Genomic DNA, 56,371 nt, shown 5'->3' with positions numbered 1-56,371 from the left:
ACTGCCGTGCCGCCTCCAAGGCCGTCACCTGCTGCGCGTCGACCTGACCGAACAGGTTGACGAGATCCTCCCGCGTTGCTGGTCGGCGACCGGATCCGGCAGTCTCGTGCGAGCGCTCCTGATCACCGGGCGCCGGGTGCACGGGAACGGTGGGGATACCAGCCCGGTTCCGTCGGCCGGCGTAGGTGGGGGTCTGACTGTGGCAGTTGGGACAGAGGAGCCGCAGGTTCGGTGGCCGGTTGTCGAGGAAGTCTCCGTTGATGTGGTCGACGTGCAGGATGAGTGGAGCGCCTCGCCACACCGGCCCTATCCCGCACCCCTCGCACTCCTGCGGCACGCCGAGTGTGCCCAGCGCCCACTTCAATCGCACGCCGGGCGTCCGACGGGAACCCTCGGGCAGCACGACCAGAAGCTCTGCTGAAGTGGTGCGCCGTTCACCTCGGCGACCCTTGCTGTGTGCCTGACCGGTGAAGTGCGACGTGTCGATGCCGAATCTCTTGAGCTGCCGACTGATGTGCGCGTGCGAGCCACCACTGACGCGAACGCCGAGCAACCGCATCACCTCGGTGATGTTGCGCGCGGCGGCGGCAGCGGCGGCCAACGCTTCGGGCGTGTATTTGTATCGAACCACTGACGGAACGTAGCGGCCCGGTACGACAGATCAGTCCAGGCCGAGGTCGCGGCGGAGCTTGGCGACGTGGCCGGTGGCCTTGACGTTGTAGAGCGCCCGCTCGATCTTGCCGTCGGCGTCGATCACGAACGTCGAGCGGATCACGCCGGTGACGGTCTTGCCGTAGAGCTGCTTCTCGCCGTACGCGCCGTAGGCGGTCAGCACCGCCTTGTCCGGGTCGGACACCAGCGGGAAGGTGATCGCGTCGCGCTCGCGGAACTTCGCCAGCTTTTCCGGCTTGTCCGGGGAGATGCCGACGACCTCGTAGCCGGCGGCCTGGAGCGAGGCGAGCGAGTCGCGGAAGTCGCAGGCCTGCTTGGTGCAGCCGGGGGTCATCGCCGACGGGTAGGCGTACAGGACGACCTTGCGGCCTCGCAGGTCGGCGAGGGAGAGCTGGTCGCCGGTGTCGGTGGCGAGGGTGAACTCGGGGGCAGGGTCACCGGCGGAGAGACGGTCGGGCGCGGTCATGGCCCGACGATACCGCTGGGTTGGCCGGTGCCGTCGTCGGCGAGCCGCGCGGGTCCGCGCCGGCGGGTGAAGATCGACTCGTGGTTCTGGAAACCGGGGCATCCCCGACCCGCGGACACCCCGACATCAAGAAAGGCGAGTCGATCACCCAGCGGGCACCCCGACGTTCACGGAAGCCGAGCCGATCAGCCGAAGTGCCGACGCCACACCTGACCTGGAAGGTGATCAAGCTCATCCGTTGTTGCAAGACTCTGGCAACAACGAGGTTTGGGAAATAGGCTGACCCACGCCGGCCCGGTCGGGCCCGCGGACGCGTGGGAGGTCGCGTGGAAACACTGGCGATGCACATCTCGAACGGGATCATCGACGGTCCGGTTGCAGCCATCTTCGCTGCGCTGGCCCTTGCCGCGCTCACCGTCTGCGTCCTGCGCGGTCGGCGCGACCTGGACGACCGGCTGGCCCCGATGGCGGGCCTGGTGGCGGCGTTCATCTTCGCCGTCCAGATGCTCAACTTCCCGATCTTCACGGCCGGCGTGAGCGGCCACCTGCTCGGTGGCGCGCTCGCCGCCATGCTGGTCGGTCCGTGGGTCGGCGCGCTCTGCGTGGCCGTGGTGCTGGTGGTGCAGGCACTGATCTTCGGTGACGGCGGCGTGGCGATGCTCGGCCTCAACATCACGAACATGGCGCTGCTCGGCACCGCTGCGGCGTACGTGCTGATCGCGGTGCTGCTGCGGGTGCTGCCCCGTACGCGGGCCGGTCTGGCCGTGACGGCGTTCGTCGCCGCCACGCTCAGCGTGGTGGTCGCGTCGCAGGGCTTCGTCCTGCAGTACTGGCTCGGCGGCACCACCGACCTGGGTAACAACCTGACCGGCCTGGCCGGCACGATGGCGGGCGTCCACCTGCTGATCGGCATCGGCGAGGGCCTGATCACCGCGACCACAGTGCTCACCGTCGCGAAGGTGCGCCCCGACCTGGTGTACGCGCTGCGCTCCCTGCGCACGCCCGCCGCCCCTGCCGCCCCCGCTGTCCCGGTCACCGGAGGTGCCCGATGAAGAACCGTTCCTGGGCCTTCCTGGCCGGTGGCCTGCTGGTCGCCCTGCTGCTCGCCGGTGTGGTGAGCAACTACGCCTCGTCCCACCCGGACGGGCTGGACTCGTCCCTGCTCAAGGGTTGCACCGTCGACGCCGACGACAACATCGTCGGCGGCAGTTGCCCCGCCCAACAGGCCCGTGACCACGAGCTGGCCGACAGCCCGCTGGCCGACTACGGCGTGCGTGGCGTGCGGAACAGCTTCGTCTCCACCGGCCTCTCCGGGGTGCTCGGGGTGCTGGTGACCTTCGCGATCGGCGCTGGCGGCTTCTGGCTGCTGCGCCGCCGGGGCACAACCCCGACCGACGGCACCACGCCCACCGACGGCACGACGCCCACCGACGGCACGACCCCGACCGACGGTGACCCCGCGACGTCCGACGACGTCCGGCGCCGCGCCGACGCGGCCAGCTGAGCAGGGGTACGCGCAGATGGGTGCCGGTCACGGGCACGTGCTGTACCGCGAGTCGGACTCGCCGGTGCACCGGCTCCCGCCCGAGGTGAAGATCGTGGCGATGGTGGTCTTCACCATCGCCGTGGTGGCCACCCCGCGTACGGCGTTCTGGGCCTTCGGCGCGTACGCCCTGCTGGTGGCGGTGGTGGCGGCGCTGGCCCGGGTGGGGCCGCGGTGGTTGCTGAGCCGGGCGCTGATCGAGCTGCCGTTCGTGCTGTTCGCGGTGGCGCTGCCGTTCCTCGGCAGCGGCGACCGGGTCGAGGTGCTGGGCCTGCGGCTGTCCGAGGACGGCCTGCACGGCGCGTGGAACATCGTGGCCAAGGGCACCCTGGGAGTCCTCGCCTCGCTGCTGCTCGCCGCGACCACCACCACCCGGGACCTGATCGTGGGGCTGGACCGGCTGCACTGCCCGCAGGTGTTCACCCAGATCGCCACGTTCATGCTGCGCTACCTCGACGTGCTGATCGGCGAGGCGCGGCGGATGCGGGTGGCCCGGATCTCCCGGGGTGACGACCCGCGTTTCCTGTGGCAGCTGCGGGGCTTCGCTGCCGGGATCGGGGCGCTGTTCCTGCGCGCCTTCGAGCGGGGTGAGCGGGTCTACCTGGCGATGCTGTCGCGGGGTTACACCGGGCGGATGCCCGCCGTGTGGCAGAGCGAGGGCGCGGCGACCACCGGCCAGTGGCTGGTCGCGGCCACCGTGCCGGTGTTGGCGGCCTCCATCGCCGCCACCGCCGTCGTGCTGTCATGATCGGTGTCGTGCAGACCGCTGTCTCGCTGGACGTTCGTGGCGTTCGCTACGCGTACCCGGATGGGCATGTCGCCCTGCACGGGGTGGACCTGAGCGTGCCGCGCGGCGAACGGGTGGCGCTGCTCGGGCCCAACGGGGCCGGCAAGACGACGCTGGTGCTGCACCTCAACGGCATCCTCACCCCGACCGAGGGCAGCGTGAGCGTCGGCGGGCTGACCGTGACGCCGGATCGGGCCACCCTGGGCGAGGTGCGTCGCCGGGTGGGCATCGTCTTCCAGGACCCGGACGACCAGTTGTTCCTGCCGACGGTGGCGGAGGACGTGGCGTTCGGGCCGGCGAACCTGGGCCTGCGCGGGGCGGAGCTGGCCGCGCGGGTGGACGAGGCTCTCGCGGCGGTGGGGATGAGTGAGCACCGGGAGCGGGCCCCGCAGCATCTGTCGTTCGGGCAGCGCCGCCGGGTGGCGGTGGCCACCGTGCTCGCCATGCACCCGGAGATCCTGGTGCTCGACGAGCCGTCGTCGAATCTGGACCCGGCGGCCCGCCGTGAGCTGGCCGAGATCCTGCGCGACCTGCCGGTGACCCTGCTGATGGTCACGCACGACCTGCCGTACGCGGCGGAGTTGTGCGAACGCTCGGTGATCCTGGATGGTGGCCGGATCGTCGCCGACGCCCCCACCGGAGACCTGCTGCGTGACGAGGCCCTGCTGGCCCGCCACCGCCTGGAACTTCCCTACGGTTTCACCCCGCGGCCGTAGCTCCGCGTTCGGCGTCGTCGGCCCGGGGTGCTGCGGTAGCGGCCCGGGAGGCGGCGTGCAGGCGGAGGACTCCTGCGGCCGTCGCGCCGGCACCGGTGATCAGCACCACCGCCACCATGACGCGGGCGACCTCGGGCGACCAGGGCACCGGGGCGATGGACCGGGAGAACACGGCGGCGTTCGCCGCGCCGCCGAAGAGCGCCAGGCAGGCCCCGGCCAGCGCCACAGCGAAGTCGGCGGCCGGGCGGCGGGCCAGCGCGTACCAACCGGCGGCGACCGCGCCGAGGCCGGTGAGCAGCGACCAGATCTGCCCGGACAGCAGCCCGACCAGCACCCCGCCCACACCCTGCGCGCCCGCGTCCAGTTCCCGCCCCACCGGGTACACGACGGTCAGTGCACCGCCCACGACCAGCAACGCGCCGACGGCGGACAGCGCGCGGGCGCCGGCCGGCGCGGCGGCGGCGACCAGGCCGAGCGCGCCCACCGCGAGCAGGCCCACGATGGTCACCGTCCACCAGGTGTACGCGTCCGGCGGCGGCACCCAGTCGAGCGTGCCGCCAATGACGACCGGGTCGGCGCCGTCGCGCAGTGGGACCGTCCAGTCGCGGACCCGGTGCTCCCGGGTCGGTGCGGCGCGTACCGCCGGCGGTGGTGCCGACTCCTGCCACAGTGCGCGCTGGTCGTGCCAGCGCGCCGTCGGCCCGTCGTCGATCCGCCGCCAGTTCGGCGGGGCGGCCGGGTCGGCCTCGGCCGGGAGCGCGGTGTCCCCGGTGATGGTGCGGTTCAGGTACGTGGCGGGGGAGCGGCTGTTCTCGAAGATCCCGTCCGGGCCGACCCGCAGGTACGGCTCGCCGGAGTAGCCGATCACCTCGACGGTGCGGCCGGTGCGGTTGGTCAGCTCCAGTCGGGCGCCCGCCTCGACGACGCGTACCTCCAGCCCTGGCCGTGCCGGTGCGACCCCGGTGGTCCGGGTGCGGTAGTCGGTGCCGTCGGGTGCGTCCGCGCCGTGCGCGGCGGCGGGCGCCGCGGTGAGCAGGGTGGCCGCGCAGGCTGCGGTGGCGACCAGGCCGGCCCGGGTCAGCAGGGTACGGATCACTTGCCGGCCGCCGCCACGGCTGCGGTGAGAGCGTCCGGGGTGGGGTTGTCGACCGACTTGCCGTTGACCTTGACGGTCGGCGTGCCGGTGACGTTGCTCCGGCTGGCGTCCTCGGTGACGTGTTCGGTCCACGTCCGGTAGGTCTTGTCCTTCACGCAGCTGCCGAAGGAGCCCCGGTCGAGGCCCACGCCGACACCGATGTCGATCAGCTGGTCATCGGTGAGCCCGGCGCTGCCCTCCGGCGGCTGCTGGGCGAAGAGCGCCTTGGCGTACTCGTGGTACTTGCCGCCCGCCGCGGCGCAGCCGGAAGCGGCCGACGACCGGGTCGAGTATTCGGTGGTCGAGAAGCGGTTCAGGTACGCGACGGGGTGGTAGACCACCTTCGCCTTGTTCTCGGCCACCAACTGTTCGAGCGTCGCCCCGCTGGTCTGCTCGAACTGTTTGCAGGCCGGGCAGAGGAAGTCCTCGTAGACGTCGACGGTGACCGGCCCGCCGCCGGTGACGATGCCGGTGCCGGCCGCGTTGGCGCCGGGCGGGGTGGTGAACTCGTCGGAGCGCTGGCTGGACCAGGCGGCCCAGCCGATGACACCGGCGATGACCAGGACGACGACGGCCCCGGCCGAGACCCAGATCGTGCGTCTGCGCCGCCGCTCTCGGGCGAGTTGCTCGCGGACCACCCGGGCGGCGTCCCGCTGCCCCTTGCGACTACTCATCCTCGTCCTCCACAACGGGCTCGCCGGACAACCATCCGTCCACCGAGACGGGCGTACGTGGCCAGATCAGCAGAAATCCGGCCAGTACCAAGAATCCCAGGTCCCGAAGGATCTCCGGGAGGTAACTGGGGGCCTGTCCCTCGGCCAACTGCCCGCCGCTGCCGAAGCAGCCGCAGTCGATGGCCAACCCCCGCGCCCAGGCCGAGGCGATCCCCGCGATGAAGACCACCAGGAGTGCGGCTGACACCCCGGCGACGAGCCGGGTGGCAAGCCCGAGCAGCAACAGCACGCCCAGCGCCAGCTCGACGAAGGGCAGGGCCGCGCCGATCACGCTCGCCACGTCGTACGGCATCACCTGGTACGCGTTGACGGCACGCCCGGAGGCGGCGAGGTCGCCGACCTTCGACGCGCCGGCCACGAGCCAGACGGCGGCGAGGCCGAGCCGGGCCGCCGTGCCGAGCCAGGGCCGGACGACAGGCCAACGGCCAGCCCCGGAGGAAGGTGCAGTCACGCTCATTTGTCGTCCCGTCTCCGCCGGAAGTTCCGCGCTCAGCCGGTCAGCGCGTCGCCGGCCGCCTCGACCAGGTCGTCGCGGGCCCGGGCGACCCGGGAACGGATGGTGCCCACCGGCACCCCTTCAACTGCGGCGGCCTCGGCGTACGACAGGCCGAGCAACTGGGTGAGCACGAAGGCGGCACGCCGCTCGGCGCTGAGCCGGCGGACCAGGTCGGCGGCCCCGAGCTGGCCGGCCGGGTCCGGGTAGGGGCGGTCGGTGTACGCGTTCGCCGCCAGGCGCTCGTCCAGCCGCCGACGGCGGATCAGCGTGCGCAGGTGGTCGGCGCAGGCCCGCCGGGCGATGCCGAGCAACCAGGTGCGGGCGCTGGAGCGACCCTCGAACGCGGGCAGCGCCCGAAACGCGCGCAGGTACGTCTCCTGGGTCAGGTCGTCGGCGCTGTCCGGGTCGACCAGGGCGGCGGCGAACCGCCAGACCTCGACCTGGGTCAGCCGGACGAACGCCGCCTGGGCGCTCGGGTCACCGTCGCGGGCGATCAGCGCCCACTCGGTGGCCGGGTCCCGGGCGACGTCGCCGGCCGGCTCTGCCGGACCGGCGGCACCGGTGTCACGCGGGACGGGGATCACGACAAACCAGGTTACGCGGCGCCCGTCGCAGCGTCAGGGTCCTTCGGCCCTTGGATGTTCTGCACCACGTCGGGAACTTTTTCCCAACGCGAGCCGACTACCTGCTCATGACACGCGATCCCTCCCGCGCGGCACTGGCGGCTGAGCAGAGTTGAGCCCTTCGCCCGACTCGGGTCGCCGAGATCCACACCGGTCGGCGACCATGGCTGGCATGACTGTCGCCCCCCGCCGCTGGTTCGCCCGGCTGGCCGCAGCCGCCGGCCTGCTGGTCACCGTCGTCGCCCTGTTGATCGCGCCAGCCACCTCCGCGAGCGCCCACGCGGTGCTGGAGAGCAGCAGCCCGGCCGCCTCCTCCATCGTGCCGAGCGGGCCGTCCGAGGTGGTGCTGACGTTCAGCGAGTCGGTCCGCAAGGTTCCCGGCAAGATCCGGGTCATCGCGCCCGACGGGGCCCGGGCCGACCGGGGTGAGCCGTCCTTCGCCGGCGGTGTCGTGACCATTCCGGTGGACCCGGCCGGGGGTCGAGGCACCTACCTGGTCAGCTTCCGGGTGATCTCCGCCGACAGCCACCCGGTCTCCGGGGCGTTCACCTACTCGGTCGGCGCACCCTCGACGCCACCCGTCGACTCCGGCTCGGACAGCCGCGCCAACCCGGTGGTGGGTACGGCGGTGAAGGTGGCCCGCTTCCTCGGCTACGCCGGCCTGGTGCTGCTGGTCGGGCCGGCGCTGGTGCTCGCCGCGCTCTGGCCCCGACGGCTCTCCCGCCGGGGGCCGACCCGCCTGGCGTGGACCGGCCTGGGTCTGGTGGCCGTCGCCACCCTCGCCGACCTGTGGTTGCAGGTGCCCTACACCGCCGGCGGTGGCCTCTTCGACGTCACCGGCGAGGGTTTCGGCAGCGTGTTCGGCAGCGCCTTCGGCGCCGCCCACCTGGTCCGACTCGGTCTGCTGGCGGCGTCCGTCTTCCTGCTCCGGCCGCTGCTGGCCCGACCGACCGGCCGCGCCGACGCGATCATCCTGGCCGTGCTCGGCGGCGCCACCCTGCTGACCTGGCCCCTGGCCGGGCACCCGGCCGCCTCCCCGGCGCCGGCGGTCTCCGTGGTGGTCGACGCGGTGCACCTGGGCAGCATGGCCGTCTGGCTGGGCGGTCTGCTCATGCTCGCCGGCTTCCTGCTGCGCCAGGCCGACGAGCGGGAGTTGAGCGCGATCCTGCCGATCTGGTCGCGCTGGGCGGCGCTCGCCGTGTCGGCGCTGCTGCTGGCCGGCACCGTCCAGGCGCTGATCGAGGTGGCCACCCCGCAGGCGCTGTTCGACACCACCTACGGGCGGCTGCTGCTCGCCAAGATCGGGCTGTTCGCGCTGGTGATCGCCGTGGCGGCGTACTCCCGGCAGTTGGTCCGCCGGCGTGTCGCCGCGCAGCGACCGGCGCCGGTACGCCGGGCGGTCTGGGTGGAGTTGGCCGTCACCGTGGTGGTGCTGGGCCTGTCCGCCACGCTCGTGCAGACCACGCCCGCCCGCACCGCCGTCGCCGGGCCGTCCAGCACCGAGGCCGGCCTGTTCAGCACCAGGCTGTCCAGCCCGCTCTACGAGATGCAGATCGAGGTGAGCCCGGCCCAGCGGGGCAACAACTCGGTGCACCTGTACGCGTACGGCAAGGACAACCTGCCCCTGCCGGTCGTGGAGTGGAAGGCGACTGCCGCGCTGCCCTCGGCCGGGATCGAGCCGATCGACGTCCCGCTGCTGCCGTTGACGGACAACCACGCCTACGGCGACATCAGCCTGCCGGCAGCCGGCGACTGGCAACTGAAGATCACCGCCCGAACGACCGACATCGACCAGGCCACGGTGACCGCCACCGTGCCGATCCGTTAGAGAGGTCCGCGAAACCCATGACCCGAATCCGGCGTACCGCAACCGCCGCTGCCGCACTGGCGTTCACCGCCGCCGCCACCGCTGTGCTCGGCTTCGCCGGACCGGCGTCCGCCCACGTGACGGTGAACCCGAAGGAGGCGACCCAGGGTGGCTACGCCCGGGTGGCGTTCCGGGTGCCGAACGAGAGTGACACCGCCTCCACCACGAAGCTGGAGGTGGTCCTCCCGGAGAACGCCCCGGTCGGCTCGGTGTCGACCATGCCGGTCCCCGGTTGGACGGTCGCGACGGAGAAGCGCAAGGTCGACCCGCCGATCGAGGTGCACGGCAGCCAGCTCACCGAGGCGGTTTCCAAGATCACCTGGACGGCCACCGGTGACGCCGGGGTGAAGCCGGGCCAGTTCCAGGAGTTCCCCGTCTCGATGGGGCCGCTGCCGAAGGTCGACTCGATGGTCTTCAAGACCCTCCAGACCTACTCCGACGGCAACATCTCGCGCTGGATCGACGAGCAGGCACCGGGCGGCGAGGAGCCCGAGAGCCCGGCTCCGGTGCTCACCCTGACCGCCGCCGCGCCGGGTGGTTCGGCCGCACCGGCCTCCGCTACGGCCGTCGCGGCACCCGACGATGACGACGACGACGAGGACGGCAACGGCCTCGCGGTCGGCCTCGGTGTGGCCGGTCTCGTCGCTGGTCTGGCCGGCCTGGTGCTGGGCGGGTTGGCGTTCACGCGGACCCGTCGGGAGCCGGTCGCCAAGTCCTGACCCCGTCGCACCGCTGGCCCGCCGGACCATCCGGCGGGCCAGTGCGCTTTCTGGAGTCGGCACCCGCCCGTGCCGTGGATATCCGCTGATCAGACGGTCTGCGTCGGTAAGGTCGGCCGGGTAATTGGCTACGGAGGGGGACGGTGCGGATGCGGTTCGTGCGGATGATCGCCGGAGTGCTGCTGTTGGTCGTGGGGATTCCGGCGTTGTTCGCCGGAGGCGCGCTGTGGCTGGTGACCCGCCACGCCGACCCCGACGGGGCCTTCGCCGCCCGCTTCGAAACGGTCCGCACGCCCGGTCACGCGGTCGTGGTCACCGACCTCGATCGGTTGCTGCGGCAGGAGGCGCCGTTCGCGCGTACCGCGCAGACCCGGCTGCGACTGGACGCCCGCACCGCGGACGGCCCGGCCTTCGTCGGGCTGGCGCCCACCGCTGAGGTACGCCGCTGGCTGGAGTCGGCACCGCACGCCTCGGTTAGCCGGGTGGCGCTGGCCCAGGGCCCGCTGCCGGTCCGTCTGGACGCGGCCGGTCCCGCCGTGGGCACCCCGACCCCAGCTGAGGCGGTCACGCCGCTGGGGCGGCCCTTCTGGGTACGCGAGGGGATCGGCTCGCTGGAGTGGAGTGTCGGGGACCTGGCCGGTGAGCCGATGAGCCTCGTGGTGATGCGCCCCGACGGCGGGGCGGATCTGGCGCTGGACCTGCGCGCCGAGTTGCGCGCCGGGTGGACCGGGCCGGCCACCTGGGGTCTGCTGGCCGTGGGCGTCCTGCTGGTGGTGTGTGCGGTGCTGCTCCTGCTGCGGCCGCTGCGCCCGCGTGAAGTGATCTTCGTGGTCGAGCCGGATCAGGTGCCGGTGCTCGCCGGCCGGCTCGGTGTCACCTCGCTGAGTGGCCTGGGCTCCGGGGAGCCGGGCTCGACCCCGCCGTTGCCGGCCGTCCGGCAGCTCACCCCGGTCGGCTCGGGTGCGGGAGAGCGGCTCCGCTCGGCGATCGGCACCGAACCGTCCCGGCCGGTCACCCTCGCCGACCTGGACGAACCGGCCCGGTTGCCGCGCCCACCGGAGGTGACGCTGAGTCTCGCGTGGCCACCGGCCGGTACGGAGGCCACGGACCAGCCGGTGGAGGTTCCGCCGGTGGCGACCCGGCCGGTGGATGCCCCGCCGGTGGCCGGTCGGTGATTACGCGGCCGGTGGCATCCGCTGGTGGTGGCCTGGCCGGCGGGGGACGAAACGGCGAGTGGCCCTCCGCGCTGCCGACGCGGAGGGCCACCCTCACCGGGGGATCGGTGCTACCTGAGCGACGCTTGAGGTAGATGAGGTCAGATTAGCGCTGATAGCGGCTACTGGGGAGATCTGTCCATTTGGCGCGATTTTTCCTCACGGTGGTCTGAGTCTTCCTCAGCGCGCCGCGCACGCACCGGTAGGACCACCAGCAGCAGCACGCTGATCAGCACGTAGGCGTTCTGCACGACGAAGTCCGCCGGGTTCTGGGTGCGGACCGGTTCCACGCCCCAGGCCTGGAACGTCACCACGCCATAGACGATCACAGCGGTGATGCCCAGCGCGAGCTCGGCCAACCACCGACGCCGGCGTGCCTCGTCCGGCCGGTCGGCACTCAACGCCGCGTCCGCGAGCAGCACCACCGCCGGAACGAACCAGTAGATGTGGTGGGTCCAGGTGATCGGGCTGACCAGCGAGCCGACCAGCCCGGTCAGCGTCAGGCCCGTCAACGCGTCACCGGCCCGAGCAGCGCGGGCGGCCCGCCACAGTCCGTAGACGGCGACCACGGCGACCAACAACAGCCAGAGCAGCTGGTCCGGCTTCGCCGGCGCGGTGAACCGGCTGAGCAGGCCGAACAGCGACTGGTTGCCGACGTAGTCGGTGCGCCCCACCCGATCGGTGGCCCACAGTTCGTGCGTCCAGAACCGCCACGAGTCGCTCGGGGCGATCGCCGCCGCGAGCAGGGTCGCCGCCGCCGCGGTCGCGCTGGCCACCGCCGCGGCCCGCCACCGCCGGGTGGCCAACAGGTAGACGATGAAGATGCCGGGAAAGAGCTTGAGTGCCGTCGCCAGCCCCACGCCCACCCCGGCCCAGCGTCGCGCCTGCGGCACCGCGTACAGCAGGTCGGCCAGGATGAGTACGACCAGCAGCATGTTGATCTGCCCGAAGGTGATGGTCTCGCGGGTGCTCTCCACAGCCAGCACCAGCAGCACGGCGACGATCAGGGTGAACGTTCGCGGCAGGTGGTGCCGGTCGATGAGCGGCATCACCACCCACCGGGTGGTCAGCACCACGGCCGCCATCGTGAGCACCGTGAAGATCGTCACGGTGGCGCCGAGTCGCAGCAGACCGAACGGCCACAGCAGCAGCGCGCTGAACGGCGGGTACGTGAAGTACAGCTCGCCCTGCACCCGGTCGGGTTGGACGTAGTCGTAGAGCGGGTGGCCGACGCGCCACCAGTCCATGGCCGACATGTAAATCTTGAGGTCGAAGAAGTTGTGCACGAGGCCGCGCAGGTAGAGCGCCGGCAGCACGGCGACAAGAGCCACCACCGCGACCAGGCGACGGACCGTACGGCCGCCGGGATCGTCGTCCGTGACGGCGGGCGGTGCGACGGGTTCTGCTGGCACCCCGAAACCCTAGCGGTCCGGTCGGCCGAGAGCGCGCAGCCGCGGGTCGTGGGCTGCGCGTAGGCTGTCCCGGTGGCTGATCTCCTTGTCTGGATCGACTGTGAAATGACCGGGTTGGACCTTGGCAGGGACAAACTGATCGAGGTTGCGGCACTGGTCACCGATCCCGACCTCAATGTGCTGGGTGACGGTGTCGACGTGGTGATCCACGCCGATGAGGCGGCATTGGAGGCGATGCCGGAGATCGTCCAGACGATGCACGCCAAGTCCGGCCTCACCGAGGAGGTCCGCCGCTCGGCGGTCACCCTCGCCGAGGCGGAGGACCTGGTCCTGGACTACGTCCGCACCTTCGTCAAGGATCCGCGTACGGCGCCGTTGTGCGGCAACTCGATCGCCACCGACCGGGGCTTCATCGCCCGGGACATGCCCCGACTCGACGCGCACCTGCACTACCGGCTGATCGACGTGTCGTCGATCAAGGAACTCTGCCGCCGCTGGTACCCGCGGGTGTACTTCGGCCAGCCGCAGAAGGGCCTCGCGCACCGGGCGCTGGCCGACATCCGGGAGAGCATCCGGGAGTTGGAGTACTACCGGCGTACGGTCTTCGTGCCGCTGCCCGGCCCGGACGTCGAGACCGCCAAGGCGATCGCCGCCGAACTCTGACCCGCGGCGGCTCGTACGGGGACCGGGGAACCCGCTGGACGAGGCACGCCGCGATGTGGCTATTATTGGTCCGCACCCCGCCCGGGGCTATCGACCGGGCGACGGCGTGGTGGCTGTAGCTCAGTTGGCAGAGCACCGGGTTGTGGTCCCGGTTGTCGTGGGTTCAATTCCCATCAGTCACCCAGTTGGTTGTGCTGCTCAGGCCCCCTCCTCGGAGGGGGCCTGAGTCGTTTCCAGGGGCCCGATAGGGGCATCCACGACGAAGCCCTCTCCGTGTGGGAGAGGGCTTCCGTCGTTCGGGTCAGGCGGTCGGCGTGGGGGACGGGGTGACCGCGCCGTCCGGCGTCGGGGTGGTGTCCGGGTCCGCGGGAGGCTCGTACGGCAGGGCGCTGCCCTTGACGTACTCGTCCCAGCTCATGTTCCAGTCGGTCCAGCCGTTGCCGTTCTGCAGCTTGCGCTCGGTGCCCTTGACCGTGATCGGGTCACCGATCTGGGTGTTCTTGAACAGCCAGTCGCCGTTGGCCATCGACACGTTCACGCAACCGTGCGAGACGTTCACGCTGCCCTGCTGGCCCTCGGACCAGGGCGCCGCGTGGATGAACTCCCCACCCCAGGTGAGGCGCTGCGCGAAGTCAATCTTGGTGCGGTAGCCCTCTTCCGGGCCCAGCTCCTCGAACGTGTCGAAGACCGTCTTGCGCAGCTTCTCGATCACGACCATGGTGCCGCTGGACGACGGGGTGCTCTTCTTGCCCAGGCTGACCGGGATGGTCTTGATCACGGAGCCGTTGCGGGTCACCGTCATCCGCTTGGTCTTGTTGTCCACCGTCATGACCGTCGCAGCGCCGATCTTGACGTCTACGCTGAGGTCGGCGCGGCCGTACCAGCCCTCACCCATCGGCAGACCGCCGGCCTGCACCCGGTAGGAGATCTTGCTGTCGGCCTTCCAGAACTCCTTCGGCCGGTAGCGGATTTCGGTGGGGCTGACCCAGTGCCAGATGCCCTCCTGCGCCGGGGTCGACGTCACCGTCATGCGGCGCTGCACGTCGTCGCGGTAGTCCTCCGGGATGTTCCGGCCGAACTTCACGATCAGCGGCATGCCGACCCCGACCACCTGGTTGTCGCCGAGGAAGCTGGTCACCCGTACCTGGTTGTTCGGCTTGGCCATCGTGGTGAAGCTGCTGGTCGCGGTGGCCGGACGGTCGTCGTCGCCGGTGGCGGTGACGGTCGCCGTGTAGGCCGTGCCGTACTCCAGTGCGCCGGCCGGCAGCCACGTCCTGCCATCTGCCGCGAGGGTGCCCTCGACGGCCTTGCCGGCCGCGTCCTTCAGCTCGACAGCGGTCTTCACGGCGTCCTTGGTGGTGAAGGTGATGCCGGTGGACGCTGGCACGTCCTTGGCATCGGCCGCCGGTTCGCTGATGGTCGCCGCCGCCTTCGGTGCCGGCGCCTCGTCGCCGCCCTGCCAGGAGGACGGCTTGCCGCCGTCGCCGTCGGTGCAGGCGGAGGTGAAGGCCAGCGCCACGGCGAGGAGCCCTGCCGCGAACACGCGGCGTCGCCCACCGCGCCTGATCAGCTGGTCCTGGCTAGCTCGCATGATTCCCTCACAGTCGTGGTCGCTGCCCCATCGTCTCCTACTGACGCGCCAGAGCCGGCCCCGGTTGCCGAGGGTGAACCGAAACACGCCGACGATGATGCCGGATTTTTGCTACTATCCGGCGTTTCGTGAGCCTGACTCGTCTCCGTACCGGGACTGAGGGGTCGCCGCGGCGTCGTCGCAGCGCGGGAATGCAAGGGTACGCGCCGGCCCGGCCATCGGCAGGGCCGGCGCATCGATGCCGGGCGGCTCAGAGCGCCGGGCCGGCCCCACCCTTGGGTACGGGTAGTGCGCTGCCCTTGATGAACGCCGACCAGCTCAGGCTCCACGCCGTCCAGCCGTTGCCGGCGGCGATCTTGCGCTCGGTGCCCTTCACCGTGATCGGGTCACCGATCCGCGTCTTCTCGAACAACCACCGGGCGTTCACCATCGACACGTTCACGCAGCCGTGCGACACGTTCTGCCGCCCCTGCACGTGCTCCGACCAGGGTGCGGCGTGGATGTACTCGCCACCCCAGGTGAGCCGCTGGGCGAACTGGATGTCGGTGACGTAGCGGTTGGCCGGGTCCGGGTCGTCGCGGGTGTCGAAGGTCGTGGCTTCCTTCTTCTCCATCACGACCATCGTGCCGCTGGACGACGGCGTGCTCTTCTTGCCCAGGCTCACCGGGATGGTGCGCACCAGCGCGCCGTTCTCGTACACCAACATCTTCTTGTTGGCGTTGTCGACCTTCATCTCGAACGACCGGCCGATCTTCGCGGTCGCCTTACGGTCCATGTCGCCGTACTTGCCGTTGCTCAGCGGCATCCCGGCCAGGGCGATCCGCACGCTGATGGTCGTGCCGGGCTTCCAGTACTCCGGGGCCCGGTAGTAGGCCTGCGTGCCGTTGTCGACCCAGTGCCACGCCCCCGGCTGCGGCGGGTCGGTGCGGACGAACATCCGCTTCTGCACCGCCGCCCGGTCCTTCTTCGGGATGCCCGGGTGGAACTCGGTGACCACCGGCATGGCCACCCCGTAGCTCTTGTCGTCGAAGAGATACAGGCCGGACCCGATGGTCGACTTCGGCTTGGCCATCGTGGTGAAGCTGCTGGTGCCCTGGCTGCTCGTGCCGTCGGACCCGTTCGCCGTCACAGTGGCGGTGTAGCGGGTGCCGAACTTCAGCGGGGCGGACGGCACCCAGGCCGAACCGTCGGTGCGCAGCTTGCCCTCCACCGAGCCCCCACCGTCCGCCGTCAGCGTGACCGCGGACACCTTTCCGCCGTTCGGGAGCTTCGCGCTGATCTCCGTGCTCACCGGCCGGCCCTTCGTGCCGTCCGCCGGGCTCAGCGTGAGCGTCGGTCCGCTCGGCGCGCTCGGGGTTGCCGGTGCCGAGGGCGCGGACGAGCCAGCTTCGGCACCCGCGCCCGCCGGCGACGTCCCGCCAACGAATTCCGGCTTCTTCTCGTCGCCGCACCCGGTCAGTGCCAGCGACGCCGCCAGAGCCAGAGCGCCCACCACCGCCCCGGCTCGCGTGAACCGTGTCATCCCCACCTCTGTTCTCGCGTACCTGGCGGACATCGTGCCGCATCGACGCCGCAACCCACGCCCCTGCCTTGAGCCGGCTGGCCGGTTTGGGGCTTTTTGCCGGCAAAGCTCGACCGAAGGGGGGAGCCCGGTAACCGGATTGGAGCCGGGGTTTCGGGGGTGCTAATGTTCTCTCCGTTGCCGAACGAGCGCCGCTAGCTCAACTGGCAGAGCAGCGGACTCTTAATCCGCGGGTTCGGGGTTCGAGTCCCTGGCGGCGCACCAACGATGAAGGCCTTGACCTGGCAGATCCCTGCCGGTCAGGGCCTTTTTCGCGTACGCCGGTGCGACGAGGCGCGATATCGGCGGCTAGAGGCGGAGTGCGGCCCTGACAAGATCGGCGACAGCTCGGGAACGGCTGTGCGGGGGCCAGGCGATGACCGTGGTGACTTCCGGCGCGTCCACGATCGGCACGGCGACGAGATCGTCGTTCAGCTGGGATCGGGCGGACTCGGGCACGACCAGCAAGGTCCGGCCAAGGGCGGTGAGCTGGAAAAGTTGGGAGTGGCTCTGGGCCTCAGGACCGGGGCCGTCGGGATAGGTGCCGTCCTGCGCCGGCCAGCGGGGTAGAGGCAGGTCCGGCAGCTCGGTCACCTCGCTCAGCTGCACACTCTCGCGAGTGGTGAGGGGATGGCCGGCCGGGAGGATGGCGACCTGGCCCTCGGTGAGCAGTTCCTCGGTGTCGAGCCCCGTCAGGTCGTCGAACGGGTGGTGAAGGATCGCGACGTCGGCACGGCCGGTCCGCAACAGTCGTTCCTGTTCGCCGGGGCCACACAGCACCACGTCGACGTCGACCGATCCGGGTTCGGTGGAGTAGGCGTGCAGCAGCTTCGCGAGCAACTCGCTGGACGCTCCAGCCTTGGTCGCCAGGACGACGCTGGCGTGACCGGTGACGGAGAGAGCTGCGCGTCGGGCGCGATGTTCGGCAGCTTCCACAGCGTCCAGCGCTGCTCGTCCCTCGTGCAGCAGGACCGCACCGGCTTCGGTCAGGGTCACCGAGCGGCTGTCACGCTTCAGCAGGGCAGCACCCAGACGGCGTTCGAGCTGACTGATCGCCCGTGACAATGGCGGCTGGGCCATGCCCAGGCGTTGCGCCGCCCGACCGAAGTGCAGTTCCTCGGCCACGGCGACGAAGTACCGCAGCTCTCGTGTCTCCACGTGTCCAGCCTAGCCCGCAACAGAGGCGGCGATACCTTCCGGGTATCGCCCATGACTCAGGTGGTCTTGGACGACTCGCGGGCCGTGACCCACAGTCGAAGACATGAGTGACAAGAAGATTGCCCTGGTCACCGGGGCCAACAAGGGCATCGGGTACGAGATTGCGGCAGGCCTGGGTGCGCTGGGCTGGAGCGTGGGTGTCGGCGCGCGCGACCAGGCCCGGCGGGACACGGCGGTGGCACGACTGCGGGACGCTGGCGTCGACGCCTTCGGTGTCCCGTTGGATGTCACCGACGACCGCAGTGTCGCCGCCGCAGCCGATCTGATCGGCGAACACGCCGGACGCCTCGATGCGCTGGTCAACAATGCCGCGATCACCGGTGGCGGACAGCAGCAGCCGAGCAGCGTCGATCTGGCCGTCCTCCGCACTGTGGTGGAGACCAACGTCATCGGCGTCATCCGGGTGACGAACGCGATGCTGCCGTTGCTCGGCCGCTCGGCCTCACCGCGCATCGTGAACATGTCCAGCGGCGTCGGTTCTCTGACCCGGCAGTCTGGCCCCGACGGTGACACCACCACAGGTCCGATCGCTGTGGCCTACGCGCCCTCAAAGTCGTTCCTGAACGCGGTGACCCTTCAGTACGCCCGGGAACTGGCGGACACGAAGATCCTCATCAACTGCGCCTGCCCGGGCTTCGTCGCCACCGACCTCAACGGCTTCCGTGGCGTGCGTACTCCCCAGGAGGGCGCGGCGACCGCCATCCGCCTGGCCACACTGCCCGACGGGGGCCCCACCGGCGGCTTTTTCGAGGACGCCGGTGTGGTGCCCTGGTGACGGCTCGCGGCTCTCACGCCCGGCCCGACGCCGATCGGCGTCGGGCCGGGCGCGCAGTCGACGCTTGCGCCACTCTCACCTGCGGAGAGCTTCAGTAATCGATGTTGATGGCAGCGATCTGACGGGTGCCGTTGAAGACGATGGCGGGGCCGGCGAAACGGGAGCTGGCGTAGGTCAGCGCTGTCTTGTGCCCGGGACTGTTGAACCAGGCGTTGATCATCTGCTCGGGCGAGGAGTTGCCCGAGGACGCCCACAGAACCTCATGGCCGCAGTGCTCGAAGGCGCCCGTATCCAGGTTCTGCTTCACGCAGGCTTCCGCGGCGCGTTGCTCCGTCGTGCGCAGCTCGACAGCGGGCAGCCCGAGCGCGCGGCGCCGCTCGTTGAGCAGCACCAGCAGACGTTGTTCCGCGGCGGACACGCCGGTGGACGCGCTGGCAGGCTTGGTCGGTGACCTGGTCGGAGTCGGCGGCCTGGTCGGTGACTTGGTTGGCGCCGGCGACCTGGTGGGGGCGGAGGTCGAGCGCGAGGTGGTCGGGGACGCATCGAGCGCCGTCGGGGAAGGTGAATCGAGCGAGGATCCGGGGGTCTCGGAGGCGGGTGCGGTGATCGCGGTCGAGGGCTGGGCGGCTGTCACGCTCGCCGGCTGCTGGCTCGGCCCGGCCTTGTAACCGGCGACGACGATCCCCGCCCCTCCGACCAGGGCGACGGCCGCGAACGCGCCCACCAGGGCCTTGGGCAGGGACAGGACCGCGACGCGGGCCTGCTGCGGCAACCCGACGATCTTCGCGCGTGTGCCCGCCGACGCGACGCCGTGTGACGGGCCCGCCGAGGCGACGCCGTGTGACGCGCCCGCCGACGAGATGCCCTGCTGCGCGCCGGTGATGCCGTGCACCCGATGTGTGACGCGCGAGGCGAGGTCGGGCGGGAACGGCGTGAGCGCCATGCCGGCCAGCAGCCGCTCGGCCGGTACCAGATCGAACGTGGCATCCGGGCAGTGCGCGCAGGTCCGAATGTGCCGCGCCAGCCGCTTGCGCCACACCGGCGCCGGTCGGCCGTCCCAGTCGGACGCCATGTCGAGCAGGCCACCGCAGCCGGGTCGCGTGGTGAGGGCTCGCACCACCAGCCGAGCGGTGTCCAACTGCGCCTTCATGCGGGCCACGCGGACGGTCACGTGATGTGGGTCCAGTTGCAGGGCCTCGGCCAGGTCGGCGCGGGAGAGGTGACCGGCCTCGGCCAGCCACCACAGGGACAGCAGGTGGCGGTGGTCGTCGTCCAACCAGCGCGTGGCAAGGGCGACCTCGCGGCGCTGATCGGACAGGCGAAGCTGGGTGAGGGTCAGGTCCTCGAAGTCGGAACCCGGGTCGATCAGGTTGTCGATGTCCTCCGGCGGCGCCGGTGTGGTGTGCCGGAACTGTTGGTGGGCACGGACCTCGTTCATGGTGACGGCCACCAGCCACGACCGGAAGACACCCGGATCGCGTACGCCCGCCAGCCCTCGCACGACGCTCAACATCGTGTTCTGCACCACGTCGTCGACGTCCGCCGATCGGTTCAGTGCCCGACCCACGATGTTGTACACCAGTGGCAGATAGTGCGAGACCAGCTCGTCCATCGCCGCCTGGTCCCCGCGGCGTGCCGCGTCCACCACCGCCGACAGGTCAGTCCTGTTCGGGTACGCGTGATCGGTCACGCTCACAACCTCGCCTTCACGAAAAATCGCCGTACACCGTGGGAGATTGGTTGGCACCCGTCCAGGTCACACAAACTGGCGTCGTCACCGTCGAAACGCCCTGACGGTACGGGGCTCCGGCGGTCGGCCAACGACAGGCGTTCCAGGTCGCGGCGCTGATCGCTTCCGCGTCACCCAGCATGTCCGGGGTCCACGCTACGGTCTCCGCCATGCCGATGATCACAATCGCCGATGAAGCGACCGGTGGGCCGAGCGTTGCCGAGTGGACAATGGAAATCTTCGACGAGACAGTCCGTCTCGACGAGCTGATCCGCCGGCGAGTGGTCCTGGAAGTCGCCGAGTCCGGCGCGGGCGTCGATCCGGAGGAACGGACCCAGGCGACGCTTGAGGCGTTCGGCCGCAACGGTTTCGTGGTGCTGGTCGACGACCGTCAGGTCACCAGCCTGGACGACAAGGTCCACCTGCACGCGGGCTCCCGCGTCACGTTCCTCAAGCTCGTCCCGCTGGTGGGCGGCTGATGGACACGTTCGATCCGGAGCTGGCACTGCGCGACGTGGTGGACACCGTCAGGGGATGGTGTGAGCGGAGCGAGAACACCCTCAACGCACATGGTCGGCGGGACTTCGTCGATCAGGTGGCCGTGGTGTGCGGCTGGGCGCCGGCCAGTACGAGCCGGACGCTGCTCGCCGCGCTCAACGATCCGAACGGCCCGTACGATCTTGCTCCGCCGCAGATCGAGTTGTTGCCGGAGGCCACGCGCCAGGCGGAGCTGCTCAGCTCCGCCATCGCGGCCCTGGACGGCGCCGAGGCGGATCACGAGCGTCGTGTCGCCGCGGCGATGACGGTGATCGGAAGCCTGCCACGCCACCACAACATCACCAGCGAATCCTCATGGGGGGCCGCCTGCCGCGAGGTGTGGGAGCGGGTTGAGCAGATCCTGGCCGCGCAACCGGTGCAGGTCCGGCAGAGGGTGTTCGACGCGTTGGTCGTGCCCGGGCAGGACAGGGATGGGCTGACCACGTTCATCCGTGTTCTGCTCTCGAGCGGTGGGCTGAACGGCGCCGCCTGGCTGGACCGGCTGGGCGGCCAGGCGTGGCTGGGATTCGGTCGGTGGAGCACGTCGCTGGTGAGCTTCACCCGGGAGTCGCTACAGGCCGAGCACCTCGCCGGGCGTTCGCATCCGGCGGCGCTGGCGACGTGGCGTCGGACGCGGATCGAGCGCGCATACTCCCTCATGGGCGAGGACGACCTGGCGATGTGGCCGCTCGTCAACGTCGGTGAGCAGTGGGCTGACCGGGCCGTCGTGGACATCGAGGCGATGCCGGAGGGGCGCCGATCCGGGTGGCAGGCGTTGCTTGCCCACTGCCTGCTCGGCGCGGACAAGGCGCGGCCGACGGCCGCCTGGCAGAAGAGCGCCCGGGTTCTGCTCGACGCGGTCGGCGTCGACGAGTTCACCGAGCGGCTCGACGACTGGCTTCCGCTGGTGGGTCTGCCGCGCAGTCTGCCGCTGCGCATGACCACGTGCTGCCCCGGTCACGTCGACGATTACCCGCCGCGGTTGGTCGACCGGCACAACGTCGGGGTGCTGTGGGGTCTGCTCTGGACGCGAGCGATGTGCCCGCCGTCGGAGGAGACCCTGCGCAGTCTCGGCCACATCGCGGAACGGGCCGCCCGCAAGGTTCCCGGGCACGGTCCGTCGAGCCCGAAGCTGGCGAACGTCGCGGTCGCGGTGCTCGTCGACACCGATCACCCCGCCGCCCTCGCGCAGCTCGCCAGGCTGGCGTCGCGGCTGACCTACAAGAGCACACTCCGCATCGTCGAGAAGGGCCTGACCACGCACGCCGAGGCGCTCGGCATCGGTCGTGAGGACGTCGAGGAGATGGCGCTGCCCGGCTTCGGGCTGCCACTCGCGGACAAGCTGGGTGACAGCTCGTACGAGGTCGAGGTGCGCGGCGTCGACGCCACAGTGGTGTGGCGCAACTCCGACGGCAAGGTGGTCAAGGCTCCTCCGGCTCAGGTGCGCAAGGACCACAGCGAGGAGTTGAAGGAGCTGAAGGCGACAGTCGCGGACATCGGCGCGACGCTGATCGGGACCCGCGACCGCCTGGAGGGGCTGCTGCGGCGCGACCGCGCGTGGACCGTCGAGCAGTGGCGGGAACGGTTCCTGGACCACCCGCTGGCCCGGACCCTGGCCCGACGGCTGATCTGGACCGTCGACGGCGTCGCCTGCTGCTGGGGCTCCGACGCCCTGCGGACCGTGGACGACACGGTGTTCGAGCCCGCTGGCGACGCCACGGTGCGGCTGTGGCACCCGGTCGACGATCCGACCACGGTCCTGGCCTGGCGGGACTTCCTGGCCCGGCACACGATCACCCAGCCGTTCAAGCAGGCACACCGCGAGCAGTACCTGCTGACCGACGCGGAGCGGGCCACCGGCACGTACTCCAACCGCTTCGCCGCGCACATCGTGCGCCAGCACCGTCTCATCGCGCTGCTGTCCCGGCGCGGCTGGTCGCACGTTCGACACCGCAACGACGGCGCCAGCTACCAGGACCCCTGGCTGGCTCTTCCGGACTGGGAGCTGCGCGCCGTGCTGCACATCGCCGGGATCGAGGATCAGGGCGACGACCTGATGTTCGACACGATGGGGACCGACCAACTGGTGTTCCTCCGGGGGGAACGCACGCCGGTGCCGCTGGAGGAGGTTCCGGCGGTCGTGCTGAGCGAGGTGATGCGCGACGTCGACCTGTTCGTTGCCGCGGCCGGGGTGGGCAACGACCCGAACTGGTACGACGGTGGTCCCCAGGGCCGGTACCGCGACTACTGGTCGCAGAACAGCTTCGGCGACCTCAGCCCGCCCGCTCGGACGCGCCGGGAGGTGCTGGCCGAGCTGATTCCCCGGCTGGCCATTGCCAACCGGTGCACCTTCACTGACCGGTTCCTCGAAGTGCGGGGTGATCTGCACACCTACCGCATCCACTGCGGCTCGGGCAACATCCTGATCGCCCCGGAGGACCGGTATCTGTGCATCATCCCCGACTCGGCGAAGGCGAAGCAGCCGGAGATGTACCTGCCCTTCGAGGGCGACAGCCGGCTCGGCGAAATCATCAGCAAGGCGTTGCTGCTGGCCGCCGACAAGAAGATCAAGGACCCGGTGATCCTGCGCCAGTTGGCGCGGTGAGGTAGCGACCGTTGCCTCGCCAGTGGGGTCCACCGCACTGGCGAGGCAGGTCAGCTGGAGGTCCGCTTCGGGAGCAGCAGCTCCTCGTGGTCGAGTTCACGTTCCAGGACGCGGAGCTCCTCATCCGGCAGCCGGCCGGAGTCGCGCCAGCGCACGAGTTCCTCGCGCTGCGCGTCGATGGTTGTCCGCCGGACACGAAGCGCCGTCTCGTACTCCGGTGAGGTGGGCATCTCGGAGCCGCTCTGCTCCAGAAGGTCCAGCCGCCCGCGGTAGCGCGCCAGTCGGGCCAGCAGCTGCGTACGGATGGTGTTGACGGCCACCGCGCTGTCCGGCTCCGCGGCGGCAACCTCGTCGAGGCGGGCCAGGGCGGCCTCGACCGCCGCCGAGCGGGCCTCGTTGCGTACGCGGGCCTGGTCTGTTTCGTTGGCGCGCAGGCCCAGCATCCGCACGAGCGGTGCGAACGTCATGCCCTGCCCGACGAGTGTCACCAGGACTACCACGAAGGTGCAGAACAGCAGGAGGTCACGGTCGGGAAAGGGTGCGCCGCTGTTGGTGGTCAGCGGCAGGGTGAAGATCGCGGCCAGGCTGATCACGCCACGGGTGCCGGACCAGCTCAGAGCCACCACTTCGCGGGAGGTGAGTCGGCGGGCGTTGCGGTCAGCGCGCTCGATCTGCCGGGCAGTCCCGGGTTCGTCCGGGTCGTCCTGCTCGGAGATGCCGCCCAGCCGGGTGTGCAACGACCGGGGGAGGGACTGGGTCATCACCAGCCACGCGGGGCGCAGCAGGAGCACCACGCCGACCGACACCGCGACGGCGATGACGATGGTCGACGTGTCGTACTGACGCAGGCCCTTGACGACTTCGGGAAGCTGCTGGCCGATCAGCAGGAAGACGAAGCCTTCGAGGAGGAAGTCGACCAGCCGCCACACCGCGCTGGTCTGCAGCCGGGCGGCGCCAGAGGTGAGCTGGGGTGTCTTGTGGCCGACGATCAGCCCGGCGATCACCACGGCGAGCACCCCGGAGACGTGCAGTTCCTCGCCCAACAGGTAGGCCACGAACGGTGTCGCGAGCGAGATGGCGTTCGACAACAGTGGGTCCGCGGTGAACGGTCGGGCCAGACGTACCAGCCAGGCGACGGCCGCCCCCACGGCGACCCCGCCGACCGCCGCCAGCACGAACTGGCCAACGGCGGACGGGAACGAGAACTCACCACCCACGGCGGCGGCCACCGCGACGCTGAGCATCGTCAGCGCGGTGGCGTCGTTGAGCAGCCCCTCGCCCTGAATGATCGTGACCATTTTCGGTGGCAGGTTGACCCGGCGGCCCACCGCCAGGGCGGCCACCGGGTCGGGCGGCGCGATGGCGGCGCCGACCGCGATCCCGGCAGCGAGCGTCGCCCCGGCGACGAACAGGTGGAACCCGATGCCGACCAGCACCCCGGTGAGGAGCACCAGCACCACGGACAGGCTGACCACGATGCGGAGGTTCCGGCGGATGTCCAACAGCGAGGAGTCCAGTGCGGCGCTGTAGAGCAACGGCGGCAGCACGATCATGAGCACAAGGTCGGGATCGAGGCCGACGTTGGGACCGGGGAGCAGCGCGTACGCGATGCCGATGAGCGGCAGAAGCGCCGCGGCCGGCAGACCGGTGCGGGCCGCCACCCACCGCACGACGACGATGACCGCGACAGCGGCGAGCACGAACAACAACATCGAATGGGTGCTCACCTGGTTGCTTCCCCCTGGAGCGGCGCGAGGTTCCTCGGATCCACTGCGGCTCGCGGCCGAGCCGGCCGTTCGGCACCGTTTTGGTGCCAGGCAGCGCAGCATGCAGCGGTAACGAGCGTACCCGCTTGATCAACCGGGCCTGGCGGACTGCTGGACACGGCCACCGCGCCCCGGCTGGGACCGGTCCCCGACAGAGCGTGCGGAGACCGGCCGTCGCGCCCCTACAGTCCGCACCATGAGGTGGACGGTGCGACTCGCGGCCACGTTTCCCGTACTGCTGACCGCCCTGACGGTCGGCGCGGTGAGCGCCGCCGCGGCGCCCGCCGACGGCGGCCTCGGCCTGGCCCTGCGGCCCGGCCAGGCCGACTACCGGGCCGGCGACCAGGTCCGCCTCGACCTCGCGGTCACGAACACCACCGACGCGGCGTGCGCGCTGCCGACCAGCGCCGTCGGCACGGTTCAGGTGACCGGGGTACGCCTCGACGGACGCGACCTGACGCCGACGCTGGCCCGCAGCTTCCACGACGACGGCATCGGTGCTGCCGCCACCGCCGGCCTCACCACCGTGGAGCCTGGTGCGACCACGACGGTGAGCCTGACCGGCGTACGCCTGCATGACGGTGACACGCCCGACGCGGTGGTGCTCCGCTCGGTGGCCGCCACCCCGGACGGCGGTGGCCTGGACACGCTCTGGCCGGTCGGCGCGCCCGGCCGGTACGAGGTGACGGCCGGCTACCTGCCACTGCCGGTGACCGGCGCGACCAGCCTCTGCGCGGGCGGGACCACACTGCGGACCACCACCTTCACCGTTGGCGACGGCGGTGGCGTGACCGGCCAGCGCTGGCTGTGGCTTGCCGGCGGAGGGCTGCTGCTGGCGCTGTTCGGTGTCGCGCTGGTGGTCCTGCTGCGGGCACGTCGCCGCCGGCCGACCGCCGCCGCGGTGGCCCTGCTGCTGGTGTCCGTCGGCGCGCTGGTCGTCGGCGGCTCCCGACCGGCCCGGGCCGACTACGCGGTGGACCCGACCGGTGGCGTGCCGGTCAGCGGCGTCGACTTCCAGGGCGCGGTCGACAACTGCCTGAAGGGGTTCGCCGCGCCCGGCGGGGACCCGTCCGGCGTGCTGCCGCGGCTGCGGGACAAGAAGTCCCCCCGGGTGCGGATCATTCCGACCCCCGGTGGCTCGGGCGCGTTCGAGACCCCGGACAGCCCCGACGGGAAGGGTTCCTCGACGGTCACCTGGAATCCGACCTCCGTCGACCCGTACGGCGACGGCGTGTCCCGGGACCCCTGCGCCGCGCTCTACCACGAGCTGAACCACGCCGACGACATCTCCCAGAGCAAGGTTCCGCAGGGCGACTGCGGCGGCACCGGCATCCGTACCGCCGAGGTGAAGGCGACTCTCGCGGAGAACCGTTATCGGACGGCGAAGGGCCTGCCGCCGCGCACCGAGTACGACGGGAAGCCGCTGCCAAAGAACCTCGACGAGTGCAAGAAACCGGCGAAGAAGACGCCCCCGCAGAAGGGTCCGGTGAAGCTCTGCGAGGAGGGCGCGAACTGCGGCGGCAGCAACGGCGACCCGCACCTGGTCACATTCGACCGGGTCGCCTACGACTTCCAGGCCGTGGGCGAGTTCACGCTGGTCACCGCCACCGGCAACGACCCGCTGGAGGTGCAGGTCCGGCAGGCGCCGATGGCCGGCACCCGGACCGCCTCGGTCAACTCGGCGGTCGCGTTCCGGACCGGCGCCCACCGGGTCGCGCTCACGCTCACCAACGGCGGCACCCGGGTCCACGTCGACGGCGCGCCACTGGCCGCGCCGCCGGAACGCACCGACCTGCCCGGCGGCGGCACCCTCACCCGCCGCCCCTCCGACACCGCACCCACCGACGGGTACGACGTGACCTGGCCGGACGGCTCGGCGGCTGCGGTGGACCAGATCGGCCACTACGGCTACCGGGTGCTGGTCAAGCTCGCCGACGGCCGGGCCGGGAAGGTACGCGGCCTGCTCGGCGACTTCGACGGCGACCCGACCGATGACATCGCCCCCTCCTCCGGGACCGCGCTCACCCAGCCGGTGCCGTTCGCGCAGCTCTACCCGACGTACGCGGACAGTTGGCGGATCACCCCGGACCGCTCGCTGCTGCACTACGACGACGGGCAGGACACCGGCACGTTCACCGACCGCGCCTTCCCCGAACGGGAGGTCACCGTCGGCGACCTCGACCCGGCCCGCCGCGCCACAGCCGAGCAGATCTGCCGGTGGGCCGGCGTCACCGCCCCCGCCCAGCTCGCCGAGTGCGTCTTCGACGTCGCGGTCAGCGGCCGCCCCGAGTTCGCGGTGGCTGGCGCCACCACCGAGCGGGTCGCCCCGCCCGCCGCCACGCCGATCACCGCCGTACCCGTGGCGACCGCCAGCCTGACCCCCGGCGGGGCGCCGCTGACATTCCCCGGCCGGGCCGGAGACGTCATCTTCGTCGACGCCACCGCGCCCGGGATCGGCAACCGCTGCTCGCCGTACACGCTCACCGACCCGACCGGCCGGGAGATCGCGAGCGGCTGCGCCATCAACGGCGTCGGCTACATCGACCGCGTCGACCTCACCGCCACCGGCAACTACGCCGTGCGGGTCACCGCCGCCCCCGGCGACACCGGACGAGCCGCCATCCTGGTGTACGCGGCTCGGGACGTCGACGGCACGCTGCAAGCGAACGGCCCGACGGTCATCGCGACACTGGAACAGCCCGGCGCGCGGGCCCGGTACCGGTTCACCGGGCGGCAGGGTGAGCGCGTCTTCGTCGAGGTGCCCACGAGCACACTGACCGACCAGTGCTCCCCACTGGAACTGCGCGACACCGACGGCCGGCTGCTGCACAGCGGCTGCGTGATCAACGGCGTCGGCGAGATCGACGGCACACTGCTGCCCGCCGACGGGACGTACACCGTGGTGGTCGACCCCAGCGGACGCGGCACCGGCGCGACCACACTGCGGCTCGTCAGCAGCCGCGACCGGGCGGCGACGATCACCGTCGGCGGGCCGCAGGTCGTCGCCACCGTCGACCAACCCGGCGCGGTCACCACCTACCGGTTCACCGCCAACGCCGGCACGTCGGTGAGGCTGACCGCGACCGCCTCCGACCTACCCGACCAGTGCGGCGTGCTGGAGCTGCGCGCCCCCGATGGCAGCCCCATCACCAGCGGCTGCGTGGTCAACGGGGCCGGCGACATCGCGCCGACAGTGCTGCCGGCCACCGGCACGTACTCCCTGGTGGTGGACCCGTCCGGTGTCGCGACCGGGCAGGTCACCCTGACGCTGCGGTAAGGCGGACCCCTGCTCGTTCGGGGCGGCGTCCGGGGCGTGCTACCGTCTCGTCCCGTTGCCGGCGAGCGCCGCTAGCTCAACTGGCAGAGCAGCGGACTCTTAATCCGCGGGTTCGGGGTTCGAGTCCCTGGCGGCGCACCAACGATCAAGGCTCTGACCTGGTGGTCCACACCGGTCGGGGCCTTTTTCGTGTACGTGGGTCGCTGGGTGGAACGTCCAACCAGTCCCGGCGCCCCGAGCCCAGTGGATGACCTCGCCCGAGCAGCAGCGCGGGGGATGGTGCGTCGACCTACGTGACGCGCGGGGTGGCGTGCCTACCCCGTGCCCATACAGGTTGAGGACACATGCGCACCACCACGATCGGCGACGTGAAGGTTCTGCTGCCGGACCTCGAACCGGACGACCTCGACACTACGACGGACCTGGCCGGCGGCCTCACCGAGGCCCTCGTCGAGGGCGCAGCGTGGCGCGGGGCCCAACTTGAGGACGCCAGTATCCGCAGTAGCCTGATCACCGGCGTGGACCTGAGCGAGAGCACCTGGGAAGCGGGCGGCCTCTACGGCTGTGAGATCACCCGCAGCGACTTCTCCGGCGCGACCCTGACCGGCATCACCATCGAACGCTGTGCCATCACCGGCTCCCGATTTACCGGCGCCAGACTCACCGACGTACGCCTCAAGGACGTCCTGTTCGACGGGTGCCGCTTCGACTACGCCACCTTCCATCGCGTCACCGCCGCCGGCTCGGTCGCGTTCACCGACTGCACTTTCACCAACGGCGGGTGGTCTTCCTGCCGGCTACCTCGCATCGCGCTGCGGTCGTGTGACCTCGCCGGACTGGAATTGGAGTCCTGCCACCTCGACGGCACCGACCTGCGTGGCAGCCGGCTCCAGGGCCTCAAGACGCCGCTGGACAACCTGCGCGGCGTCACCCTCGGCGAGGATCAACTTCCTGACCTCACCCAGCTGACCGTCGCCGCCCTCGGCTTCACAGTCCGCAACGACTGAAGCCGACGAGGCATCGTGTTCGCTGAACCCACCGGCAGCCCGGACACGATCCTCGTCTGCGTCCGGGGCAACTCCGGCTCGGTCAAGAGCAGCATCGCCCGCGAGCTACGACGCCGGCACGGCCGGGGCTGTGCCCTGGTCGGCCACAGCCCTGGCCGGACTCTGCACACCTGAACCGGTGGCGCACCGTGCTGCATGAGGGGGACGGACCCGGCGGCGCGGCGTTGATCGGGCAGCACGGGTGGTCAAGAATCGATGCCGTGGAGGACGTGGATCTGTCGCAGGAATGGGCCCTGTTGCTGGGCGAACTTGACCGGCACGTGTCTTCCGGGCGGCTCTCGCCGGACACGGCGACGTTGTCCGATCTGATGCGCACCTACCAGGTGCCGGGGGTCAGCATCGCCGTCGGGCACGTGAGCGGGCGGCTGTGGGCGAGCGGCTACGGCGTCACGGGTGGTGAGGCGTCGACGCCGGTGACCGCGGGCACCGCGTTCGCGGCCTGTTCGATCAGTAAGCATGTCGCCGCGTTCGGTGCGTTGCTGCTGGTTCAGGACGGTGTGCTGGATCTGGATGCCGACATCAGCGGGTACCTCACCTCGTGGCAACTGCTCGACCGCGCGGGTCAGCGAACCCGGGTGACGGTACGACAACTGCTGGCGCACACCGCCGGTTTGTCCGACACCTGGTATCGCGGCTACGCCGCGGATCAAGCCCCGTCGCTGTTGCAGGTCCTGGAGGGCGGCGGCTCCACGACCACCCCACCGGTTCGGTCGACCCTTCTGCCGGGTAGCCGTTTCCGGTACTCGGGCAGCCACTACTCGGTGCTCCAGCAGTTGATGGTGGACGTGACGGGGACCCCGTTCGAGGACCTCATGCGATCGTTGGTGCTGGAACCGGTGGCTATGGCCGACAGCAGCTTCGACCAGCAGTTTCCGCACCAGCGACAGCATCCGGTGGCTCGTGGCCATCATGGGGGCGGCGCCGGGGTGCCCGGCGGTTGGCGGGTGCAGCCGGAGACGGCGGCAGCTGGGTTGTGGAGCACCCCGACCGACCTGCTTCGGCTCGACCTGGAGATCGCCCGGGCGGCCTCGGGGGACTCGAAGCTGCTCAGCCGCGACCTGGCCACCGAGATGTGGTCACCGCAGATCCCCGGCGGCGTCTACGGGCTCGGCACCGAGCTCGCCGACCGGGCCGGTTGCCGACGGTTCGGGCACACCGGGCAGAACGTCGGCTATACCTGCTTCTCCTACGTCTGGCCCGACAGCGGCACCGCGGTCGCGGCGATGACCAATTCGGAGGATGGGTGGGAGTTGCTGGCGAGCATCCGTGCCGCTGCCGACCGTCGCTACGCCACCGATGTCAGCGCCGAACCACTTGGTGACGTGGCGGGCCGTTACGTCCTACGCGACGACTACCCGATCGACATCGCGGTCAGCGACGGCCACCTGACCTTCTCCGCCGCCGCCCAGGAGCCGGTCGTCCTGCTGGCGGAGCCGGGCGGTCGCTACCTGCACCCGGGACTCGATCTGGAAGTCCGGTTCGTGCAGACCGACGACCAGCGTCACATCCTGGAGCTGCGGCAGGAAGGAGTCACGCAGACCGCAAGCAATCTGGCCGTACACAACGACTGACTGCGGGGGCGCCGTGGCCACTGAATCCGTCCCGACCGGCAGCCTGGGCACGATCCTGGTCTGCGTTCGAGGCAACTCCGGCTCGGGCAAGTCCAGCATCGCCAGGGACCTGCGGCGTCGGCACGGCCGGGGCTGTGCCCTGGTCGAGCAGGACTACATGCGTCGCATCGTGTTGCGTGAGCGGGACCGGCCCGGCGGTGCCGCTCCGGCGCTGATCGGGCAGACCGTGCGGTTCGCGCTCGATCACGGCTACCACGTGGTGTTGGAGGGCATCCTGCACGCCAGCCGCTACCGGAGCATGCTCACGGATCTGCGCGATGGTCACCGGGGGCGGTCGCTGTTCTGCTACCTCGACGTGTCCCTGCCCGAGACCCTGCGCCGGCACCTCACGCGCCCGCAGGTCAATGACTTCACCGCCGAGCAGATGAGCGGCTGGTACGCCGCGCACGACGTGCTGGGCTGGCCCGGGGAGCTTGTCCTCCCGGAGACCACCGGGCTGGAGGAAGCCGTCGAGGCCATTGCCGCAGCCTCGGGACTCACCCAGTCCGGGCGTGACGACGACGTGCTCCCCATCGTCCCGTAGCCCGGCACGAGGGGCCTCGCCCAGCGGCGGACGGCACGTTGCCGGCGCCCGGAGGCGCCGGCAACGCCTGTGTCAGTTGGCGTGGGTCAGGCGTGTGGTGATGCGCAGACCGGTGAGGGTGTCATTCAGCCACGGCACCCGCTCGCGGTGCAGCCCGGCGGTCATCTGGTCCGCCCAGGTCTCGTACCGTTGGGTGAGCGCGTTGGCACGCGACCGCGCGCTGGTGATCAGACAGTCGCCGAGGGGGTCACCGGGCAGGTTGGACGAGTCGACAGCCGGCTCGCAGGGCAGCTTGAGGCTGACCTGGTCGCGCAGCGGGCGGCTGGTGTCGGGCGAGCACGGTGCGGGCCCGCAGAGCGCGTAGTTGCCGCCCGCCTTCGCGTAGGCGTTGCCGATCTTGGCGTCCGTCGGCATGTTCACCGGAATCTGGTACTGGCCGAACAGGTTCGCGGACAACACGTCGTCCGAGTCGAGGGCGTTGGGCAGACCCAACCGGGTGTACGCCTGGAGCAGCCGCGCGGACGTGTTCATTTTCTTCAGCGCGGTGGGCACCGGCCCGTTGACCTGGGTGCTCAGCTCGCGTACCCGGTCGTAGAGGGATTTCTGTCGGGCTTGCAGGAAACCGCGCAGGGTCGGTGTGAGCGAGGTGTCCAGGGCCGTGTTGTTCACGGCCGTGGCGGCGCTCGCGAAGGTGTACCGGCCGGACGGCCACCTCTGGGTCAGGGCCTGCTCGGGGGTGGTCTCGTTGTTGCAGCTGAAGAACTCGCAGTAGACGTGGTAGACCTGCTCGCCGGGCCAGGTGTAGTCGGCGGTCCGTGAGTTCTGCCAGGCCGTGGACGAGTTCAGCCGGAACCGGCTGTGGATCTGCAACCGCAGCTTGCCGTAGGAGCGGATCACGCCTCCGTTGTCCGTCGTCCGGGTGTGGACCCAGCTCGGCGTGTAGCAGTAGCCGACCTCGGGCAACTCCCGTACGCCCGCCGGCGGCTCGCCGAGGCGCGGCGTGTACGCGTACTGGAGGGTTTGCACCATGTTCGACATCAGGTCGTAGCGGACGTTGCTGGGTCGGTCGATCTGCCGGGAGCCGTCACACGCCGGCACCATCGCCTCGTCGGCCTTCGCCGGTGCCGGGGCGAGCGGCTTGTCCGTGTCCCAGAACAGGTCGTAGTTCTTGAGCACCTTGACCTGCACGCCATTGGCGTCGGGCTCCCAGCGGGCCTGGATCTCGTTGGTCCGGAGGGCGGCCAGCGCGGTCGACAGCTCGTTGGTGGCGGCGACGTACTCGTCGATCAGCCCCCTGATCAGGCCGTTGGCGTTGCCGTCGACCGGCCGACCGAAGCTGGCCGCGAGATCCGCGATGCGGGTGCCCTCCGCCTCGATCTGCGCCGCGCGGCTGGTGCTGACCTGGGCGGCGTACGTCGGGTTCTGCAGCAACAACATGGAGTACGCCTGCGCGCCGAGGTTCCACACCGTCGGGTTGCCGACCGGCGTCGCCGGTTCGACCATCGACGGGTCACGCCCGCTGGCCACCCGAGCCAGGTAGTTGATCGACCGGGCCTCGCCGAAGCTGTTGAGGACGGTGGTCGGGTCGAGCGCCGGGTTGTCGGCGTCGGTCCTGGGCACCACGAAGGCGCTGCCGCTGGCCAACTGTGTGGCGGTCAGGTGGAACTCGTTCTCCGGGCCGACGAACTCGCCGTACGTGGGGATCGGTTGGCCGAAGTTCTCCAGGTAGCCGATGTACTGGTTGATGTCGGCGCGGGCGTCGTGCAGGGTGGCGTCGCCGATCGCGGCCAGGACGGTGGCGGCGATGTCCTCCAGGCGGAGGCCGAGCTGGGCGACCTGCTGCTGGACGAGGGTGATCTGGGCGGTGTTGCCGGCGATCGCCGCGTTCAGTTTGTCGAACTGGGCCATCATGTTCGCGTACACCGTGTTGATCTGGGCCTCGACCCGCGCGAAGCTGGCGCGCATCTCGTCGCCGAGGGCCCGCACCTCGTCGCGCAGTGCCTTGACCTGGGCGAGTATCTGCGCATCCAGCGACGGTCCGCTGCTGCCGAAGAGCCCGACGATCGACATCACGGCGCCGAAGATGTTGCCGGTCATCGCCAAGGTCGCGGTGCTGAAGATCGAGCCCGCCAGGCCACGGCCCGCGATTGCCGCCGCGTACTTGGAGATGGCGCTGATCGTGGTGAGGACCGCCTCGCCGATCACCTTGGACTTCTTGCCGGCGTCGGGGTCGGCGAACCCGATGATGGTCGACACCATGCCCACCCCGGCCTTGACGTCGGAGATCGTCTGCTGCCGTGCCTTGTCCCGGTCCTCGGCGGCCTTCCTGGCCGCCGCGGTGCACTCGGCGCTCGGCGGCCCCTCCGGCGGACACTTGCGGTTGTTCTCGCCGATCTCGAGACGGATCTCCAAGCTCAGGCCGAGCAGCTGCGCGTGCAGCGAGGCGAGCTGCTGCTTGGCCGCCGCGACGTACGTCACCGGGTCGTCCCGCAGCGCCAGGATCGCGTCGAGGTCCACGTGCGAAAGACCGGGATCCTGCGTGAGCTCCTCGTAGGTGCTGGTCACGTCCACCCCGACCGGCGCACCGAGCACTGTGTTCCAGGCGGTGGCGACCGGCGCGTTGGCTGCCCCCGCCTGTCGGACCGCGGACCAGACGGCGGCGAGGGCGTCGTCACGGCCGCGCAGCCACTGGGCGGTACGCAGGGCGCCGGAGGCGAGTTCCTCGCGGGTGTCCCACGGTTCGACGGTCTTTCCGATCACGGCCCCGACCAGCCCGGTGATCTCCGGCGAGGTCCGGGTGTCACCGCCGGGCGTGCCGAGCAGGATGTCGACGGACCTGAGCAGCAGGTCCTGCTCGGGCACCAACACGTCGTACGCGGTCAGCGAGCTGTCGAGCAGCTGCTTGCGCGCCGCGAGTTGGGTCTGTGCCTTCCCGGCCGTGGCGTTCGGGTGCAGCCGATGCCACTGGACGAACTCGGCCGACAGCACGACGGCCTTGATCCGATCGGCGCCCTGGAAGTGGATCTCGGCAACCTGGCCGAAGGCGCGATCGGTGAGCGCCGCCTGAGGGATGGGGACAGGGACGGGGACGGGATCGGCCGACGCGGGTTCGCCGAACAGCACACCTGCCGCGGTGACTGCGATCATCGCCACCACAGCAGTCCCGCGCCTCGTACGCGTGGAACGTTTGATTGTCATGTCGCGAACGTATTGAGCAGCCGGAAAGGGCCCTGAAACCGCGCTGACGCGTGCGGGTCAGCCGCCGATCTCAGGCCACTCGTCGGCCAACCGACGTTGAACCTCCCGCCGGGCGACCTTGCCTCGCCAATAGGCGCGCATCTATGGTTGCGGGGATCACCACAATCCTGGCCGTGATGACGCGGCCACATCGTCGAAGCGCTTCGACGACCCGTCGTTCAGGCCCGTCAGCCGGGTGTCGAGCCTGGTCACGTCGGTCTTGGCGCCCCGCTGGGCGTCTGCCGAACGACACGAGGAGATCCACATGCGCAACCGGCGCCTTCGGCGCGGTTTCACCGTGCTCGCGCTCACCCTTCTGGCCCTACCGGCGGTTCCCGGCACCGCACTCGCCGAACCCACCTACCCGTTCCGGGATCCGCATCTGCCCGTGAGCGCCCGGGTCGACGACCTGCTCGGGCGGCTCACGCAGGACGAGAAGATCTCGATGCTGCACCAGTACCAGCCAGCCATCCCCCGGCTGGGAATCGGCCTGTTCAAGACCGGCACCGAGGCCCTGCACGGCGTCGCCTGGTCGACCGACATCGACAACAACGGCGCGGTCGTCAAGGCTCGCGGCACCGTCTTCCCGCAACCGGTGGGCATGGCGAGCACCTGGAACACCGACCTGATCCGGCAGGTCGGCTCCGCCGTCGGCGACGAGGCGCGCGGCTACCACGCGCAGAACCCCCGGGTCTGGGGTCTCAACCTCTGGGCACCGGTGGTCAACCTGCTGCGCGACCCCCGGTGGGGCCGCAACGAGGAGGGCTACTCCGAGGACCCGATGCTCACCGCTGCCATCTCCACCGCGTACGGCTCGGGGATGACCGGCGGGGACCCGGACCACCTGAAGAGCGCGCCGACCCTCAAGCACTACCTGGCCTACAACAACGAGGTCCGGCGTGACGTGACCTCGTCGAACGTGCCCCCGAGGGTGCTCAACGAGTACGACCGCGCCGCCTTCAAACCGGCCATCGCCGCCGACGCGGCCACCGGGGTGATGGCGTCGTACAACCTGGTCAACGGTCGTCCGGCCACAGTGGATCCAGACCTGGCCACCGTCGTCCGCGGGTGGACCGACCAGCCCTTGCTCAACGTCACGGACGCCTGGGCGCCGAACAACCTCATCGGCTCCCAGGGCTACTACGCCACCCTCCCCGAGGGCAACGCCGCGATCGTCAAGGCCGGCCTGAACAGCTTCATCACCGACGACACCAACGCGCAGCCGACCGTCACCGCGATCAAGCAGGCGCTGGCCACCGGTCTGCTCACCGAGGGAGACATCGACGCCCGGATCCGGGAGACCCTGAACGTGCGGTTCCGGCTGGGTGAGTTCGACCCGGGCGGCGGCCGGTTCGGGGGCATCACCCCGGACGTCATCAACAGCCCCGAACACCAACGACTCGCCCGCCAGGCCGCCGGTGAGGCCATGGTGCTGCTGAAGAACACGCGCCAGGCGCTTCCACTGGACCCCGCCCGGACCCGCAAGGTGGCAGTGCTCGGGCCGCTGGCCGACACCCTCTACTCCGACTGGTACGGCGGCGATCTGCCGTACGAGGTGACTGCGCTCGACGGCATCCGCGAGCGGCTGGGTGATTCCGCCAGTGTGAGCGGGCTCGACGGGGCGGACCGGATCGCCCTGAAGGACCCGGCGACCGGCCGGTACGTCACGGCCACCGGCACCACCGACGCCGACCCGGTCGCCGCCACCGGTGTCAGCGCCGAACTCGCCGCCCAGTTCGACGTGGTGGACTGGGGCCAGGACGTGGTGACCCTGCGCAACGCCGCCAACGGCCGCTACCTCGGCTACAACTGGGGGCCGTTCCTCACCCGCGACGAGCAGCCGAACGGCTGGTACGTCCAGCAGCAGTTCAAGCTGGAGCCGCAGGCCGACGGCACGGTGGCGCTGCGCTACGTCGGCTACGAGACGAAGGAGAGCTGGTTCGGCCCCGACCGGTACGTGACGGTCGGCGACGACGGCGCCCTCAAGCTCGGCGCGTCAACCGCGACGGAGGCGACCCACTTCAGTCGTGAGGTGGTCAGCAGCGGGATCGACCGTGCCGTGGCGGCGGCCAAGGCGGCCGACACCGCCGTGCTGGTGGTCGGCAGCAACCCGTTCATCAACGGCCGCGAGGCGCACGACCGGACCTCCACGGCCCTGAGCGCCGGCCAGGAGGCGCTGGTCAAGGCCGTGACCAAGGCCAATCCGCGTACGGTGCTGGTGCTTCAGACCAGCTACCCGGTCACCTTGAATTGGGAGCAGGAGCACGTTCCGGCCATCGTCTGGACCACCCACGCGGGCGCCGAGACCGGGCACGCCGTCGCCGACGTCCTCTTCGGCGACCGCAACCCGTCCGGCCGGCTCACCCAGACCTGGTACCGCTCGGACTCACAACTGCCACCGGACCTGCTGGAGTACGACATCATCTCGTCCGGCCAGACCTACCTGTACAACCGCGCGAAGCCGCTCTACCCGTTCGGCCACGGGCTGTCGTACACCCGTTTCCGGTACGGCCAGCTGCGTACCGGTGCCCACTCGGTCGCGGCCGACGACACGATCGCGGTCAGCGTCGACGTGACCAACGCCGGCGCCCGGGCCGGCGCCGAGGTGGTCCAGCTCTACACCCATCAGCGCACCTCGCGGGACAAGACCCCGATCCGCCAGCTCAAGGCGTTCCAGCGGGTGCAACTCGCGCCCGGGCAGACCCGGACCGTGACGCTCCGACTGCCCGCCGCCGACCTGGCGCACTGGGACGTCACCCGCAGCCGGTGGGTGGTCGAGTCGTCCACCTACGACCTGATGGTCGGGGCGTCCGCGCAGGACATCCGGGCCCGGGCCGCGGTGCGGGTGCGCGGTGAGACGATCCCGGCCCGGGACCTGTCCCGGCCCACCCGGGCGGAGAACTTCGACCGGTACGCCGGGGTCCGGCTCGTCGACGAGACGAAGGTCCGGGGTACGGCCGTCGGGGCCACCGCCGCCGGTCAGTGGATCTCCTTCGACGGTTCGGCGTTGCGTCCCGGCGCGCGGACCTTCACCGCGCGTGTCGCCAGGGCCGGTGCGGGAGCGGGCGCCGTCGAGGTCCGGTTGGGATCGCCCACCGGCCGACTGCTCGGCACGGCCACCGTGCCCAGCACCGGCGACGACTACCGGTACGTCAGCATCAGCACCGAGTTGGCCGGGGCCGCCGGCAAGCAGGACGTGTACCTGGTGTTCGACTCCGCGCTGCGCGTGGCGGACTTCTCCATCAGGTGACCGGCGACCGGGGGTCGGGTCGATCGTCGACCCGGCCCCCGGTCGGCTCTGACGTGCCCGCCCGCCGGCTGCGCGATGGCGGGCACGTCGTCACTGATTCGTCGGACGATGCGGCAGAAGCTGCGCTGGCCAGCACGCGCGCTCTGCCCGATCCGACCTCATTTGCGCATTGACCGCTTCCAATTGCCGGTTGCAATGGTCAGACGTGTGACCTACGCTTTGCGGGAAGAATTCGGAGCGATTGGCAAAAGAGTGCGGTCGGGCGACAGACGTCCCCGCCGGTCCTCAGTGGCGTCGCTGTTTCCGTACTCGTCGCTCGATACGCAGGCAGGTCCATGTCGACGGCAATGGAAAGGAACAGCACGTGAAGTCAACCGCATCCACCGCTCGAACGTCCCTGCTGGCGGTCGCGGCGCTCGTCGCCGCGACGCTGCCGGCCGTGCTCACCCAACAGATGCCGGCCTCGGCCGCAGTCCAGGCGACCTACTATGTCGCCCCGGACGGAAATGACACCAATCCGGGGACCATCCAATCGCCGTTCAAGAGTCTGGAACGCGCACGGGACGTCGTCCGTACGGTGAATGCGAGCATGACCGGCGACATCAACGTGTATCTCCGCGGTGGCAGTTATCCGATCAGCAGCACTGTCGAATTCGGTGCCGGTGACTCCGGCACCAACGGATACCGGGTCATCTACGGCGCCTATCCCAACGAGAAGCCGGTTCTCGACGGGGGTGTTCAGGTGACCGGGTGGACCCAGCACAGCGGCAACATCTGGAAGGCCCCGCTCGACCGCTCCAACAAGCTGCGGGCGCTCTACGTCAACGACAAGCGCGCGTACATGGCGTCGAAGACGATCAGCTCGGCGGGCTGTTACGGGACGTACAACATCACGGCCAACCAGGCCGCGTGGGCCTGGGAGTCGGGGTCGCAGTGCGACGGCGCCAAATACAGCCTGAACGATTTCCCGGCCATCGCTCGCAACCAGGACGACATCGAGATCGAGACGGGCACGACCTGGACCACGGCCATCGTGGGCGTCCGTCAGGTGACCACGAGTTCCGACGGCGCGAACCGGGTGGCCCTCTTCCAGCAGCCGGGCGCTGCCATCGCCCAGGGCGCGTTCAACGGCAACGCCCAGGTGGGCGGCACCCACAAGCTCATGAACGCCTACGAGTTCCTGGACGCGCCCGGTGAGTTCTACTTCGACAAGGGCACCCGGACGGTCTATTACTACAAGGCCAGTGCCGACAACATGTCGACCGCGACGGTCTACGCGCCGAACAACGTCACCAACCTGCTGCGGGTCGCCGGCACCTCGACCAGCAGCCACGCGCGCAACATCACGTTCTCCGGGCTGACGGTGCAGCACTCCGACTGGAACCTGTTCAACGTCGCCGGCGCGTCGTTCAAGCAGGCGCAGCAGGGCAACCTCGGTGCCCAGGTGTACGCGAAGGGCAACTTCCACGTCTACCACTACCGGAACGTGGATGTGACGCCCGGCATCATCCAGATCCAGAACGCGGACGGGATCCTCCTGCAACGCAACCGGATCCAGCACACCGGCGCCGACGGGATCAACATGATCAACGACGTGCAGGGCACGCAGTTGATCGGCAACCACACGAACGACATCGCCGGGTCCGCCATCACCGTGGGCCATCCGCAGCACGTCTACATCGGAGACGGCACCTCGACCAACCGGGAGAAATACTCCGCGCAGGTCGAAGGGCTGCCGAAGAACATCGACATCAAGAACAACTATCTGTACGACAGTGCCGTGCTGTTCAACGGGCACAGCCCCATCTCGGCGTATTTCGCCGACACCCTGACCATCCAGCGCAACCGGATCGAGAAGACCCCATGGTCCGGCATCACGCTCGGCTGGGGCTGGTGGAACTTCGACGGATCGTCGGGCTCGATCGTGCCGAACCGACCGACCACGACGGCGAGAAACAACACCATCAGCTACAACCACATCATCGACACGGTGCAGCGGCTGAGTGACACGGCGCCGATCTACACATTGGGCAGTCAGCCGGGAACCACCATCACCAACAACTATCTCCAGGGCGTCCCGTCGGGTCACAAGTATGGGCTGCACCCGGACGAGGGGTCGGCGTTCATCACGTTCCGCGACAACGTGCTGAGTATCGACAAGAACGTCACCTGGATGATCAACTCAGACGACTTCGGGCGTAAGCACGATCTGAGCATCACGCAGATCTACGGCCCGATCAACAAGGTCTCGAACAAGAGTCTGCCGAACAGCACGATCGGCGACATCCTCGTCTCCTCCGACTATGTCTGGCCGGCGGCGGCCTACAACATCGCCGCGAGCTCCGGCCTTGAGGACGCGTACCGGGACATCATTCCGGCGAGCACCTTCTCCGCACCGAACTACGTGCTGCCGGCCAGCACGTTCGTCGCCAGCGCCACGGCGTCGATCCCGATCCGGAGCATCGGCGACGCCACCAGGTCGGTGTGGTTGGCCCCGTCCGGCACGACCACCTTCACCGCCGGCGCGACGATGACCAGGGCAGCCGGCACCGCCACGTCCATCGCCGTGCCGGCCACCCAGGGCGAGTACCGGCTCTACGTCGTCGACGCACAGGGCAACCGGTCGACCGAGTCGACATCCATTGTCCGGCAGCAGCAGGGCGGGGGCAGCGGTACGGGCAACGGACAGCTCGTGGGTGGCCAGTCCGGCCGCTGTGTCGAGGTGCCCAACGCCTCGACCACCAACGGCACCCAGACGCAACTCTGGGACTGCTCCACCGGCACCAACCAACGCTGGACCCACACCTCCAGCAAGCAGCTGACCGTCTACGGCAACAAGTGCCTGGACGCCTCCGGGGCCGGCACGGCCAACGGCACGGCGGTCATCATCTGGGACTGCCACGGCGGGCTCAACCAGCAGTGGAACGTCAACACCAACGGCACCGTGACGAACGCCCAGTCCGGGCTCTGCCTCGACGCCTTCGGCGCCGCCACCGCCAACGGCACGAAGCTCATCCTCTGGTCCTGCAACGGGGGCACGAACCAGCAGTGGACGCTGCGTAGCTGACCGACCGGACCGCGGGGCCAGGCCGACACGGGCCTGGCCCCCGGCTACTTGAACCTTCCTTGAAGCGGGGAGCTTCTCGCCGGTGAGCGGAGGTGCTGCCGGACAACGAGTGGGTAATGGTGGGTGATGACCTCAACCTGGAAACCCCACGAGAAGCACGGTGGCCTGTCGAGCAAGGACAAGCGCGAGCTGCCGGAGACCGTCTTCGCGTTCCCCAAGGAGCGCAAGGAACCCATGACCGACGCCGGTCACGTCCGTAACGCCATCGCACGCTTCGACCAGGTGCAGGGCGTCACCGACGCGGACCGGGACCTGGCCTTCCAGAACATCCTCGCCGCCGCCAAGCACTACGGCGTCGACGTCGCGGAGACCGACTGGCGCCAACTCGGTCGACTGCCGCACACGCCGAATCCCGCCCACTGAGGCAACCGCACGCGATATTGCGCTACCACCGGATAGGTTCGCCTTCGGCGGGTAAGCGGCGCGAATGCCCGCGAATCAGGAGCCGGCAGCCCACTCCGACCCAGCATCGGGTGAGGCGTCCCGGACCGACCGGACGGTGGCCGGCCTGCGCGCGCGGCTACGACACGCGGTAAAGGCCCGCGTCTGGCGGTTCCGCCTCTTCGGGCTGCTCGCCGTGCAGGCCGGCGTCGCGGCGACGCTCGCCTGGTTCGTGGGAGCCCAGTTCCTGGACAACCCCTCCCCGGTCCTCGCGCCCACCACCGCGGTCGGCATCGTGGCCGCCTCGATGGGCACACGCCTGCGGCGCACCGTCGAGCTGCTGGTCGGGGTGGTCCTGGGCCTCGCTGTCGGCGACGCACTCATGTCGATGTTCGGCATCGGGCCCTGGCAGACCGGTCTGGTCGTGGTGCTGGCGATCATCGTCGCCGTGCTGCTCAAGGGCGGCGGATCCCTGCTCACCCAGGCCGGCGGCACCGCGGTGCTCATCGCCACCCTGGAACCGCCCGTTCGTGAGCTGTCCGTTCCCCGCTTCGTCGACTCCGCAGTCGGCGGGCTCATCGGTCTGGCGGTCGGCCTGCTGTTGGTGCCCATCCACCCGCAGCGGACGGTGCAGCGGCTGGCCGAGCCGATCCTCGACCCGACCATCGCCGCCCTGCACAACCTGGCCGCGGCGCTGCGTCGTCGGGACCTTGTCAGCGCCGAGCAGAGTCTGACCGGTCTGCGGATCCTTGGATCACGGATGACCGCGCTGGACGAGGGGCTCGGGGCGGCCCAGGAAGTGGTGCGACTGGCACCACTACGGTGGCGCCAACGCAAGATTCTGGCCCAATACACCCGGTCCATCCACCATCTCGAACGCAGCCTGTACGGCTGTCGGGCCGTCGCGAGGAGACTCACCAAGGCTCTCCGGGACGATGAGCCGATACCGGATGAGTTCGCGGCGGCCATCGACCTGCTGGCCACCAGCGTGCAGACACTGAGACGCACCACCACCCCCGAGCGGGCGGACCCCCAGGAAGGGCGCCGGCAGATCATCACCGCTGTCGAGCTGGTCGAAAAGGCACAGGGAGAGGCTGCCGCGGATCCCACCCGCCCGCACACCCACCGGTTGGGCTACTCCGGAATGATCGCCGCGGGTGAGTTCCGCACCGCCAGCCAGGACCTGCTCATCGCCAGCGGGTTGGACACCGAGGAGGCGGGAGCGCTGGTGCGGCGGACGTCGGGTCGGGACGAGTGGGACTGAGCGGGTGGCCCTGCGGCGGGCACCGCCGCCGCGTCGGGAAAGCCGACCGCGTCAGGTTGCCTTCAGCGACGCGAGGACGTCGAGGTAATGCGGGTTCCTCATGACGCCCAGCACGTTGCCGAACGGGTCGACCACCGCTGCCGTGATGAACCCCTCGTCGCCGTGCGGAGTGATCGGTTGGTACTCCGTGGCCCCCAGCGCCAGGAGTCGCTCGACGGTGGCGTCGAGGTCGTCGACGCACCAGTGCATGACCGCGCCGCCGGGCCCCGTCGCGGCCCCGGACGGCGCGTACCTGCGGTCGATGATGCCCAACTCGGCCTGGTAGTCGCCGATGCGGAACTCGGTGTAGGCCGGGCGCCCGTCGGGCCCCGGGCGCATGAAGTACGCCTCGACCCCGAGGAAGTTCGCGTACCAGGCGGTTGCCGCCTCCACGTCGTCGGCCCAGATGTTGAGTGTGGCGAATCCTCGCAGGCTCATCAGGTGTCCCTTCGTCGATGTCGTCGATAGGGACGCTATCGGCGATTGCGGAAGTTTTGCTTCCGCAATTACCAGCGGGTTCGGAGGAGTCCGCGTGTAGCCCGCAACTTCCCCGGGTAGTCGCCGCCGTTGCCATCACGAGCGGCGGGGGACCCAACGTGGAAGCGACGTATCCGGCGATCGAGGCGCACGGTCTGATCGGTGACCTGCAGACCGCCGCGCTGATCAGCGCGGACGGCGCGGTCGACTGGTTCTGTGCGCCCCGTTTCGACTCACCGAGCGTCTTCGCTGCGCTGCTCGACCATGACAAGGGCGGCCACTTCCGGCTCACGCCCGACGGCATCGACTACACGAGCAAGCAGCTGTACCTACCCGGTACGCCGATCCTGATCACCCGCTTCCACAGCGCCGACGGCGTGGGGGAGTTGTTGGACTTCATGCCCGTCACCGGCGAACGCGCCACCGACCAGCACCGGTTGATCCGGCTGGTGCGGATGGTCCGGGGGAGCATGCGGTTCCGCTTCGACTGCCGTCCACGGTTCAACTACGGGCGTGACCCGTACGAGCTTGAGGTGCACCCCGAGGGCGACGTTTTCCGGAGCCCGACTCTGACCCTCACCCTCGCCGCGTTCAAGGACTCGGAACGGACATTCGACGCGAGTGGGATCCGGCGGGACGCGGACGGCGTGTCCGCGTCGTTCACCCTGCACGCGGGTGACATCGGCGGGGTCGTCCTGGAGACGGCCTGCCCGCACGCGCCCCGCGCGATGAGCACCGAGGAGGCGTGCGACCTGCTCGCCGAGACCCGCGACTACTGGCGGCGGTGGGTGGGCGGCTCCCGCTACAAGGGCCGCTGGAGGGAGGTGGTCGAGCGGTCGGCGATGACGCTCAAACTGATGACGTACGCGCCGACCGGCGCCCTGGTCGCCGCACCGACCGCCGGGTTGCCGGAACAGATCGGCGGGCAGCGGAACTGGGACTACCGCTACACCTGGGTCCGGGACGCGTCCTTCTCCGTGCACGCGCTGCTGCGGCTGGGCTTCACCGACGAGGCCCAGAAGTATCTGCTCTGGCTGAACGAGCGCATCCGCGAGGCCCGGGACGGCGGCCTGCCCCTTCAGGTGATGTACCGGATCGACGGCTCACCGGACCTCAACGAGGAGGTGTTGGGTCACCTGGAGGGATACCGGGGCTCTTCTCCGGTGCGGATCGGAAACGGCGCGGCCGGCCAACTGCAACTCGACATCTACGGCGAGGCGCTCCTCTCGTTGGAACTCGCGGACCGGAACGGGCTGATCCCGCCGTACGAGGGGTGGCAGAAGACGGCGGCTCTGGTGGACTGGCTCTGCGAGCACTGGGACCAGCCCGAGGACGGCATCTGGGAGACCCGGTCCGGCCGGCAGGACTTCACCTACGGGCGGGTGCTGTCCTGGGTCGCACTCGACCGTGCGATCCGCATCGCGCACCGCCGAGGGCGCCCAGGCGACACCGCCCGGTGGGCAACCGAACGGGACGCCATCTACCAGCAGGTCATGACCCGCGGGTTCAACCAGGAGCGTCGCGCGTTCGTGCAGCACTACGGGTCCGACATCCTGGACGCCTCGCTCCTGGCGATGCCCGGGCTGAACATCATCTCGCCGACCGACCCGATGTGGGAGTCGACGCTGCGGGCGATGGACGCCGAACTCGCCTCCGACAGCCTGGTCTACCGCTACGACCCGAAGGCCTCCCCGGACGGCCTCGCCGGCACCGAGGGCACCTTCAACATGTGCACCTTCTGGTACGTGCAGGCGCTCGCCCAGGCCGGTCGGCTCGACGACGCCCGGTTGACCTTCGAGAAGATGCTCACCTACGCCAGCCCGCTGGGTCTCTACTCCGAGGAGATCGCCCCGACCGGTGAGCAGATCGGCAACTTCCCGCAGGCGTTCAGCCATCTCTCGCTGATCAGCACCGCTGCCCACCTCGACGACCTGCTCGACAAGGAGCAGTGCTGACCCGCCCGGTCAGAACAGCGTCAGCGGCTCGACCGGGATCGGCTCGGGCAGCGGGTCCAGCTCGGGTACGCGTGCGCGTACCTCGTCGTGGAACCGGCGGGCGAGCACGGGCGCCTCGGCGTTGTCCGGGGTGTGGACGAACATCGTCGGTGAGCGACCCTCCCGCAGCCAGGCCACTGTGACGTCGACCCAGCGTCGCCACCCCTCGACGGTACGCGTGGAGTCGTCGCGGCCGAGGTAGCGGACGACCGGCCGGTCCGTCAGCGCCCGCGACCGCAGCGGCACCCGGGGCTTCTTTGTCCAGGCGTCCCGCTCCGCGTCGCTGGTCGGTGGGCTCGAGAAGAAGGCGGTCGTGTCGAAGGGGATCCATTCGGCGGATGCGGCGGTGAGGGTCGCCTCCAGCAGTCGGGTCGCGCGGTCGTCGGTGAAGAACGCGGGGTGGCGCACCTCCACCGCGTACCGGTGTGATCGGGGGAGTTGGGCCAGGAAGCGGGTCAGGGTCGCAACGTCGGCGGGACCGAACGAGCCGGGCAACTGGATCCAGAGAGCGTGGGCACGCGGGCCGAGCGGCTCGATCGCGTCCAGGAAGGCGCGCAACGGCTCGCCGACGTCGGTGAGCCGACGTTCGTGCGTGATGACCTTCGGAAGCTTGAGGACGAACCGGAATTCGGGTTCGGTCTGCGCGGCCCACGACTCCACGGTGTCCCGGGCCGGGGTCGCGTAGAACGTCGTGTTGCCCTCAACGGCGTCGCACCAGCTGCCGTAGTGCCGCAGGCGCTCCGCGGAGGGCAGCCGGTGACCCGGCCACGACCGGTGGCTCCACATCGCGCACCCCACGTGCAGACGCATGACCGCCCTTTCCGCCAGTGAACCGCGCCCTGACCGCAGCCACCGTATATGCGCCACCAGACGCGACCCGAGCGACGGGTAGCGTCCGGCGCCATGCGTGTGCTGTTCGCCAGTCTTGCGTCCGTCGGTCACACCTATCCGCTGATCCCACTGGCGATTGCCGCCCGGGACGCCGGTCACGAGGTGCACTTCGCCGCCGGCCCGGCGGTGCACGCGCCGCTGGCCGCGAACGGCCTGCGGCCGTTCCGCCCAGGCGACGCCTTCTACGAGGTGTACGCCGAGGATCTCGAACCGGAGCTGGCGCGGCTGAGGCCCGACCTGGTGGTGCACGAGTGGGGGCTGCCGGGGGCGGCCGTCGCCGCTCATCGGGCCGGCATCCCGGGCCTCTGGCACGGCTTCGGTCGGATGTTCCCCGACGGCATCGGCCTCGACCTTCCGACCCGCAACACCGAGGTCGTCGGCCGACCGCACCTCGACATCTGCCCGCCTTCGCTCCAGGACGCGAGCTTCCTCGCCACCGAACGTCGGATCGAGCTGCGACCGGTCCCGTTCTCGACACCGACCCCGCTACCGGCGTGGGTGAGCCGTCGGACGTCCCGGCCGCTGATCTACCTGACCCTCGGTACGGCGTTCGGCACACCGGAGCTGCTCCGCACCGTCATCGCCGGCCTGGCGACGCTGGACGCGCAGGTGGTCGTCGCGGCGGGCCGGGTGCCTCCGGAGCAGCTTGGCGACCTGCCCGACCACGTCACCGTGCATCCCTGGGTGTCGCAGGCGGAGTTGCTGCCGCTCGTCGACGTGGTGGTGCACCACGGGGGCAGCGGCACCATCCTCGGTGCGCTCGCGGCTGGCGTACCGCAGGTGCTGTTGCCGCAGGGTGCCGACCAGTTCGCCAACGCCGACGCCCTCGACGCCGCCGGTGTCGCCGTGCGGCTGCTTCCCGAGGAGGTGAACGCGGACGCCGTCGCCGAGCGGACGCACCGTCTGCTGCCGCAGCACGGCAACGCCGAGCACCGCGACGCGGCCCGGGTGGTCGCCGAGGAGATCGCCCGCATGCCGTCGCCGGCGACGGTGGCCGAGCGACTACCGGAGTACGCCGGCTGGGAGCGTGAGCGCAGGAACTAGATCGTCAACTCAGGGTTGACGATGAGGCTGCGTCAACCTATGGTTGACGCATGACGGAACCTACCCAGATGAGCAGTCGGGTCAAGCTCGACGACCTGATCCAGGCGATCAAGACGGCACACACCGACGCGCTCGACCAGCTCACCGACGCGGTCATCGCCGCCGACCACCTCGGCGAGATCGCCGACCACCTGATCGGTCACTTCGTCGACCAGGCTCGGCGCTCGGGCGCCTCCTGGACCGACATCGGCCGCAGCATGGGAGTCAGCAAGCAGGCGGCCCAGAAGCGCTTCGTGTCGAAGGCGACCGACGGGTCGCCGCTCGACCCGAACGACGGCTTCGGCCGGTTCACCCCCCGGGCCCGCAACGTGGTGATCGCCTCGCAGGAGGAGGCCCGGGCCAGCGGAAACGCCGAGATCGGGCCCGAGCACCTGGTGCTGGGTCTGCTGGCGGAGCCGGATGGGCTGGCCGCCAGGGTGATGGCCGGTCGGGGCGCGACCCCCGAGGCGGTGCGGGAGACCGTCGGCGCGGCCCTGCCGCCGCGGGTCGACCAGGTCCCGGACCTCATCCCGTACGACGCGCGCGGCAAGAAGGCGTTGGAGCTGACCTTCCGGGAGGCGCTGCGCCTCGGGCACAACTACATCGGCACCGAGCACATCCTGCTCGCCCTGCTGGAGCAGGAGGACGGCACTGGTGTGCTCACCAACCTCGGCCTGACGAAGCCGTCGGTGGAGGCCGACCTCGCGACTGCCCTCGCCGCGGTGGTCAAGGCCGCCTCCACGGGTGGCGACGCACAGTAACGGCACCAGGACCACCATCCCCGCGCCGTCCCGCGAGTGTGAATGTCCTCGCTGGGGCGGCGCGGCGTCTCCCTCGTCTCAGGCGGCGTACGACGTAGTGCCGGCGTGGGATCGCTTGCCGACGGCGGGATCCGGGTTGTAAGTCCGGAAGGTTGTATATGCCGTCACGGGTCCGCGCATCGAGCGGCCCTCACCTAGCCTCGGGTGGCCATGCGCACATCAACGTATGGGCATTCGTGAACGGGGGACCGAATTGAGAAATTCCTCAGTCAGTTTGTGCGGCGTGCTGCGGCGGCTGCCGTCGTGCTGACCGTGGCGGGCCGAATGTTCGCCGCGCCAGCGCATGCCGACCCACCGACTCCGGCTGGGCGAGAACTGCTGACCAGAGCAAGGGTCCGGGCGGTGGGCGTCCTGGTGACGCTCGCCGCCTTGGCGGGGCTGACCGCCTGCTCCCCAGCGGACAAGCCGGTGATTGCACTACGTGTGGTTGACGGGCAACCGGCTCTGGTCCTGGCGGAGTGTGCCGATTTCACTGCGGACCGGATAAGCGTCTTTACCATTGGCGTCACGCCAGCCGCGAGTTGGACCATCGACCGTGACAGCGGCAGCGAGGTGACGAGTTTGACCCTTCTCGAGACTCCGCCGGATTGGCACCCGGCTGAGCAGACGCTCGTAGCCTTCGATCCGAACATCGAATACTCGGTTGCCGCCTACGGGGATCCGCGCAACGCCGTTCCCGTCCGGTTCACGTTGGCCGAGGTGACCGGGCTCGGGCCGGAGAAGGTTCTGGTTGGTGGGTCGGCCGGCAAACGGAAGGCGGTCACCGAGACCGCCTTCCGTGATCGGGCGAAGAAGGCCTGCTGACGCCGTTGGGTCAGGAGACGTCGGGGAAGCCGTAGCGCAGGGCGTGCTCCGGGTCGGCAGGGTCGATCTGGCGCACGCCCGCGTCCGCGAGGCGCTTGTTGACCTCGTCGAGCTGCTCGCGAACCAGTCGAGCCTCATCCTCGGTGACCCGTCCCCGGTGCGGCTTGCCGGCGTGCTCCAGCGTGCCGTAGTCGATCTTCTCGGTGCTCTTGCGGGCCTTGGGCGGGCGGACCCGCTCAGCGGTCTTCAACAACTGCGCCATCGGCACGTCGGTGGCCATCGCGTCGAACTCACTGGCGGTCAACACCACCCGGCGGGGCTCGCCGCCGCCGTGCCGGTCGTGGATCTCCACCACCGCCACGTCCAGGGCGGCGTCGTCGAGGTTCTCCACCTCGGTCGGGGTGGCGTCCAACTGCACGGGCCCGGCGACCAGGTCCGGGTGCTCCAGCACGACGACGCGGACCACCTCGTCGTCCTGCTGTAGAACCGTGCCGCTGAAGTCGGAGACGTGGATCGTCTTCTTGCCCATGCGCGGAGCTTCTCCTGTCGTTGGCCGGATGGCGGACCACAAGAAATTACCCGACAGGTGTGCGAAAGCCCTCGCTGGACCTCCCCGGTGTGTCGCCCCCGATAAGGTCAGAGGCTGCCTTTTGGTGCCACCCACTCGCTGGGCTGGCCGGTGACCGCGCTGATGCGGTCGTAGTCGGCGTCGTAGTGCAGAACGGTCGCGCCGTGCTCTTCGGCTGTGGCCGCGATGATCAGATCGGGCAGCCGAAAGTTACGGTGCTGGCTGTCAGCCGCGAGTAGGCGATGGACCGCCATGGCGCGGTCCATCGCCGCCGTCGACACATCCATCCAGCGACCGCCGCGTAGTGCCTGCCAGAGGATCTCGTACCCCTTTGGGTGCGGCGCGTTGTTGAGGTATTCCAGGCTGGTCATGTGGCAGGCTGCCAGCCGTCCCTCGCCCAGCAGCGTCTCGAAACGCCGCCGGACGGACGCGTGGCGGCCCTGCAGAACATAGACCGAGGTGTCCGCGAGGTAGATCCGACCGGCCATCAGGCTGCCTCGGCATCGCGCGCCCGCTCGGCGAGCGTGTCCAGGTCGCGGCCACCGCCGTAGCGCCAGCCGTCGACGGACCCGGAGAAGTCCATCTCCACCTGGTCGAACGCGGCGACGATCTCGCGGGCCTGTCGGCGTACGGCGAACGCGTGCAGTGCGGCGTTGATGGTGGCCACCTTGGTGTCGGTGCCCAACACATCCCTCGCGGCATCCAACCACTCGTCGTTCACGTCCACGGTGATGCGAGTCATGACGCAGATCGTACACCAGATTTTGTGCTGAGGACGCACCAAGAAACGCGGAAGTTGGTGTGTCAGTGGCTGTTCAGGCGGTGCCTGCCGGAGCTGCCGACGGACAGCTTGTTCAGCCTGGACCAGGAGAGGGTGCCGCGGCCGACCGCCCGGGGGTTCCGGTAGCGCGGCTGGGGCGGGACGCCGCCGACGCTCTCCGCTGCCTGCCAGAGTCGCTCGGGGTCCTGCTGGTACTGGTCGTTCGGCTGAATCGGCATGCGCCTACCGTCCCAAATAAAGGTGTCCAGGTATGGAAATACATATGACGGTCGATAGGTGAGGTTGGTTCCCCGGCACTCGGCCGGCTCCGGCCCTGACGGTTCGTCCGCCCGGCCCGGCCGCCCGGCGTACGGTGATCCACGACGGCCGGGGTGACGGGGGAGGTCTGCATGCTCGACCGGCGGCTCCAGCTGCACCTGGCCACCTGGCTCGGCCAGTGGCCGGCCGGGCCGGGGCTGCACGTGGTCGCCTCGCATCGGCGGGCCAGGCCGGCCTGGGACGGCGGACTGCGCCCCGCGCTCGCCGTGGACACCGGGCGGAGCGCAGTGCTCTCCGTGGCACCGGATCGGGTGGCGGCGATCCGCTCGCTGGTCCGGCGTACACCGGATCGGCTGCTCGCCGCGCTGCCGGAGGCCGTCGGGCTGCCCGACTGGTGCGTGCACGACGGCCCCTTCCGGTGGAGCGTGGCCCCCGCGCCGCTTCCCGACGTGGGGGAGTGGACCGAGCCGACGGCTCCCGGATTGCCGCCCTGGCTGCGGCTCTTCGACCGGCGGGTGCTGGTGGTCCGTGACCCGGACGGCAGCTACCTGGCCGGTGCCGGGATCAAACGGCATGACGCGTACGGGCACGAGTTGGCCATCGGCACCGCGCCTGCTGCCCGGGGTCGCGGCCTCGCCCGCCGGCTCGTGGCGCAGGCGGCGCGGCGGGTCCTCGACGAGGGGGCGGTGCCGACGTACCTGCACGAGCGGGACAATCAGGCCTCCGCCCGGGTCGCTGACGCGGCCGGTTTCCCGGACCGGGGCTGGCGCGCCTACGGGGTCTATCCGCGCTGAGCTCACAACGGGCGCGGACCGTGGACCCCGGGCCGGATCCACGGTCCGCAACCTCCCCCCAGGCCCCGGTTCCGGGTGTGCCGGTCGTGCTCTGCACGGGCCGGGACATGTCGATCACGCTACGTATCGATCAGGCGCTCGGCAAGGGGCGAGCTGTCGGTTCGGAGTGTCGAAAAGCGGACTTGACCTGCTTCTTCACGGTCGAGCGGTGCCAGCCGGCTCAGTGACGGAGCGTGCGAATCAGCTCGATCACCTGTCGGGTCACCGGCCGCAGGACCCGGAGCCGGGACAGCGCCACGAGCCGGTCGACCAGTGGTACGGCTCCGTCGATCAGCTGGCGGGTCTTGGTCTGGCCCGGCGATCGGTCGTGCACCCAGTAGAGGATCACGCCCATGTACGCGAGCCAGAGCAGCTCGGGCAGCTGTGGGCGCAGCTCGGCGTCGACCTTGGCCGTCGAGCCCGTCAACACCTCGCCGAAGAGGTCGATGGCCGCCTCTCGGTGGCTGGAGGACTCCGCCGAGAAGGGGCTCAACGGGGAGGTGGGTTCCGCCGCCGTCTTGAAGAAGGTCGCCGCGAATTCGTGCGAGGGCGTCAACACGTCGATCCCCGCGTGCAGCACTCCGGCGAGCCGCGGACCGAACGCCTCCTCCCGGTCGAGCACGGGCTGCGCAGCGGCCCGGTGCTCGACCTGGGACTGGGCGTAGAACTCCTGGATCAGGTGGTCCTTGGAACCGAAGTAGTAGTAGGCGTTGCCGACCGCCACGCCGGCCTCCTGCGCGATCGCCCGCATGGTGGTCTGGGCGTAGCCGCGTTCGCGGAACAGCCGCATCGCGGTGTCCCGGATCAGCTGCCGGGTCTGCTCGCCTCGGGCGGTGGCAGGGTCACCCGCAGTGGTCGTCTGCGCAGGCTGCTCGGTCATCGGGGCCACCGTATCCCGCCGTTTCGTCGATCGGCTCGGCCGACGGGTCGCGGATCCGTTCCCGGATCGCCGAGGCGGCGGCCACCGTCTGCCGGGCGAGGGGCAGCAGGGCCGGCCGGGCCAGCCGCTCGGCCATGGGCCGATGGTCGGCCAGTGCCCAGAGGCAGGCGAACCAGGCGCCGTCGCCCGCGTACACCTCGCCGGTGTCGGCGATCACGGTGAGGTCGCGCAGCGTCGCGTCGTGGTCCAGGCCGGGGAAGCGCCGCCGGGCCTCGGCGGACCCGGCCGGCACGAACTCCAGGGGTACGAGTTGGGCGCGGGACGACAACCAGCGGCGGGCGGCCCGGCAGAGCGGGCAGGCCGCATCGAACAGGACGGTGAACCCCCGCACCCCACCGCCGACGTGAGCGGTGGGGTGCGGGAGCCGGCCGACGCCATCGGTCGGGGGCATGGTCATCGGGTCGGCGGGTTGCTCGTCGGTCCGGTGCCCGGCTGCGGTCCGGCCGGCTGCGGACCGGTCGGGTGGGGTCCTGCCGGGTACGCGCCGGTCGGGTGGGGTCCTGCCGGGTACGCGCCGGTCGGGTGGGGTCCTGCCGGGTACGCGCCGACCAGCTGCGCCCCGGGTGGGGTGGACGGCATGGGGAGTCGACCGATCGGGGCCAGCGGGGGGTGGGTGGCGAGCTGGCGGAGTCGGTTCCGGCGGTAGCGTCCGAGTGCGAAGACGTTGAAGAAGTGCAGCGCGCCGAGCACCAGCAGCACCAAGCCGATCTTGAGAGACAACTCCTCCATGGCCTGGCTGGTCGATTCCACCGGGTCGGGGTGCTTCATCGCCACCGTGACGTAGCCGAGGTTGAGCAGATAGAAGCCGACCACCAGGAGACTGTTGACCGCTCGGGCGAGCCGTTCCTCGGCGAACACCTCCTCCAGGAAGACCTGCCCGTTGCGGGACAGTGCTCGAGCCACCCAGATGGTCAGGCCGACGCTGACCGCGAGGTAGATCACGTACATCCAGACCTTGATGTCCATGTGGACGCCCTTCTTGAACGTGTTCAACTACCAACGCCGTCAGCCTAGGGCATATATTGAACATGTTCAAGAAGAGGCGACCAGTGACTGTGGACACTGAGGCGGACGCTGCGGCGCGCCGACCCGGCCGGGCCTGGAGCCCGGCCGGAAGACGCCATGGCCTAGCCGGTCAGACCGAGCGCCTCGGCCGCCGCCCGACCGTTGGCGTGGCTCGCGCCGTACGTGGTGACGAAGGCGCGTACGCCCTGCGGGCGCCACTGTGCCGGCCACCCCATCTCCACCACGGTCACCGGATGCTGGGCGGCCAGGCCGGCGATCAGCTCGGGACCGCCGGGCAGCCGGTGCAGGTGCCGCCCGACCAGCACGATGGGCCGGTCCCCGGCAAGCTCGCCCAGTCTCGACGGGTCGGTCTCGGTGGCGATCACCCGCAGCTCCTGCACCCCGCTCAGGTGTGGACCGAGACCCCACGGCACCCGACCCTCGGCGATCGTCGACTCGGTGTGCAGTTGCACCACCAGTGCTCGGTCCAGGCCGTTGAGCACGCCGTCCACCCGGACCGCGCGGCGCGCTGCCGCGTACCCCAGCTCGGTGTCGCTGGCGGCCGTCGACCCGACGGCGGCCCGGGTCCAGGCGGCGAGGTCGGCGGCCCGGCCGGCTGCCTCCTCGACCCGTGCGGTCGCCAACCGGCCGTCGGTGAGGGCGTCGACGATCTCGGCGGCGACCCGCTCGACGAGCTGGGCGTCGACCTTCGCGCCGATGCAGAGCAGGTCGGCGCCGGCGGCCAGGGCCCGGACCGCGGCCGGCCCGACGCCGCCGGCAGCCACCGCGGCGCCTTTCATCTCCAGGGCGTCGGTGATGACGGTGCCGGTGAAGCCGTACTCGGCGCGGAGCAGGTCGACCAGGACGGCCCGGCTGAAGGTGGCCGGGTCGGTGCCGGTCAGTGCGGGCACCCGGATGTGCGCGGTCATCACGGCGCGGGCCCCGGCGGCGACGACCGCCGCGAACGGCGGTAGGTCCCGCTGCCGCAGCAGGGCCAGCGGGGCGTCCACGGTGGGCAGCTCGTGGTGGGAGTCGGTGACGGTGGCACCGTGCCCGGGGAAGTGCTTTGCGCAGGCGGCGACGCCGGCGGCCTGCAACCCGGTCACGGCGGCGGCCGAGTGGGCGGCCACCCGCACCGGGTCCGCCCCGAAGGACCGGGTGCCGATCACCGGGTTGTCGTCGGCGGTGTTGACGTCCACCGTCGGGGCGAGGTTGACGGTGATGCCGAGCGCGGCCAGCTCGGCGCCGATCGACTGGTAGACCCGTCGGGTGAGCGCCACGTCGCCGATCGCGCCGAGGGCGGCATTGCCGGGGTACGGGCTGCCGGTGGCGTGTGCCAGCCGGGTGACGTCGCCGCCCTCCTCGTCGATGGCGATCAGCGCGTCCGGCCGGCCGGCGCGCAGCGCGGCGGTGCTCGCCGCGACCTGCGCGGGGTCGTGCACGTTGGTGCCGAACAGGGTGTGCCCGGCCAGCCCGTCGGCCAGCAGGTCGACTGCCCAGTCCGGCGGGACGGGCCCCGGGTACGCGGCCAGCAGCGTGCCGAGCGCCAGCCGGCGCAGTCCTGGATCCAGCCCCACGTGATCTCCCCCTTCGGTGCCCGGCGGGTACGGAACGTCGTACCGGTGGGGGTGTTCGCCCTGCCGAGTCGGCCGAGCGCCCCACCTTCGGGTGGCCGTTACGCTACGGCTACCCGTTCGCAGGTCGGTTTACAGTTAGCAAAGTTTACTAAAACTAGAGGACGTGTCATGAGTGCGACCCGGCTACCCGGCACCCCCCGCCTGTTGCGGGCGCTCAACGACCGTGCCGCGCTGGAGCTGCTCCTCGAACGCGGTCCGCTGACCCGGGCCCGGCTCGGCGAGCTGACCGGGCTGTCGAAGGTCACCGCCTCCCAGCTGGTCGAGCGGCTGGAGGAACGCGGCCTCGTCGCCCGGGTCGGCGAGCAGGCCGGCGGGCGGGGGCCGAATGCCCAGCTCTACGCCGTCCGTCCGAGCAGCGCGCACGTGGTCGGCGTCGACGTCGGACCGGATCGGGTGGTTGCCGCCTGCGCCGACATCACCGGCGCGGTCATCGGGCGGGTGGAGCAGTCGACCAGGGACACCGACGACCCGGTGGGCGTCGTGCACAACGCCGTGGTGCAGGCCGCCAGCAGCGCCCAGGCGCAGCTGAGCAGCGTACGGCGGATCGTGCTCGGCACGCCGGGCCTGGTCGATCCCGGCACCGGCGACATCACCTTCGCCTTCAACCTGCCGCGCTGGCACAGCGGCCTGCTCGCCGCGCTGCGCGACGACCTGGACACCCCGGTGGTCTTCGAGAACGACGTCAACCTGGCCGCGGTGGCCGAGGCGCAGTCCGGCGCCGCTCAGGGCCTGGCGGATTTCGTGCTGGTCTGGGTGGGAGCCGGTGTCGGCCTGGCGATCATGCTGGGCGGCCGGCTGCACCACGGCAGCAGCGGCGCGGCCGGTGAGATCGGCTACCTGCCGGTGCCCGGCGCGCCCATTCCGCGCGACGTCTCCCGTCGGGCCAAGCCGGCCTTCCAGCAGTTGGTCGGCGCGGACTCGGTGCGCGCGGTGGCCCGTGAGCACGGGTACCCGGACGCCGACGCTGCCGAGGCGGTCCGCGCGGCCGTCGCGGCCGGCGCCGACGGCGGCCCGATGCTCGACGAGTTGGCCCGCCGGCTCGCGCTCGGTGTGGCCAGCACCTGCGTGGTGCTCGACCCGCCGCTGGTCGTGCTTGCCGGCGAGGTGGGTCAGGCCGGCGGCGCCGCGCTCGCCGACCGGGTGCAGCACGAGGTCGCGGCGATCACCCTGGTGCAACCTCGGGTGGTGCCGACCGGGCTGACCGACGAGCCGATCCTGCGCGGCGCGCTGCGCACCGCGCTGGACGCCGTGCGCGACGAGGTGTTCGGCTCCACCGTCGGCTGAGCCCGCTGCGGCGGTCACGTGAAGAAATATTTCACCGCCGGTCGGCCTGCTGCAAGCCCTTGCCGTCGACGCCCTGGTTTCACCGGGCCGCCCGTGCGTGGACGGACGGCCCGGCGAAACCTCAGATCAGGTCGCGTCGGCGGAACACGGCGAACGCCGCCGCGGTCACTCCGCCGGTGATGGCGAGCAGCACCAACAGCGACGGCCACCAGGTCAGCGTGTAGAAGCCCTCGCAGGTGCCAACGCTGTTGCCCGTGCAGATCCGTGGGTCGTAGAAACGCGCCTCGCCGTTCAGCCACGCGCCGATGTAGCTGGAGAGCATGAACAGGTCCGACTGCGGGGCATCGATGATCTCCAGGACCAGCCGGGC

Annotated in this window: 49 protein-coding genes, 3 tRNA genes and 1 pseudogene (2 of these 53 running past the window's edge); 29 read left to right on the top strand and 24 right to left on the bottom strand. The window is 70.4% G+C overall.

The window, feature by feature from the left end; all coding sequences use genetic code 11:
• Both KBX34_RS02230 and bcp read right to left on the bottom strand, forming a co-directional pair.
• On the bottom strand, window positions 1-631 hold the 5' portion of the coding sequence (locus KBX34_RS02230) for an HNH endonuclease (protein WP_210792058.1). The gene continues 296 nt to the left of window position 1, outside the view; the window shows 631 of its 927 coding nt (coding positions 1-631); its start codon is at window positions 629-631; the stop codon falls past the left edge of the window.
• A gap of 30 nt (window positions 632-661) precedes the next feature.
• Window positions 662-1,138, bottom strand: a complete 477-nt coding sequence (gene bcp, locus KBX34_RS02225) for a thioredoxin-dependent thiol peroxidase (RefSeq protein ID WP_088946464.1) — start codon at window positions 1,136-1,138, stop codon at window positions 662-664.
• A gap of 326 nt (window positions 1,139-1,464) precedes the next feature.
• On the opposite strand from bcp, the gene KBX34_RS02220 reads away from it, so the two are divergent.
• From KBX34_RS02220 to KBX34_RS02205, 4 genes are read left to right on the top strand one after another with little or no spacing between them, the layout of a single operon-like run.
• A complete protein-coding gene (locus KBX34_RS02220; RefSeq protein WP_099850968.1) occupies window positions 1,465-2,190 on the top strand; it encodes an energy-coupling factor ABC transporter permease in 726 nt (241 codons plus the stop codon).
• The gene (locus tag KBX34_RS02215) at window positions 2,187-2,642 is read left to right on the top strand and encodes a PDGLE domain-containing protein (RefSeq protein WP_247671331.1); all 456 of its coding nucleotides are present in this window, start codon (window positions 2,187-2,189) and stop codon (window positions 2,640-2,642) included. The genes KBX34_RS02220 and KBX34_RS02215 overlap by 4 nt, the downstream gene beginning before the upstream one ends.
• A 16-nt stretch (window positions 2,643-2,658) precedes the next feature.
• Window positions 2,659-3,429 carry a cobalt ECF transporter T component CbiQ gene (gene cbiQ, locus KBX34_RS02210; RefSeq protein WP_088951497.1) on the top strand — a complete coding sequence of 257 codons (771 nt, stop codon included), beginning with the start codon at window positions 2,659-2,661 and terminating at the stop codon, window positions 3,427-3,429.
• Window positions 3,426-4,184, top strand: a complete 759-nt coding sequence (locus KBX34_RS02205) for an energy-coupling factor ABC transporter ATP-binding protein (RefSeq protein ID WP_210922961.1) — start codon at window positions 3,426-3,428, stop codon at window positions 4,182-4,184. The genes cbiQ and KBX34_RS02205 overlap by 4 nt, the downstream gene beginning before the upstream one ends.
• Here KBX34_RS02205 and KBX34_RS02200 read toward each other — a convergent pair.
• The 4 genes from KBX34_RS02200 to KBX34_RS02185 are packed head-to-tail and all read right to left on the bottom strand — an operon-like array spanning window position 4,168 to window position 7,133.
• The gene (locus KBX34_RS02200; protein WP_210922960.1) at window positions 4,168-5,280 is read right to left on the bottom strand and encodes a hypothetical protein; all 1,113 of its coding nucleotides are present in this window, start codon (window positions 5,278-5,280) and stop codon (window positions 4,168-4,170) included. The genes KBX34_RS02205 and KBX34_RS02200 overlap by 17 nt on opposite strands.
• A complete protein-coding gene (locus KBX34_RS02195; RefSeq protein WP_210922958.1) occupies window positions 5,277-5,993 on the bottom strand; it encodes a thioredoxin domain-containing protein in 717 nt (238 codons plus the stop codon). Before KBX34_RS02195 ends, KBX34_RS02200 begins: the two co-directional genes overlap by 4 nt.
• Entirely contained in the window at window positions 5,986-6,510 is a 525-nt protein-coding gene (locus KBX34_RS02190; RefSeq protein ID WP_210792062.1) for a MauE/DoxX family redox-associated membrane protein, read from the bottom strand. Before KBX34_RS02190 ends, KBX34_RS02195 begins: the two co-directional genes overlap by 8 nt.
• A gap of 32 nt (window positions 6,511-6,542) precedes the next feature.
• Window positions 6,543-7,133 carry a sigma-70 family RNA polymerase sigma factor gene (locus KBX34_RS02185; RefSeq protein WP_210922957.1) on the bottom strand — a complete coding sequence of 197 codons (591 nt, stop codon included), beginning with the start codon at window positions 7,131-7,133 and terminating at the stop codon, window positions 6,543-6,545.
• A gap of 202 nt (window positions 7,134-7,335) precedes the next feature.
• Here KBX34_RS02185 and KBX34_RS02180 point away from each other — a divergent pair, with 202 nt between their 5' ends.
• The 3 genes from KBX34_RS02180 (at window position 7,336) to KBX34_RS34365 (ending at window position 10,933) form a co-directional block, all read left to right on the top strand.
• A complete protein-coding gene (locus tag KBX34_RS02180; protein WP_088946471.1) occupies window positions 7,336-9,000 on the top strand; it encodes a copper resistance CopC/CopD family protein in 1,665 nt (554 codons plus the stop codon).
• 17 nt (window positions 9,001-9,017) lie between these two features.
• The gene (locus tag KBX34_RS02175) at window positions 9,018-9,758 is read left to right on the top strand and encodes a YcnI family protein (RefSeq protein ID WP_210922956.1); all 741 of its coding nucleotides are present in this window, start codon (window positions 9,018-9,020) and stop codon (window positions 9,756-9,758) included.
• A 149-nt stretch (window positions 9,759-9,907) separates the two neighbouring features.
• Entirely contained in the window at window positions 9,908-10,933 is a 1,026-nt protein-coding gene (locus tag KBX34_RS34365; protein ID WP_210922977.1) for a hypothetical protein, read from the top strand.
• Between the two features lie 161 nt (window positions 10,934-11,094).
• Here KBX34_RS34365 and KBX34_RS02165 read toward each other — a convergent pair whose 3' ends face one another.
• Complete coding sequence (locus KBX34_RS02165; RefSeq protein ID WP_210922955.1) at window positions 11,095-12,384, bottom strand: glycosyltransferase 87 family protein; 1,290 nt, start codon at window positions 12,382-12,384, stop codon at window positions 11,095-11,097.
• 72 nt (window positions 12,385-12,456) lie between these two features.
• Between KBX34_RS02165 and orn the strand changes: the two genes are divergently transcribed.
• Together orn and KBX34_RS02155 are read left to right on the top strand one after the other, a co-directional pair.
• Window positions 12,457-13,047, top strand: coding sequence for an oligoribonuclease (orn, locus tag KBX34_RS02160; RefSeq protein ID WP_088946475.1), 591 nt, complete (start codon window positions 12,457-12,459; stop codon window positions 13,045-13,047).
• 109 nt (window positions 13,048-13,156) lie between these two features.
• Window positions 13,157-13,229: transfer RNA gene (locus KBX34_RS02155), tRNA-His, on the top strand.
• 119 nt (window positions 13,230-13,348) lie between these two features.
• Here the strand turns inward: KBX34_RS02155 and KBX34_RS02150 are convergent.
• Together KBX34_RS02150 and KBX34_RS02145 are read right to left on the bottom strand one after the other, a co-directional pair.
• Window positions 13,349-14,638 carry an Ig-like domain-containing protein gene (locus KBX34_RS02150; protein WP_210922954.1) on the bottom strand — a complete coding sequence of 430 codons (1,290 nt, stop codon included), beginning with the start codon at window positions 14,636-14,638 and terminating at the stop codon, window positions 13,349-13,351.
• 250 nt (window positions 14,639-14,888) lie between these two features.
• Window positions 14,889-16,160 (bottom strand): Ig-like domain-containing protein, encoded by a 1,272-nt coding sequence (locus KBX34_RS02145; RefSeq protein WP_210922953.1) that lies wholly within the window; start codon window positions 16,158-16,160, stop codon window positions 14,889-14,891.
• A 188-nt stretch (window positions 16,161-16,348) separates the two neighbouring features.
• On the opposite strand from KBX34_RS02145, the gene KBX34_RS02140 reads away from it, so the two are divergent.
• A tRNA-Lys gene (locus KBX34_RS02140) sits at window positions 16,349-16,424 on the top strand.
• An 84-nt stretch (window positions 16,425-16,508) separates the two neighbouring features.
• On the opposite strand, the gene KBX34_RS02135 is transcribed toward KBX34_RS02140, so the two are convergent.
• A complete protein-coding gene (locus KBX34_RS02135; protein ID WP_210792068.1) occupies window positions 16,509-17,357 on the bottom strand; it encodes a LysR family transcriptional regulator in 849 nt (282 codons plus the stop codon).
• A 103-nt stretch (window positions 17,358-17,460) separates the two neighbouring features.
• On the opposite strand from KBX34_RS02135, the gene KBX34_RS02130 reads away from it, so the two are divergent.
• Entirely contained in the window at window positions 17,461-18,192 is a 732-nt protein-coding gene (locus KBX34_RS02130; RefSeq protein WP_210922952.1) for an SDR family oxidoreductase, read from the top strand.
• Window positions 18,193-18,283: 91 nt separating this feature from the next.
• Here KBX34_RS02130 and KBX34_RS02125 read toward each other — a convergent pair whose 3' ends face one another.
• Window positions 18,284-19,882: a sigma-70 family RNA polymerase sigma factor gene (locus KBX34_RS02125; protein WP_307871306.1), complete on the bottom strand. Its 1,599-nt coding sequence runs from the start codon at window positions 19,880-19,882 to the stop codon at window positions 18,284-18,286.
• Window positions 19,883-20,091: 209 nt separating this feature from the next.
• Here KBX34_RS02125 and KBX34_RS02120 point away from each other — a divergent pair, with 209 nt between their 5' ends.
• Both KBX34_RS02120 and KBX34_RS02115 read left to right on the top strand, forming a co-directional pair.
• A complete protein-coding gene (locus KBX34_RS02120; RefSeq protein WP_210922948.1) occupies window positions 20,092-20,400 on the top strand; it encodes a hypothetical protein in 309 nt (102 codons plus the stop codon).
• The gene (locus KBX34_RS02115) at window positions 20,400-23,063 is read left to right on the top strand and encodes a DUF4132 domain-containing protein (protein ID WP_210922946.1); all 2,664 of its coding nucleotides are present in this window, start codon (window positions 20,400-20,402) and stop codon (window positions 23,061-23,063) included. The genes KBX34_RS02120 and KBX34_RS02115 overlap by 1 nt, the downstream gene beginning before the upstream one ends.
• Before the next feature lie 50 nt (window positions 23,064-23,113).
• Here the strand turns inward: KBX34_RS02115 and KBX34_RS02110 are convergent, their stop codons facing one another.
• Complete coding sequence (locus KBX34_RS02110) at window positions 23,114-24,775, bottom strand: Na+/H+ antiporter (protein ID WP_210792370.1); 1,662 nt, start codon at window positions 24,773-24,775, stop codon at window positions 23,114-23,116.
• A 250-nt stretch (window positions 24,776-25,025) separates the two neighbouring features.
• Here KBX34_RS02110 and KBX34_RS02105 point away from each other — a divergent pair, with 250 nt between their 5' ends.
• From KBX34_RS02105 to KBX34_RS02080, 6 genes and pseudogenes are all read left to right on the top strand, one after another.
• A complete protein-coding gene (locus KBX34_RS02105) occupies window positions 25,026-28,106 on the top strand; it encodes a VWD domain-containing protein (RefSeq protein ID WP_210922944.1) in 3,081 nt (1,026 codons plus the stop codon).
• A 65-nt stretch (window positions 28,107-28,171) separates the two neighbouring features.
• A tRNA-Lys gene (locus tag KBX34_RS02100) sits at window positions 28,172-28,247 on the top strand.
• 203 nt (window positions 28,248-28,450) lie between these two features.
• Complete coding sequence (locus KBX34_RS02095; RefSeq protein WP_210922942.1) at window positions 28,451-29,113, top strand: pentapeptide repeat-containing protein; 663 nt, start codon at window positions 28,451-28,453, stop codon at window positions 29,111-29,113.
• A gap of 15 nt (window positions 29,114-29,128) precedes the next feature.
• Window positions 29,129-29,337: pseudogene (locus KBX34_RS02090) on the top strand (hypothetical protein); the annotation flags it as partial.
• 36 nt (window positions 29,338-29,373) lie between these two features.
• Window positions 29,374-30,744, top strand: a complete 1,371-nt coding sequence (locus tag KBX34_RS02085) for a serine hydrolase domain-containing protein (protein ID WP_307871308.1) — start codon at window positions 29,374-29,376, stop codon at window positions 30,742-30,744.
• 13 nt (window positions 30,745-30,757) lie between these two features.
• Window positions 30,758-31,327 (top strand): kinase, encoded by a 570-nt coding sequence (locus KBX34_RS02080; protein ID WP_210922940.1) that lies wholly within the window; start codon window positions 30,758-30,760, stop codon window positions 31,325-31,327.
• A 72-nt stretch (window positions 31,328-31,399) separates the two neighbouring features.
• Here the strand turns inward: KBX34_RS02080 and KBX34_RS02075 are convergent, their stop codons facing one another.
• Window positions 31,400-34,474 (bottom strand): efflux RND transporter permease subunit, encoded by a 3,075-nt coding sequence (locus KBX34_RS02075; protein ID WP_210922938.1) that lies wholly within the window; start codon window positions 34,472-34,474, stop codon window positions 31,400-31,402.
• Window positions 34,475-34,829: 355 nt separating this feature from the next.
• Here KBX34_RS02075 and KBX34_RS02070 point away from each other — a divergent pair, with 355 nt between their 5' ends.
• The 4 genes from KBX34_RS02070 (at window position 34,830) to KBX34_RS02055 (ending at window position 42,586) form a co-directional block, all read left to right on the top strand.
• Window positions 34,830-37,814: a glycoside hydrolase family 3 protein gene (locus KBX34_RS02070; protein WP_210922935.1), complete on the top strand. Its 2,985-nt coding sequence runs from the start codon at window positions 34,830-34,832 to the stop codon at window positions 37,812-37,814.
• A gap of 364 nt (window positions 37,815-38,178) precedes the next feature.
• Window positions 38,179-40,881, top strand: coding sequence for an RICIN domain-containing protein (locus tag KBX34_RS02065; RefSeq protein WP_210922934.1), 2,703 nt, complete (start codon window positions 38,179-38,181; stop codon window positions 40,879-40,881).
• 126 nt (window positions 40,882-41,007) lie between these two features.
• Window positions 41,008-41,304 carry a DUF6582 domain-containing protein gene (locus tag KBX34_RS02060; protein ID WP_088946488.1) on the top strand — a complete coding sequence of 99 codons (297 nt, stop codon included), beginning with the start codon at window positions 41,008-41,010 and terminating at the stop codon, window positions 41,302-41,304.
• Between the two features lie 64 nt (window positions 41,305-41,368).
• Window positions 41,369-42,586 (top strand): aromatic acid exporter family protein, encoded by a 1,218-nt coding sequence (locus KBX34_RS02055; protein ID WP_210922932.1) that lies wholly within the window; start codon window positions 41,369-41,371, stop codon window positions 42,584-42,586.
• A 51-nt stretch (window positions 42,587-42,637) separates the two neighbouring features.
• Here the strand turns inward: KBX34_RS02055 and KBX34_RS02050 are convergent, their stop codons facing one another.
• Window positions 42,638-43,063: a VOC family protein gene (locus tag KBX34_RS02050; RefSeq protein ID WP_210922930.1), complete on the bottom strand. Its 426-nt coding sequence runs from the start codon at window positions 43,061-43,063 to the stop codon at window positions 42,638-42,640.
• Window positions 43,064-43,221: 158 nt separating this feature from the next.
• On the opposite strand from KBX34_RS02050, the gene KBX34_RS02045 reads away from it, so the two are divergent.
• Window positions 43,222-45,057: a glycoside hydrolase family 15 protein gene (locus KBX34_RS02045; protein ID WP_307871305.1), complete on the top strand. Its 1,836-nt coding sequence runs from the start codon at window positions 43,222-43,224 to the stop codon at window positions 45,055-45,057.
• A gap of 9 nt (window positions 45,058-45,066) precedes the next feature.
• On the opposite strand, the gene KBX34_RS02040 is transcribed toward KBX34_RS02045, so the two are convergent.
• Window positions 45,067-45,882, bottom strand: a complete 816-nt coding sequence (locus KBX34_RS02040) for a DUF72 domain-containing protein (RefSeq protein ID WP_210922974.1) — start codon at window positions 45,880-45,882, stop codon at window positions 45,067-45,069.
• A 117-nt stretch (window positions 45,883-45,999) separates the two neighbouring features.
• Here KBX34_RS02040 and KBX34_RS02035 point away from each other — a divergent pair, with 117 nt between their 5' ends.
• The 3 genes from KBX34_RS02035 to KBX34_RS02025 all read left to right on the top strand — a co-directional run bounded on the left by KBX34_RS02035 (window position 46,000) and on the right by KBX34_RS02025 (window position 48,695).
• Window positions 46,000-47,031, top strand: coding sequence for a glycosyltransferase (locus KBX34_RS02035; RefSeq protein ID WP_210922926.1), 1,032 nt, complete (start codon window positions 46,000-46,002; stop codon window positions 47,029-47,031).
• A gap of 50 nt (window positions 47,032-47,081) precedes the next feature.
• Window positions 47,082-47,831, top strand: a complete 750-nt coding sequence (locus tag KBX34_RS02030; RefSeq protein WP_210922921.1) for a Clp protease N-terminal domain-containing protein — start codon at window positions 47,082-47,084, stop codon at window positions 47,829-47,831.
• A gap of 402 nt (window positions 47,832-48,233) precedes the next feature.
• The gene (locus KBX34_RS02025; protein ID WP_210922919.1) at window positions 48,234-48,695 is read left to right on the top strand and encodes a hypothetical protein; all 462 of its coding nucleotides are present in this window, start codon (window positions 48,234-48,236) and stop codon (window positions 48,693-48,695) included.
• A 10-nt stretch (window positions 48,696-48,705) separates the two neighbouring features.
• Here KBX34_RS02025 and KBX34_RS02020 read toward each other — a convergent pair whose 3' ends face one another.
• The 4 genes from KBX34_RS02020 to KBX34_RS02005 form a co-directional block, all read right to left on the bottom strand.
• Entirely contained in the window at window positions 48,706-49,224 is a 519-nt protein-coding gene (locus KBX34_RS02020) for a hypothetical protein (protein ID WP_088946497.1), read from the bottom strand.
• A gap of 107 nt (window positions 49,225-49,331) precedes the next feature.
• A complete protein-coding gene (locus KBX34_RS02015; protein WP_210922917.1) occupies window positions 49,332-49,751 on the bottom strand; it encodes a PIN domain nuclease in 420 nt (139 codons plus the stop codon).
• Window positions 49,751-50,005: a type II toxin-antitoxin system VapB family antitoxin gene (locus KBX34_RS02010; RefSeq protein ID WP_210922916.1), complete on the bottom strand. Its 255-nt coding sequence runs from the start codon at window positions 50,003-50,005 to the stop codon at window positions 49,751-49,753. Before KBX34_RS02010 ends, KBX34_RS02015 begins: the two co-directional genes overlap by 1 nt.
• 62 nt (window positions 50,006-50,067) lie before the next feature.
• Entirely contained in the window at window positions 50,068-50,262 is a 195-nt protein-coding gene (locus KBX34_RS02005) for a DNA repair protein (RefSeq protein WP_210922914.1), read from the bottom strand.
• A 171-nt stretch (window positions 50,263-50,433) separates the two neighbouring features.
• Between KBX34_RS02005 and KBX34_RS02000 the strand changes: the two genes are divergently transcribed.
• Window positions 50,434-51,096 (top strand): GNAT family N-acetyltransferase, encoded by a 663-nt coding sequence (locus tag KBX34_RS02000; protein ID WP_210922912.1) that lies wholly within the window; start codon window positions 50,434-50,436, stop codon window positions 51,094-51,096.
• A gap of 220 nt (window positions 51,097-51,316) precedes the next feature.
• On the opposite strand, the gene KBX34_RS01995 is transcribed toward KBX34_RS02000, so the two are convergent.
• The 4 genes from KBX34_RS01995 to KBX34_RS01980 form a co-directional block, all read right to left on the bottom strand.
• The gene (locus KBX34_RS01995) at window positions 51,317-52,015 is read right to left on the bottom strand and encodes a TetR family transcriptional regulator (protein ID WP_210922910.1); all 699 of its coding nucleotides are present in this window, start codon (window positions 52,013-52,015) and stop codon (window positions 51,317-51,319) included.
• The gene (locus KBX34_RS01990) at window positions 51,978-52,472 is read right to left on the bottom strand and encodes a thiol-disulfide oxidoreductase DCC family protein (RefSeq protein WP_210922908.1); all 495 of its coding nucleotides are present in this window, start codon (window positions 52,470-52,472) and stop codon (window positions 51,978-51,980) included. The genes KBX34_RS01995 and KBX34_RS01990 overlap by 38 nt, the downstream gene beginning before the upstream one ends.
• Window positions 52,469-53,068, bottom strand: coding sequence for a hypothetical protein (locus KBX34_RS01985; RefSeq protein WP_247671330.1), 600 nt, complete (start codon window positions 53,066-53,068; stop codon window positions 52,469-52,471). Before KBX34_RS01985 ends, KBX34_RS01990 begins: the two co-directional genes overlap by 4 nt.
• A gap of 134 nt (window positions 53,069-53,202) precedes the next feature.
• Window positions 53,203-54,657, bottom strand: a complete 1,455-nt coding sequence (locus tag KBX34_RS01980) for a glycoside hydrolase family 3 N-terminal domain-containing protein (protein WP_210792088.1) — start codon at window positions 54,655-54,657, stop codon at window positions 53,203-53,205.
• A 168-nt stretch (window positions 54,658-54,825) separates the two neighbouring features.
• Here KBX34_RS01980 and KBX34_RS01975 point away from each other — a divergent pair, with 168 nt between their 5' ends.
• Window positions 54,826-56,001, top strand: coding sequence for an ROK family transcriptional regulator (locus KBX34_RS01975; RefSeq protein WP_210922907.1), 1,176 nt, complete (start codon window positions 54,826-54,828; stop codon window positions 55,999-56,001).
• 121 nt (window positions 56,002-56,122) lie between these two features.
• Here the strand turns inward: KBX34_RS01975 and KBX34_RS01970 are convergent, their stop codons facing one another.
• Window positions 56,123-56,371, bottom strand: the end of a protein-coding gene (locus tag KBX34_RS01970) for an ABC transporter permease subunit (RefSeq protein WP_210922906.1). Its footprint extends 765 nt past the window's final position; the window shows 249 of its 1,014 coding nt (coding positions 766-1,014); its start codon lies off the right edge, out of view; its stop codon occupies window positions 56,123-56,125.

The organism is Micromonospora sp. M61, assembly GCF_018070245.1.
In the GTDB taxonomy this organism is placed as follows: domain Bacteria; phylum Actinomycetota; class Actinomycetes; order Mycobacteriales; family Micromonosporaceae; genus Micromonospora; species Micromonospora zamorensis.
Note: the sequence above shows the minus strand (reverse complement) of the source record. Positions and strands in the feature narration are given on the sequence as shown.

Bases quoted from the DNA above. Each gene is read 5' to 3' on its own strand.
- KBX34_RS02050 (WP_210922930.1), bottom strand. From the start codon at position 43,063: ATGAGCCTGCGAGGATTCGCCACACTCAACATCTGGGCCGACGACGTG.
- KBX34_RS02040 (WP_210922974.1), bottom strand. From the start codon at position 45,882: ATGTGGAGCCACCGGTCGTGGCCGGGTCACCGGCTGCCCTCCGCGGAG.
- KBX34_RS01990 (WP_210922908.1), bottom strand. From the start codon at position 52,472: ATGACCATGCCCCCGACCGATGGCGTCGGCCGGCTCCCGCACCCCACC.
- KBX34_RS02115 (WP_210922946.1), top strand. From the start codon at position 20,400: ATGGACACGTTCGATCCGGAGCTGGCACTGCGCGACGTGGTGGACACC.
- KBX34_RS02105 (WP_210922944.1), top strand. From the start codon at position 25,026: ATGAGGTGGACGGTGCGACTCGCGGCCACGTTTCCCGTACTGCTGACC.
- KBX34_RS02000 (WP_210922912.1), top strand. From the start codon at position 50,434: ATGCTCGACCGGCGGCTCCAGCTGCACCTGGCCACCTGGCTCGGCCAG.
- KBX34_RS02120 (WP_210922948.1), top strand. From the start codon at position 20,092: ATGCCGATGATCACAATCGCCGATGAAGCGACCGGTGGGCCGAGCGTT.
- KBX34_RS02180 (WP_088946471.1), top strand. From the start codon at position 7,336: ATGGCTGGCATGACTGTCGCCCCCCGCCGCTGGTTCGCCCGGCTGGCC.
- KBX34_RS02190 (WP_210792062.1), bottom strand. From the start codon at position 6,510: ATGAGCGTGACTGCACCTTCCTCCGGGGCTGGCCGTTGGCCTGTCGTC.
- bcp (WP_088946464.1), bottom strand. From the start codon at position 1,138: ATGACCGCGCCCGACCGTCTCTCCGCCGGTGACCCTGCCCCCGAGTTC.
- KBX34_RS34365 (WP_210922977.1), top strand. From the start codon at position 9,908: ATGCGGTTCGTGCGGATGATCGCCGGAGTGCTGCTGTTGGTCGTGGGG.
- KBX34_RS02035 (WP_210922926.1), top strand. From the start codon at position 46,000: ATGCGTGTGCTGTTCGCCAGTCTTGCGTCCGTCGGTCACACCTATCCG.
- KBX34_RS02005 (WP_210922914.1), bottom strand. From the start codon at position 50,262: ATGCCGATTCAGCCGAACGACCAGTACCAGCAGGACCCCGAGCGACTC.
- KBX34_RS02195 (WP_210922958.1), bottom strand. From the start codon at position 5,993: ATGAGTAGTCGCAAGGGGCAGCGGGACGCCGCCCGGGTGGTCCGCGAG.
- KBX34_RS02060 (WP_088946488.1), top strand. From the start codon at position 41,008: ATGACCTCAACCTGGAAACCCCACGAGAAGCACGGTGGCCTGTCGAGC.
- KBX34_RS02030 (WP_210922921.1), top strand. From the start codon at position 47,082: ATGACGGAACCTACCCAGATGAGCAGTCGGGTCAAGCTCGACGACCTG.
- KBX34_RS02095 (WP_210922942.1), top strand. From the start codon at position 28,451: ATGCGCACCACCACGATCGGCGACGTGAAGGTTCTGCTGCCGGACCTC.
- KBX34_RS02145 (WP_210922953.1), bottom strand. From the start codon at position 16,160: ATGACACGGTTCACGCGAGCCGGGGCGGTGGTGGGCGCTCTGGCTCTG.
- KBX34_RS02130 (WP_210922952.1), top strand. From the start codon at position 17,461: ATGAGTGACAAGAAGATTGCCCTGGTCACCGGGGCCAACAAGGGCATC.
- KBX34_RS02010 (WP_210922916.1), bottom strand. From the start codon at position 50,005: ATGACTCGCATCACCGTGGACGTGAACGACGAGTGGTTGGATGCCGCG.
- KBX34_RS02110 (WP_210792370.1), bottom strand. From the start codon at position 24,775: ATGTTGTTGTTCGTGCTCGCCGCTGTCGCGGTCATCGTCGTCGTGCGG.
- KBX34_RS02215 (WP_247671331.1), top strand. From the start codon at position 2,187: ATGAAGAACCGTTCCTGGGCCTTCCTGGCCGGTGGCCTGCTGGTCGCC.
- KBX34_RS01995 (WP_210922910.1), bottom strand. From the start codon at position 52,015: ATGACCGAGCAGCCTGCGCAGACGACCACTGCGGGTGACCCTGCCACC.
- KBX34_RS02020 (WP_088946497.1), bottom strand. From the start codon at position 49,224: ATGGGCAAGAAGACGATCCACGTCTCCGACTTCAGCGGCACGGTTCTA.
- KBX34_RS02075 (WP_210922938.1), bottom strand. From the start codon at position 34,474: ATGATCGCAGTCACCGCGGCAGGTGTGCTGTTCGGCGAACCCGCGTCG.
- KBX34_RS02015 (WP_210922917.1), bottom strand. From the start codon at position 49,751: ATGGCCGGTCGGATCTACCTCGCGGACACCTCGGTCTATGTTCTGCAG.
- KBX34_RS02175 (WP_210922956.1), top strand. From the start codon at position 9,018: ATGACCCGAATCCGGCGTACCGCAACCGCCGCTGCCGCACTGGCGTTC.
- KBX34_RS02070 (WP_210922935.1), top strand. From the start codon at position 34,830: ATGCGCAACCGGCGCCTTCGGCGCGGTTTCACCGTGCTCGCGCTCACC.
- cbiQ (WP_088951497.1), top strand. From the start codon at position 2,659: ATGGGTGCCGGTCACGGGCACGTGCTGTACCGCGAGTCGGACTCGCCG.
- KBX34_RS02205 (WP_210922961.1), top strand. From the start codon at position 3,426: ATGATCGGTGTCGTGCAGACCGCTGTCTCGCTGGACGTTCGTGGCGTT.
- KBX34_RS01975 (WP_210922907.1), top strand. From the start codon at position 54,826: ATGAGTGCGACCCGGCTACCCGGCACCCCCCGCCTGTTGCGGGCGCTC.
- KBX34_RS02055 (WP_210922932.1), top strand. From the start codon at position 41,369: ATGCCCGCGAATCAGGAGCCGGCAGCCCACTCCGACCCAGCATCGGGT.
- KBX34_RS02150 (WP_210922954.1), bottom strand. From the start codon at position 14,638: ATGCGAGCTAGCCAGGACCAGCTGATCAGGCGCGGTGGGCGACGCCGC.